Annotated in this window: 67 protein-coding genes, 1 pseudogene and 1 riboswitch (1 of these 69 running past the window's edge); of the genes and pseudogenes, 19 read left to right on the plus strand and 49 right to left on the minus strand. The window is 34.0% G+C overall.

The genetic code is table 11. The annotated features are described in order from the left end of the window. The 23 genes and pseudogenes from ILS93_RS12240 to ILS93_RS12350 all read right to left on the minus strand — a co-directional run. Positions 1 to 675: pseudogene (locus tag ILS93_RS12240) on the minus strand (hypothetical protein); the annotation flags it as partial. Between the two features lie 1,153 nt (positions 676 to 1,828). Then, entirely contained in the window at positions 1,829 to 2,776 is a 948-nt protein-coding gene (locus tag ILS93_RS12245; RefSeq protein WP_222660900.1) for a DNA-binding domain-containing protein, read from the minus strand. A 623-nt stretch (positions 2,777 to 3,399) separates the two neighbouring features. Next, entirely contained in the window at positions 3,400 to 4,308 is a 909-nt protein-coding gene (locus tag ILS93_RS12250) for a chemotaxis protein (protein WP_222660585.1), read from the minus strand. Positions 4,309 to 4,583: 275 nt separating this feature from the next. Beyond that, positions 4,584 to 5,069: a LysR family transcriptional regulator gene (locus ILS93_RS12255; RefSeq protein ID WP_222660587.1), complete on the minus strand. Its 486-nt coding sequence runs from the start codon at positions 5,067 to 5,069 to the stop codon at positions 4,584 to 4,586. 225 nt (positions 5,070 to 5,294) lie between these two features. Further along, positions 5,295 to 5,633, minus strand: a complete 339-nt coding sequence (locus ILS93_RS12260) for a DUF3964 family protein (RefSeq protein WP_222660589.1) — start codon at positions 5,631 to 5,633, stop codon at positions 5,295 to 5,297. A 49-nt stretch (positions 5,634 to 5,682) separates the two neighbouring features. Beyond that, positions 5,683 to 6,996 (minus strand): flagellar hook protein FlgE, encoded by a 1,314-nt coding sequence (gene flgE / locus ILS93_RS12265; RefSeq protein ID WP_222660591.1) that lies wholly within the window; start codon positions 6,994 to 6,996, stop codon positions 5,683 to 5,685. Between the two features lie 21 nt (positions 6,997 to 7,017). Continuing rightward, positions 7,018 to 7,590, minus strand: coding sequence for a flagellar hook assembly protein FlgD (locus tag ILS93_RS12270; protein ID WP_222660593.1), 573 nt, complete (start codon positions 7,588 to 7,590; stop codon positions 7,018 to 7,020). A 3-nt stretch (positions 7,591 to 7,593) separates the two neighbouring features. Further along, positions 7,594 to 8,709, minus strand: coding sequence for a flagellar hook-length control protein FliK (locus ILS93_RS12275; protein ID WP_222660902.1), 1,116 nt, complete (start codon positions 8,707 to 8,709; stop codon positions 7,594 to 7,596). A gap of 10 nt (positions 8,710 to 8,719) precedes the next feature. Continuing rightward, positions 8,720 to 9,130 (minus strand): hypothetical protein, encoded by a 411-nt coding sequence (locus ILS93_RS12280; protein WP_014893159.1) that lies wholly within the window; start codon positions 9,128 to 9,130, stop codon positions 8,720 to 8,722. A 116-nt stretch (positions 9,131 to 9,246) separates the two neighbouring features. Beyond that, positions 9,247 to 10,551: a flagellar protein export ATPase FliI gene (fliI, locus tag ILS93_RS12285; protein WP_222660596.1), complete on the minus strand. Its 1,305-nt coding sequence runs from the start codon at positions 10,549 to 10,551 to the stop codon at positions 9,247 to 9,249. Next, the gene (locus ILS93_RS12290) at positions 10,548 to 11,237 is read right to left on the minus strand and encodes a FliH/SctL family protein (RefSeq protein ID WP_222660598.1); all 690 of its coding nucleotides are present in this window, start codon (positions 11,235 to 11,237) and stop codon (positions 10,548 to 10,550) included. The genes fliI and ILS93_RS12290 overlap by 4 nt, the downstream gene beginning before the upstream one ends. After that, positions 11,224 to 12,228 carry a flagellar motor switch protein FliG gene (locus ILS93_RS12295; RefSeq protein WP_048561266.1) on the minus strand — a complete coding sequence of 335 codons (1,005 nt, stop codon included), beginning with the start codon at positions 12,226 to 12,228 and terminating at the stop codon, positions 11,224 to 11,226. Before ILS93_RS12295 ends, ILS93_RS12290 begins: the two co-directional genes overlap by 14 nt. A 13-nt stretch (positions 12,229 to 12,241) precedes the next feature. Next, positions 12,242 to 13,816 carry a flagellar M-ring protein FliF C-terminal domain-containing protein gene (locus ILS93_RS12300; RefSeq protein ID WP_222660600.1) on the minus strand — a complete coding sequence of 525 codons (1,575 nt, stop codon included), beginning with the start codon at positions 13,814 to 13,816 and terminating at the stop codon, positions 12,242 to 12,244. 22 nt (positions 13,817 to 13,838) lie between these two features. Beyond that, entirely contained in the window at positions 13,839 to 14,138 is a 300-nt protein-coding gene (fliE, locus tag ILS93_RS12305) for a flagellar hook-basal body complex protein FliE (RefSeq protein ID WP_000701682.1), read from the minus strand. 16 nt (positions 14,139 to 14,154) lie between these two features. Beyond that, positions 14,155 to 14,568 carry a flagellar basal body rod protein FlgC gene (gene flgC / locus ILS93_RS12310; RefSeq protein WP_000484673.1) on the minus strand — a complete coding sequence of 138 codons (414 nt, stop codon included), beginning with the start codon at positions 14,566 to 14,568 and terminating at the stop codon, positions 14,155 to 14,157. 20 nt (positions 14,569 to 14,588) lie between these two features. Then, complete coding sequence (gene flgB / locus ILS93_RS12315) at positions 14,589 to 14,996, minus strand: flagellar basal body rod protein FlgB (protein ID WP_001113102.1); 408 nt, start codon at positions 14,994 to 14,996, stop codon at positions 14,589 to 14,591. 369 nt (positions 14,997 to 15,365) lie between these two features. After that, on the minus strand, positions 15,366 to 15,638 hold the full coding sequence (locus ILS93_RS12320; protein ID WP_001058076.1) for a hypothetical protein: 273 nt from the start codon (positions 15,636 to 15,638) through the stop codon (positions 15,366 to 15,368). Next, entirely contained in the window at positions 15,628 to 15,996 is a 369-nt protein-coding gene (locus ILS93_RS12325) for a flagellar export chaperone FliS (RefSeq protein WP_098214986.1), read from the minus strand. Before ILS93_RS12325 ends, ILS93_RS12320 begins: the two co-directional genes overlap by 11 nt. A gap of 22 nt (positions 15,997 to 16,018) precedes the next feature. Then, positions 16,019 to 17,395 (minus strand): flagellar hook-associated protein 2, encoded by a 1,377-nt coding sequence (locus ILS93_RS12330; protein WP_222660602.1) that lies wholly within the window; start codon positions 17,393 to 17,395, stop codon positions 16,019 to 16,021. A gap of 19 nt (positions 17,396 to 17,414) precedes the next feature. Continuing rightward, positions 17,415 to 18,278 (minus strand): flagellar hook-associated protein 3, encoded by an 864-nt coding sequence (locus ILS93_RS12335; protein ID WP_222660604.1) that lies wholly within the window; start codon positions 18,276 to 18,278, stop codon positions 17,415 to 17,417. A 41-nt stretch (positions 18,279 to 18,319) separates the two neighbouring features. Then, on the minus strand, positions 18,320 to 19,618 hold the full coding sequence (flgK, locus tag ILS93_RS12340; protein ID WP_222660606.1) for a flagellar hook-associated protein FlgK: 1,299 nt from the start codon (positions 19,616 to 19,618) through the stop codon (positions 18,320 to 18,322). 17 nt (positions 19,619 to 19,635) lie between these two features. Beyond that, the gene (locus tag ILS93_RS12345; RefSeq protein ID WP_000275871.1) at positions 19,636 to 20,088 is read right to left on the minus strand and encodes a hypothetical protein; all 453 of its coding nucleotides are present in this window, start codon (positions 20,086 to 20,088) and stop codon (positions 19,636 to 19,638) included. A 16-nt stretch (positions 20,089 to 20,104) separates the two neighbouring features. Then, positions 20,105 to 20,569, minus strand: coding sequence for a YaaR family protein (locus tag ILS93_RS12350; RefSeq protein WP_000946323.1), 465 nt, complete (start codon positions 20,567 to 20,569; stop codon positions 20,105 to 20,107). A 143-nt stretch (positions 20,570 to 20,712) separates the two neighbouring features. Between ILS93_RS12350 and ILS93_RS12355 the strand changes: the two genes are divergently transcribed. Together ILS93_RS12355 and cheR are read left to right on the plus strand one after the other, a co-directional pair. Continuing rightward, positions 20,713 to 21,210: a flagellar motor switch protein FliG gene (locus ILS93_RS12355; protein WP_098102206.1), complete on the plus strand. Its 498-nt coding sequence runs from the start codon at positions 20,713 to 20,715 to the stop codon at positions 21,208 to 21,210. Between the two features lie 39 nt (positions 21,211 to 21,249). Beyond that, positions 21,250 to 22,032: a protein-glutamate O-methyltransferase CheR gene (cheR, locus tag ILS93_RS12360; protein WP_116349646.1), complete on the plus strand. Its 783-nt coding sequence runs from the start codon at positions 21,250 to 21,252 to the stop codon at positions 22,030 to 22,032. Positions 22,033 to 22,065: 33 nt separating this feature from the next. Here cheR and ILS93_RS12365 read toward each other — a convergent pair whose 3' ends face one another. The 7 genes from ILS93_RS12365 to ILS93_RS12395 form a co-directional block, all read right to left on the minus strand. Beyond that, positions 22,066 to 22,782 (minus strand): hypothetical protein, encoded by a 717-nt coding sequence (locus ILS93_RS12365; RefSeq protein WP_222660608.1) that lies wholly within the window; start codon positions 22,780 to 22,782, stop codon positions 22,066 to 22,068. A gap of 27 nt (positions 22,783 to 22,809) precedes the next feature. Beyond that, entirely contained in the window at positions 22,810 to 24,150 is a 1,341-nt protein-coding gene (locus tag ILS93_RS12370; RefSeq protein ID WP_154131544.1) for a transglycosylase, read from the minus strand. Positions 24,151 to 24,179: 29 nt separating this feature from the next. Beyond that, positions 24,180 to 25,787, minus strand: coding sequence for a flagellar motor switch protein (locus ILS93_RS12375; protein ID WP_315971445.1), 1,608 nt, complete (start codon positions 25,785 to 25,787; stop codon positions 24,180 to 24,182). A 209-nt stretch (positions 25,788 to 25,996) separates the two neighbouring features. Next, on the minus strand, positions 25,997 to 28,000 hold the full coding sequence (locus ILS93_RS12380; protein WP_098102201.1) for a chemotaxis protein CheA: 2,004 nt from the start codon (positions 27,998 to 28,000) through the stop codon (positions 25,997 to 25,999). A 129-nt stretch (positions 28,001 to 28,129) separates the two neighbouring features. Beyond that, entirely contained in the window at positions 28,130 to 28,498 is a 369-nt protein-coding gene (locus tag ILS93_RS12385; protein ID WP_000940570.1) for a response regulator, read from the minus strand. A 150-nt stretch (positions 28,499 to 28,648) separates the two neighbouring features. Then, entirely contained in the window at positions 28,649 to 29,326 is a 678-nt protein-coding gene (locus ILS93_RS12390) for an OmpA family protein (protein ID WP_000977943.1), read from the minus strand. Positions 29,327 to 29,348: 22 nt separating this feature from the next. Further along, positions 29,349 to 30,182 (minus strand): flagellar motor protein MotP, encoded by an 834-nt coding sequence (locus ILS93_RS12395; protein WP_098111834.1) that lies wholly within the window; start codon positions 30,180 to 30,182, stop codon positions 29,349 to 29,351. Positions 30,183 to 30,354: 172 nt separating this feature from the next. Between ILS93_RS12395 and ILS93_RS12400 the strand changes: the two genes are divergently transcribed. After that, a complete protein-coding gene (locus tag ILS93_RS12400) occupies positions 30,355 to 30,957 on the plus strand; it encodes an HD domain-containing protein (protein ID WP_088048433.1) in 603 nt (200 codons plus the stop codon). 25 nt (positions 30,958 to 30,982) lie between these two features. Here the strand turns inward: ILS93_RS12400 and hfq are convergent, their stop codons facing one another. Continuing rightward, positions 30,983 to 31,171: an RNA chaperone Hfq gene (hfq, locus tag ILS93_RS12405; protein WP_000400660.1), complete on the minus strand. Its 189-nt coding sequence runs from the start codon at positions 31,169 to 31,171 to the stop codon at positions 30,983 to 30,985. A 54-nt stretch (positions 31,172 to 31,225) separates the two neighbouring features. Beyond that, on the minus strand, positions 31,226 to 31,444 hold the full coding sequence (locus ILS93_RS12410; protein WP_002096752.1) for an aspartyl-phosphate phosphatase Spo0E family protein: 219 nt from the start codon (positions 31,442 to 31,444) through the stop codon (positions 31,226 to 31,228). A gap of 239 nt (positions 31,445 to 31,683) precedes the next feature. Between ILS93_RS12410 and ILS93_RS12415 the strand changes: the two genes are divergently transcribed. The 8 genes from ILS93_RS12415 (at position 31,684) to ILS93_RS12450 (ending at position 38,842) form a co-directional block, all read left to right on the plus strand. Beyond that, entirely contained in the window at positions 31,684 to 31,803 is a 120-nt protein-coding gene (locus tag ILS93_RS12415; RefSeq protein WP_000120179.1) for a YjcZ family sporulation protein, read from the plus strand. 165 nt (positions 31,804 to 31,968) lie between these two features. Beyond that, positions 31,969 to 32,436, plus strand: coding sequence for a VOC family protein (locus tag ILS93_RS12420; protein ID WP_222660610.1), 468 nt, complete (start codon positions 31,969 to 31,971; stop codon positions 32,434 to 32,436). A 5-nt stretch (positions 32,437 to 32,441) separates the two neighbouring features. After that, positions 32,442 to 33,656 (plus strand): MFS transporter, encoded by a 1,215-nt coding sequence (locus ILS93_RS12425; RefSeq protein WP_222660612.1) that lies wholly within the window; start codon positions 32,442 to 32,444, stop codon positions 33,654 to 33,656. A gap of 128 nt (positions 33,657 to 33,784) precedes the next feature. Further along, positions 33,785 to 34,234, plus strand: a complete 450-nt coding sequence (locus ILS93_RS12430; protein WP_064476555.1) for an ArsR/SmtB family transcription factor — start codon at positions 33,785 to 33,787, stop codon at positions 34,232 to 34,234. 19 nt (positions 34,235 to 34,253) lie between these two features. Continuing rightward, entirely contained in the window at positions 34,254 to 35,474 is a 1,221-nt protein-coding gene (locus ILS93_RS12435) for an MFS transporter (protein WP_222660614.1), read from the plus strand. A gap of 210 nt (positions 35,475 to 35,684) precedes the next feature. Next, entirely contained in the window at positions 35,685 to 36,278 is a 594-nt protein-coding gene (locus ILS93_RS12440; RefSeq protein WP_222660616.1) for an IS607 family transposase, read from the plus strand. A gap of 39 nt (positions 36,279 to 36,317) precedes the next feature. Continuing rightward, complete coding sequence (locus ILS93_RS12445) at positions 36,318 to 37,871, plus strand: IS200/IS605 family accessory protein TnpB-related protein (RefSeq protein WP_222660618.1); 1,554 nt, start codon at positions 36,318 to 36,320, stop codon at positions 37,869 to 37,871. A 245-nt stretch (positions 37,872 to 38,116) separates the two neighbouring features. Continuing rightward, positions 38,117 to 38,842, plus strand: coding sequence for a sulfite exporter TauE/SafE family protein (locus ILS93_RS12450; RefSeq protein ID WP_064476558.1), 726 nt, complete (start codon positions 38,117 to 38,119; stop codon positions 38,840 to 38,842). 96 nt (positions 38,843 to 38,938) lie between these two features. Here the strand turns inward: ILS93_RS12450 and nfsA are convergent, their stop codons facing one another. The 3 genes from nfsA to ILS93_RS12465 form a co-directional block, all read right to left on the minus strand. After that, complete coding sequence (gene nfsA, locus ILS93_RS12455) at positions 38,939 to 39,673, minus strand: oxygen-insensitive NADPH nitroreductase (protein WP_064476559.1); 735 nt, start codon at positions 39,671 to 39,673, stop codon at positions 38,939 to 38,941. A gap of 212 nt (positions 39,674 to 39,885) precedes the next feature. After that, entirely contained in the window at positions 39,886 to 40,203 is a 318-nt protein-coding gene (locus ILS93_RS12460) for a magnetosome magnetite crystal formation protein family (protein ID WP_222660620.1), read from the minus strand. Between the two features lie 148 nt (positions 40,204 to 40,351). Further along, positions 40,352 to 40,930, minus strand: a complete 579-nt coding sequence (locus ILS93_RS12465) for a YdcF family protein (protein ID WP_222660622.1) — start codon at positions 40,928 to 40,930, stop codon at positions 40,352 to 40,354. A gap of 160 nt (positions 40,931 to 41,090) precedes the next feature. On the opposite strand from ILS93_RS12465, the gene ILS93_RS12470 reads away from it, so the two are divergent. Continuing rightward, on the plus strand, positions 41,091 to 41,756 hold the full coding sequence (locus ILS93_RS12470) for a DUF421 domain-containing protein (RefSeq protein ID WP_222660623.1): 666 nt from the start codon (positions 41,091 to 41,093) through the stop codon (positions 41,754 to 41,756). Positions 41,757 to 41,792: 36 nt separating this feature from the next. Here the strand turns inward: ILS93_RS12470 and ILS93_RS12475 are convergent, their stop codons facing one another. Both ILS93_RS12475 and ILS93_RS12480 read right to left on the minus strand, forming a co-directional pair. Further along, the gene (locus ILS93_RS12475) at positions 41,793 to 43,148 is read right to left on the minus strand and encodes an MATE family efflux transporter (protein ID WP_098102217.1); all 1,356 of its coding nucleotides are present in this window, start codon (positions 43,146 to 43,148) and stop codon (positions 41,793 to 41,795) included. Positions 43,149 to 43,277: 129 nt separating this feature from the next. Next, positions 43,278 to 44,123 (minus strand): MerR family transcriptional regulator, encoded by an 846-nt coding sequence (locus ILS93_RS12480; protein ID WP_088048426.1) that lies wholly within the window; start codon positions 44,121 to 44,123, stop codon positions 43,278 to 43,280. A 268-nt stretch (positions 44,124 to 44,391) separates the two neighbouring features. On the opposite strand from ILS93_RS12480, the gene ILS93_RS12485 reads away from it, so the two are divergent. After that, a complete protein-coding gene (locus ILS93_RS12485; protein ID WP_088048425.1) occupies positions 44,392 to 45,555 on the plus strand; it encodes a cation:proton antiporter in 1,164 nt (387 codons plus the stop codon). A 63-nt stretch (positions 45,556 to 45,618) separates the two neighbouring features. On the opposite strand, the gene ILS93_RS12490 is transcribed toward ILS93_RS12485, so the two are convergent. From ILS93_RS12490 to ILS93_RS12525, 8 genes are all read right to left on the minus strand, one after another. Further along, on the minus strand, positions 45,619 to 45,897 hold the full coding sequence (locus tag ILS93_RS12490; RefSeq protein WP_222660625.1) for a DUF3986 family protein: 279 nt from the start codon (positions 45,895 to 45,897) through the stop codon (positions 45,619 to 45,621). Between the two features lie 80 nt (positions 45,898 to 45,977). Next, positions 45,978 to 47,327 (minus strand): aspartate aminotransferase family protein, encoded by a 1,350-nt coding sequence (locus tag ILS93_RS12495; RefSeq protein ID WP_222660627.1) that lies wholly within the window; start codon positions 47,325 to 47,327, stop codon positions 45,978 to 45,980. A 179-nt stretch (positions 47,328 to 47,506) separates the two neighbouring features. Next, a complete protein-coding gene (locus ILS93_RS12500; protein WP_222660629.1) occupies positions 47,507 to 49,057 on the minus strand; it encodes a solute symporter family protein in 1,551 nt (516 codons plus the stop codon). A gap of 2 nt (positions 49,058 to 49,059) precedes the next feature. After that, a complete protein-coding gene (locus ILS93_RS12505) occupies positions 49,060 to 49,401 on the minus strand; it encodes a DUF485 domain-containing protein (protein ID WP_000817375.1) in 342 nt (113 codons plus the stop codon). Positions 49,402 to 49,622: 221 nt separating this feature from the next. After that, positions 49,623 to 50,252: a sterol desaturase family protein gene (locus tag ILS93_RS12510; protein ID WP_064476566.1), complete on the minus strand. Its 630-nt coding sequence runs from the start codon at positions 50,250 to 50,252 to the stop codon at positions 49,623 to 49,625. An 82-nt stretch (positions 50,253 to 50,334) separates the two neighbouring features. Then, positions 50,335 to 50,628: a hypothetical protein gene (locus ILS93_RS12515; RefSeq protein ID WP_064476567.1), complete on the minus strand. Its 294-nt coding sequence runs from the start codon at positions 50,626 to 50,628 to the stop codon at positions 50,335 to 50,337. A 19-nt stretch (positions 50,629 to 50,647) separates the two neighbouring features. Beyond that, positions 50,648 to 51,280, minus strand: coding sequence for a LysE family transporter (locus tag ILS93_RS12520; protein ID WP_000466561.1), 633 nt, complete (start codon positions 51,278 to 51,280; stop codon positions 50,648 to 50,650). Between the two features lie 138 nt (positions 51,281 to 51,418). Continuing rightward, positions 51,419 to 52,147: a YqcI/YcgG family protein gene (locus ILS93_RS12525; RefSeq protein ID WP_064476568.1), complete on the minus strand. Its 729-nt coding sequence runs from the start codon at positions 52,145 to 52,147 to the stop codon at positions 51,419 to 51,421. Between the two features lie 266 nt (positions 52,148 to 52,413). Here ILS93_RS12525 and cspB point away from each other — a divergent pair, with 266 nt between their 5' ends. Then, positions 52,414 to 52,611: a cold shock-like protein CspB gene (gene cspB / locus ILS93_RS12530; RefSeq protein ID WP_001161731.1), complete on the plus strand. Its 198-nt coding sequence runs from the start codon at positions 52,414 to 52,416 to the stop codon at positions 52,609 to 52,611. Positions 52,612 to 52,730: 119 nt separating this feature from the next. After that, positions 52,731 to 52,979, plus strand: a complete 249-nt coding sequence (locus ILS93_RS12535; RefSeq protein ID WP_000534395.1) for a DUF2564 family protein — start codon at positions 52,731 to 52,733, stop codon at positions 52,977 to 52,979. A 33-nt stretch (positions 52,980 to 53,012) separates the two neighbouring features. Here the strand turns inward: ILS93_RS12535 and ILS93_RS12540 are convergent, their stop codons facing one another. The 3 genes from ILS93_RS12540 to ILS93_RS12550 all read right to left on the minus strand — a co-directional run bounded on the left by ILS93_RS12540 (position 53,013) and on the right by ILS93_RS12550 (position 54,498). Continuing rightward, complete coding sequence (locus ILS93_RS12540) at positions 53,013 to 53,189, minus strand: zinc-finger domain-containing protein (RefSeq protein WP_000358801.1); 177 nt, start codon at positions 53,187 to 53,189, stop codon at positions 53,013 to 53,015. Positions 53,190 to 53,201: 12 nt separating this feature from the next. Continuing rightward, the gene (locus ILS93_RS12545; RefSeq protein ID WP_222660631.1) at positions 53,202 to 53,861 is read right to left on the minus strand and encodes a ribonuclease H family protein; all 660 of its coding nucleotides are present in this window, start codon (positions 53,859 to 53,861) and stop codon (positions 53,202 to 53,204) included. A gap of 148 nt (positions 53,862 to 54,009) precedes the next feature. After that, positions 54,010 to 54,498 (minus strand): QueT transporter family protein, encoded by a 489-nt coding sequence (locus ILS93_RS12550; protein ID WP_222660632.1) that lies wholly within the window; start codon positions 54,496 to 54,498, stop codon positions 54,010 to 54,012. Positions 54,499 to 54,504: 6 nt separating this feature from the next. After that, a riboswitch (PreQ1 riboswitch) is annotated at positions 54,505 to 54,549 on the minus strand. A 132-nt stretch (positions 54,550 to 54,681) separates the two neighbouring features. On the opposite strand from ILS93_RS12550, the gene ILS93_RS12555 reads away from it, so the two are divergent. The 3 genes from ILS93_RS12555 (at position 54,682) to ILS93_RS12565 (ending at position 56,930) form a co-directional block, all read left to right on the plus strand. After that, positions 54,682 to 55,554 (plus strand): aldose 1-epimerase family protein, encoded by an 873-nt coding sequence (locus tag ILS93_RS12555; protein WP_088048421.1) that lies wholly within the window; start codon positions 54,682 to 54,684, stop codon positions 55,552 to 55,554. Between the two features lie 70 nt (positions 55,555 to 55,624). Beyond that, entirely contained in the window at positions 55,625 to 56,011 is a 387-nt protein-coding gene (locus ILS93_RS12560) for a reverse transcriptase-like protein (protein ID WP_064476572.1), read from the plus strand. Positions 56,012 to 56,024: 13 nt separating this feature from the next. Beyond that, positions 56,025 to 56,930 (plus strand): DMT family transporter, encoded by a 906-nt coding sequence (locus ILS93_RS12565; protein ID WP_064476573.1) that lies wholly within the window; start codon positions 56,025 to 56,027, stop codon positions 56,928 to 56,930. Between the two features lie 2 nt (positions 56,931 to 56,932). On the opposite strand, the gene ILS93_RS12570 is transcribed toward ILS93_RS12565, so the two are convergent. Beyond that, on the minus strand, positions 56,933 to 57,193 hold the full coding sequence (locus ILS93_RS12570) for a DUF6123 family protein (protein WP_031531799.1): 261 nt from the start codon (positions 57,191 to 57,193) through the stop codon (positions 56,933 to 56,935). Positions 57,194 to 57,375: 182 nt separating this feature from the next. On the opposite strand from ILS93_RS12570, the gene ILS93_RS12575 reads away from it, so the two are divergent. Next, on the plus strand, positions 57,376 to 57,671 hold the 5' portion of the coding sequence (locus ILS93_RS12575) for a cysteine hydrolase family protein (protein WP_088048420.1). 265 nt of this gene lie beyond the right edge of the window; only the first 296 of its 561 coding nucleotides appear in the window; it begins with the start codon at positions 57,376 to 57,378; the stop codon falls past the right edge of the window.

Below are 57,671 nucleotides of genomic sequence, written 5' to 3' on the forward strand. Positions count from 1 at the left end.
CTTCACTGCTGTTCGTGAGCTTTCTAACTCTTCTTCATTTTCAACACTTACATATACTGTTCCAGTAGTTTTTGCATTTTTTGCAATTTGTTTGATTTTCACTATACCGATTTCTAGCTCAGAATCGCCCTTTACAATTGCTTTGCCTAGCTCTTTCCCTCCACTAGCAGCATCATAAACTCTTACTGTAGCCCCTTTTTTTACACCTTCCACTTTTACTTCATCTTCTACACTTGCTTTATTATTCACTACTGTTATCATTTTTACAGCAGGTGCTTTTGTTACTGGCTCCGCAGTATATTTTATCGCTGTTCGGGAACTTTCTTCCTTTTCTTTTTTCGTCACAGTGACATACACTGTTCCACCTTTTGCTTCTAATAAATCCTTCTTAGAAATTGTCAAAGATTTACCCTGATCTTCTACTGTACCCTCTGCTAATATCTCTGTAGATTTGATTGTACTATAAACTCTTACTTTATCCCCTGTTTCCAATTCACTTACTTGAATCGAATCTGTATCACCAGTTTTTTTATTTTCTATTTTTACATATGTCGCTTTTAGATCACCAGATTTCTCTACTGCTGCAAAAGCTGTAGCAGTTGGGTGAATAGCAGACATCAATAATATTGAACTCATACCAAGACCTGTTAAAAATTTCGTATTTTTATTTTTCATTGTTATAGCCTCCCAAATCTTATTTTTTATTTATAAAAATAATTTTATATTTTTATTTTACAATACTATATATTAACGATTTATATTATCCTACTTTTTTTAAAAATATGCTAGATAGTTAATTAAATTTTTTTATAAAAAAATTTAATTAACTATCATTTAAAGTATTTCTGAGAATTGTTTCACTTAAAATTTGATTTTCAAACTAGTAGCTAATAAAAATACAAGCAACTTTCATATATTCTCATAATCCCCTTATATGAAACCCAATATCGAATGAATACTAACTTGAAAATTTTAACAAATAACTAAATGTTGTTTCTACTCGTCTATAGAATATCTTAATTACGAGTTGTGCTCATACAGGTATAAATATTTTTTAATTAGTTGCTCACCCTTCCAATGTTACCGCTTCAAAAAGAAACCGTGATTTGCATAGATAACGAGTTTCAAATATTAACAGAACAAATTATCTATATGGATTAAGCTATAGTACTCAATAATCGATTTTTATTTAGTGGGTAAAGTGTACAATACCAGTAAATATATTCCACCCTGCAATGGATAGAGAACATCTAACCTTGATGGATAGGGAAATAATTGCTCTTAATTATAATCTAGCTTTGCTCGTATAAATCTTTTACATGGATAGGTTTTAGAAAATCTTCTCCAGTAATGTTCTTTTTCGTTTCACGTGTGATTTTTCACTAAGTATCCAGGTGCGGATACTAGATTTTACCAATAATATTTTTTCTCTTTAATAAAGTTACTGTTGTGACACTTTCTAACCACATAGCAACTATATTAAAGAGAACTAATGTATCTAAGCTGGTAAACAGTTATCATTCTCTACTGATACACCACCAATTGTAATTAATATACCTTCTTTTACTTAACACTTTTTCACAACTGGTACTTCGCTGTAATCAAATGTAGCAAAGAAGAAATGAAATACCTAGATTGATATAAACTCTTCGTTTCCTAAAAATCATTCCTTTTCGAATATCTTCACCTCGGAAAGAAGCCTTATCTCTTTTTTAATTAAATGCTTCATTTTCACATATTCCACCTTTTCCCGGAACGATTCCATACAAAACAAAAGGGAAATACATATAAACTATGTACCTCCCTTTTATTTTGTACCCAAATTTTATTACTGTGTTACAGTCATAACCTGTCCACTACGATCAACCATAATTTTCATTTTACCGTCTTGTGCGTTATATAACCCTAATTTATGCAAATCCTGTTTACATTCTTTTACGAAGAATGGCAATGTGCGAATTTGATCAATATCAGAGCTCGTAATGAAATGAATTAAATGATGCGTCATTTCTTTTATATCATGAACAAGCTCTTCCTTTTCTCGCTTGAGCCTTTCATTTTCAGCTCGTAATACATGTAACTCACCTTCAAGACCACGAGCATTCCTTTCACCTTTTGAACGCTCTGCAGCCATGCTAGAAAGCTTATAGATCCCATCCATGAACTGATGTAGTTCATGCTCTTTTCTTTCACTACACTGGCTAATCGTTTCAAAATTATCAACAATACCAGATATAACTGTTACAAGGCTTTTTTCGTTCTCTGTATTTGGAACTTCATTTCTTACTTCTTGTTTGTTTTCTTTTTTCATTTCAACAATCGGTTCTTTTACAGGCGTATATTTTCGCTTTCGTCCTGGTTTTTGTTTTTCAATATTTTCAAACGGTATTTCACATTTTTTTAATTTGTAATACGTATTTTGTAATTGACTTGCTGTTTTTGGAAAAAGATTTAGTTCTTTTTTACTAACGTATTTTGAAATATTAATAATGTTTAAACCGTGACGTTGTGAAAATTGATACACTTCATACAGTAACTCTAGCTCAGACTTCAGCCATGTAATTGTTGATTTTTCATATACCCGCATCCCGCCATGTTTTTCTATTTCTATTTGAAATAATACCATTCTATTATATAAATCAACTAATTCTTCATACTCTACTCGGAATTGTTTCTCTATTTTTTTTAATTCCTCTTCTAGTTGCACATCGTTCATTTTATTATTTGACATGTTTTGTAAAAGATTTAATACATTGATTGCTGTGTGGTGATACATAATCTGTGCCACTCCCCCCTCATCCTTTCACAATTCTCATCCGACTCCCATGTCATTTCAGAAAATAGCAATTTTTGTATATCCATATTATAACATTTCAAAATTATCTGTCAAATACTAAACATACAAAAATGTATAGAAAGTATAGAAATAGAAAAATTACTTTTAATTAATATGTATAATTACATATTAATTATATTATATGGTATTTAGGATATGTTTTCACCGAAAAAGTTTGCGTTACTACGCAACCTTACTAGCATATTCCAAAAATACGCTCTCTTATATTTTTAAATAAACAAGCCCGCTATTTATTTATTAAACGAATTGAAAATCTCGAAGTAGAGACTATTCATACAGCCACAAACACTCCAAAACGTCCCATCTTTCCGCCTATACAGAGTATAGAATACTAAAAAGGAACTAGCCAGTACTACTTACACATGGCTAGTTCCCTCCTTCCCTACTAAAAGAATAGAGTTGTATATCGGTTCTTCAAACCCTCAATTAAAGGCTCTATTCTTCTACTGACCTAAAACTACTCCATATCTCTGGTCTTAATCGTATAGGGCTCTATTAGGCACTGACCTCGCTAGATTCTCTCTTCCAGCCAATAAAAGCTTTTAAAGCACTAACTTATCAACTAAACCAATTAACTCTTGAATATCTGGCTTACTTACTTGCGCATTTGCTCCTACAGCTTCGCCTTTATGGAATAATTCATTTGTAATTAATGAAGAGAAAATAATAACCGGTAAACGATTCATTACTTCACTATCCTTAACAACTTTTGTTAAATGATGTCCGTCCATTTTCGGCATTTCAATATCAGTAATTAGCAGGTGAATATGTTCAAACATTTTTTCACCTTGCTCTTTCGCTAACTTTTCAATTTGTGCTAATGCTTCTGCACCATTGCTGAAGAAATTCATTTTCGTATATCCAGCTGATGATAATGTTTCTTCTAATATTTGACGAAGCATCGCTGAATCTTCTGCAATATAAATAACTTTTTCAGCTCGATCTGTTTTCTGTTCTAACCCTGCAAGTGATTTATTATCATAACCAGTACCACTAATTTCGCATACAATTTTCTCATAATCTAATAGTAAAATGATTTGCCCATCTAGCTTTACAATACCAGATGTCGTTTCTTCTAATCCCATAGATAATGAAGCTGGTTCATCAATTTGTTCCCACGAAATACGTTGAATACGATGCACTTCATCAACGCGGAAAATAACCTTCATTTGATTTAATTCTGAGATAATAAATTTCGTTTGATCAAGTGGCTTTGTCGATTTTAAATTAAGAGCCGTTGCTAAGTTAATAACAGGTAAAATTTCACCACGTACTTGAACAACACCTTCAACTGCATGATGAGATTCTGGCACAGTTGTAACAGGGAATGGATTAATGATTTCACGTACTTTCATTACGTTGATACTAAATAGGTTGTCACCAACAGTATATGTGACAATCTCTAATTCATTTGTTCCACTTTCTAATAAAATACTTTGTGCTTGTGACATAAAGGTGTCGCTCCCCTTCCATTAATTCCGTATATCTAATTATTAAGCTTTATTAAACCGAAAAAGTCAACTACCTATATAAAAAATATAGATAGTTGAACGATTTATTTATCCCGCTATTTGCGGGTAGTAAAATCCCCACCTCAAAAATTGGCTAGAGAAAAGAAGTTAGGTAGGAGATCACATTCCCGTAAACGCCCGATTGGTTCACCTCATAATTAGTGGGGCATGAACATCCCCCACTAATTAAAGTTTCACTTTATTTAAAAAGACGCTTAATCTTGTATAAATGAAGCAATTGCCTCTAATAAAACTTCTTGCGCTCCCACAATTTCTGTCGGCAGTGCTTCCCATTTTTTCGAAAGTTCCGTTTCTACTCTTATTCTTAGCTCCGGATTCATTTCTTCTAACACATATTCTTTCGTCGCTATATCAACATCCAATAGCGCGAGTGCATATAATTCTGGATCATTTATTTTTTTAAATAATTGTTTCAATATAGCTGGTGCTATATGTTTTAATTTTTCAATATGAATTTCCTTATCCGAAAATAGTAACTCATATTGAATAAACGTAACATTATCTTTAATCACTTTAAAATAACAATTATTTTTTTTATCATTTACAAAATAACCGTTCAGATCTGCAATAATACTCTCTACTTTACGAATTAAATCTGGCAAACTACTCGCCGCCATTACAGTCCGCTGCTCAACCTCACTTGGCGAAATGAATGTAACGCGATACTTATTCTGCGCCATCCTCCTCACCTCTCCTTTTATAGAAATCTATCGTCACAAATAAACTTATTAGTCCATCTAACACGCTAAGACTACAGGTATTATTCATACTACACTTCGCTTAAATCTTAAACTAACCTAGTAACTCTCCATATCGCTGGTCTTAAACAACGGTCAAGCACCCACATAAGCACTAACCGCCAGATCCTCTCTCTCAAAACCTAAAAAAGGGCTTTTAAAAGCTTTTTAAGAACTTTTCAACAACTCGATGTTATTGAACCAAAATGCAATCTGCTGATCCGTTATTCCTGATAGTGTAATAAAAAACTCACGGCACTTCATCTCGTCCTTAAACAGTTGATACTTCCATTCTCCTTCGCTACCAACACTTACGAAATAAAACTCATGAATACGGCCAATAATTGATTGCTTTTCACCAAATGAATATGCAGGTACTTGCTTGATTTCAAATTGATCCGGTAAATATATATGCTCTTCTCTTTCCATTTTTAACACTTGCTCTGCAAGTTCACATTTATTTTCGAAAAAAGGCAATTGTAAAATTCGCTCTTGTCTTGTCGTCATACGAATAAAAAACCCTTTCTACTACATTACAATTTTACTTTATGATATATTATCGAATTAAGTTTACAACTTCATTTAATACTTCATCTGACACTTTAATTACTTTTGCATTTCCTTGGAATCCGCGTTGATAAAGCATTAAGTCAACGAATTCTACCGATAAATCTACGTTTGAACTTTCTTTTGCTGATCCTCGTACATTACCTGCACCATTCTCACCAGCAACACCTATCCCCGGAATACCCGCTGATGGTGTCGCAACGTAATTTCCATTCCCAGTTTTCATTAATCCACCTGAATTCGGGAATGTAGCTATAGCTAGTTGTCCTACAACTTTCATACTACCATCTGAATATTTCATCATAACGAAACCGCCGTCAGAAATAGAGTAGTCATTTGCAATTGCAGCTGGACGCCCCGTTACTTCTGTTGTAGAAATAGTTTTCCCCGTTGGATAATTTGTTAAACCGCTTAAATCTAGTGTCAGACCATCACCAAAAGGAATCGTAACGGTTCCACCATTAGTAATTTCACCAGTTACTGGATCCTTTTGTACAGGTTCATCTGTTTGCTTTAAATTTCCTAATGTATCAAATATAAGGGGTTTGTCGTCCGGCATGCCTTCAATAGGCTTAAATTCTTTTTCGTTTTTAGAATCATTTCTTACAGAAACTGAATATGTATATTCACCTGCCTTCGGTTTTTTAACTTCTTTACCATCTACAATCTCTGATTCAGTCTTTTGCTTAATATTTACACGTAACGTTAACGAGTTCCCTTCCGCATCAAAAACTGTGAATTCGTGGGATAATGCATTTTGGTTTCTAGGAAGGTTTCCGCCTATTGTCGCTTTATCTGTTTGAATCCCACCAACAGCTGATCCCATTGGAATATGAATTGGGCTTGGTCGTGAAGAAAAATCTACTTCTTGTGTTCCTGTTTTTACACCATAACCTAGTACATACTGTCCACCTGTATTTGTAACATAGCTATCTTTCGATACACTAAAAGACCCTTTTCTCGTATACTCTACATTTCCAGCATTACGATCACCAACTAAAAACAAACCGTTTCCTTCTATCGCTGTCTCCATCTTATCACTAGTTAAAGTAATAGAGCCATCACTAAAATCTGTAGATGTCCCACTGAACTTTACACCGTTACCAATACTCTTTGGATTCGTACCAGCATAAGCACCATCACCACGTGAACCAACCGTATTATTATATAGCAAATCATCAAAAATAGCTTTTTGCTTTTTATATCCAACTGTTTGTGCATTTGCAATATTATTTGAAGTAACACTTAATGCATTTTGTGCTGCATTCATCCCTGTAATACTTGTATATAACGCTTTAATCATAACCTTTGTACACTCCTTTTATTAATCTTGCTTAACCTCTTCATTTTTTTCTATATCATCTTTCTTCTCATCTTCCGGATTAGTTTCTGTTATCGGTTTATCAGAAACCCTTTCTATGAAACGAAGTGAGACAATTTGATTATCAACAATAAGTTGCACATCGTTATTTTCAGCAAGTCGAACTGTTTCCACTTGACCAGTCACTTGCTTTCCATTATTGCTTACACCTCTAACGTACTTTCCTAAAAACTTCATCCCTCCATCAAGAGCCGTCGAATACATCGTTGATTGCAGTTTATCTACTGCTTTCGTCATATTCTGTACTTGCTCCATAAGCGATAGCTGTGCTGTTTGGTTCATCATTTGGTTCATATCCATCGCATTAAACGGGTCTTGATGTTGAAAGCTTGCTAAAAAAAGTTTCAGGAAATCATCTTTATCCATAATACCGGGTGTTTTTTGAGTACTTGCTGATACTCCGTTTGCTTGTTGAGCTGTCGACTGTGCACCAGTAATAGATGCGTTTTTTGTTTGTGCTCCTGCTTGTAACGGAATATGATTTGTACTCGTTGTATTTAATCCAACTGTTGGCACACTTTATTCCTCCAATAATCCCGCAAATTCTTTTGCATGTTGTTTTTCATGTTTCGTACTTGCTAATTTTTGTTTTTGTCTTTGCTCTTGTTCTCGCTGTTCTTTTCGATTTTCATCTTTATCTGAATAGCTAATTTGAATATTGATTTCTTTTTCTTTTAACTTCAATCTCAATTCATCAAAAATGATTTCAACACGTTTTTTCGCATCATGTTTTTCCATTTCTACGTGAACATCAATTTGATCTCCCTGTTTTTTCATAAACACCGTTAATGTACCAAGTTTTTCTGGGTTTAACTGAAATAAAACACGCTCTTGTTTCACTACAAATTTTTGCAACGCTTCTACTTGTGCTTCCATTTTCTTTCCTAAGTCAGGTAACGTAACTTTCTCAGCGCCACTATTTGATTTTCCTATTTGATCCGTACCCGTTGCTTTATTTAGTAACTCCGCACCCGTTGAACTCGAATCGTTTAACACATCACCTTCAGGCAACTCTATCTTTACATCATCGCCCTCAGCTTTTGGAGGATCTACATCTAAGCCTTTGGAATCTTCTTGTTTCTTTGCAATATTACAAGTTTCTGTTTCTATAATTTTTAATGCTTGCATCGTTTGCTCCGGCATCTTCATTTTATCTAATACCATTTGCATTGTATCTTCTAAACATATAGCATTTTTGATATTCATATTTGAAAGAAGCTCTTGCAACTGTTGTAATTCATTGGCGGGTAATTCGTTAAGTTTTATATTCCCATATTCTTTATATAGCTCTTGTATTTTTTGTATGTATTGATATAACAATTCCGGTTGCACACGTAATTGCTCAATTGCAACCATTTGCTCAGATACAGCTAATAGTAACTGTTCTGTCTCTTTTTTTTCTTCTTTCTTTACAATTGGCTCTTCTTTCGTTACTGATTGTTTAGAAAGAATATATTCTTTTTTTTCTTCTTTTGGTGCTTCTTCTCGTTTCATTTTCTCCGTTTTCGGCTGCTTTTTATTTTCCATTCTCATCGTACGATCGAATGAAGAATCTTCACTTTTTGATTGTACTTCTAGCCCTTTTTCTTTTTGCGGAGGTAAACTTTGTTGCACCGGTAATACAGACTGTATCACTATATTCACCTCATCCATTCATACACATTTTCAAATCAAGAAGCATTTTTTCTTCCTGCTTTTCTCGTACTTTTGCAAGCTTTCTACAATCTTCTTGATACATCTCATCAATGACACGTTCTTTTTCTTTTACCTGTTCTAAAAGGCTTTCATTTTTTTGAATAAAATCTTCCGTTTTTTTAATTTTCCGATTCCACTCTTCTATTCTTTCAGGTGAAAACGTATGTGACGAAAGCATGCCAGCCATTATACGCTGCCCAGTTTGTACGACTTTACTACGCGATTTTACAACATATAAATCATATTCTTTTTTTTGTTCTATTTTTCTTTTTTCAGCTGTTAATTCATACACTTCTTTCAAAATCTGTTCTTTTTCTTGATTTATTTGCAATTTTATCGTGTCGTACTGCTGCTTATCCACCTGTTTTTATAGCCCCTTCCTATTATAACGTTCTCTTTTTCTATTATATAGTTTTTTTCCAAAAAAATCTGTGAAATATTAAAAAACAAAAAAATAAGACCTCTTTGGCAGAGGTCTTATACTGTATGGTGCATCGCTTCAACAATATCATCAAATTGGAAACTATCAGATCGACCTTGTTTTAAAAACGTATTTATACCTTCCACTTTGTTTTTACATTCAAAAACATAAGCATTTTCTGCATTTTCTTGAATCGTCCCTAATTTAAAATACAATTCATTTTCTTTATAAACAGATAAGATTTTTCTCATTTCATTTGCAAGTTGCCAATGAGTTGGCGAAACGATTTCTTCCATAATCCTACTCACTGAGTCTAGCACTGAAATAGCAGGGTAATGACTAAGTGTCGCAAGCTCACGTTTTAATACAATATGTCCATCTAAAATACCACGCGCTAAATCTGGTACAGGGCCGTTTAAATCGTCTCCATCAACGAGTACGGTATAAATACCTGTTATGGATCCCTTTTGTGTTTTCCCAGAGCGCTCTAATAGCTTCTTCATATAACTTTCCATTAAAAGTGTTTTACCACCAATCGGCAACTCTTTAACGGCAATATCAACACTTCTACGCGCGTCAGCAAAACGAGTAACAGAGTCCATCATAAGTAGTACGTTATTACCTTGATCACGGAAATATTCAGCAATAGATGTCGCGAGTTTCGCTGCACGAAGTTGCATTAGGTGACTTTCATCTGACGTCGCTACAACAACGACGCTTTTTCGCATTCCTTCTTCACCTAATTCTTTTCGAATAAAGTCTTTTACTTCTCGGCCACGTTCTCCTACTAAACTAATAACATTAATGTCAGCTTTTGCGTTTTTCGCAATCATTCCGAGTAAAGTAGATTTACCAACACCCGAACCTGCAAAAATACCAATCTTTTGACCGATGCCAATTGTTAGCATGGAATCAATAGATTTTATTCCCGTTTCAAATACATCGGTAATTTCTTCACGTTCAAATGCATGAATAGGCGGGGCATCTAGTTTTATTTTTTGTAGTGGAATATTCTCTGCATCCTCATTTAGCACTTCGCCATTTGCACTTAACACTTTTCCGAGTAAATGATTACCACGAGGTACGACAACATCTTCTGCAATTAATGTAACTGAATCTCCGTAACATACTTTTTCTGTTTGTTCAAATGGAAGTAACATGTTGTTCTCTTTTTCAATTGCAATTACTTCACATAAAACATTATGTTCTCCAACGAAACAAACATCACCGATTTTCGCCTTTGGCCCTTTCGCTACAAAAAACTGTTCTTGTACACTATGAACTTTACCGACTTTCGTATAAAACGGCGTTTCAATAAATGTATTCCATTTTTGGTTTTCATTCATTAATAGTCGATTCATACATTTTGCTCCTCAAATAACTTCTCTTCTTCCCATTTTTGGCGAAGTTTCGCAAATATAGGTGCAAATTTAAATTCAAAGAACTCTTTCTCTTCTTCCAGAACAAATTCACCGAACTGCAAGGAGAAATCATATTTCCATTCTACTAATTGTAGTAGCCAATATTCTTTCGTATTTTCCTTCTCTTCTTGAATACGTTCAAATGTTTCTGGATGTACTGTAATGACTAATTTTTCAAACGAAGTAGGCAACGTTTGAACGATGCCAGTTAAAATGGGTAACACATCAAGCAATCGTGAATCCACCGCTTGATTTACAATTTTTTCTGCTAGATGAAAAGATTGATTCCATAATAACTCTGTCCATTCATATGCTGTTTCTTGTTGTTCTCTTTGAAACTGCATACGTGCTGCTTCCATCTGTTCCATTTGTTCATGAATATGCATTTGAAATTCTTCTTTATCTTGCAATAGCTGTTGACGCTCTCTTTCTAGCGTTTGCTGTTCTTGCCTTAGTTGATTCATTTCCATATGTAACGATTCTTGTTGCGCGCGAAGTTCTGCATGATCAACTTGTAATTCTTCCTCTTCTATATGAACTGCGGCTGGCTTTGGAAATTGTAATTCATACGTTTCTTCAGAAAAAGAAACAGAATTCTTCGGAATTCTGTTTTTAAATAAGGACATCATCTTCACCTCTTTGAACGATAATTCTTCCTTCCTTCTCTAGCTTTTTCACTGTGCCTGTAATCGTTTGCTGTGCCTTTTCAGCATCCGTCATCTTAAGCGGTCCTAAGCCATCTAATTCTTCTAGAATCATCTCTTTACGGTTTGAAGACATACATGTAAATAATTTCTCTTTAATTTCTTCTTTTGCAATTTTAAGTGCTTTCGCAATAACACCGTTATCTGTAATTTCTTCTAATACACGACGAAGTGCAAGAGCTTCAAGTCCGAGTAAGTCTTCAAATACAAACATGTTTTCTTTAATTTTCTCAGATAACTCATAATCCATTTCATCCAGCTTTTGAAAGACTGTTTTTTCAACACCTCGTGAAACATTATTTAAAATGTTTACGATTGTTTTCAAGCCATCCGTTTTATTAATTGCATTAAATGCCATATTATTTAATTTTGATTTTAATAAATCACCAATTTGATTTATTAATTCACCATCAACTTGCTCTAGCTTCGCAATCCCCATTACCGTTTCTACTCGCTTATGATCTGGTAATCTCTCAATTAATTGAGAAGCAAGCTGCGGTTTAATATAAGAAGCGATAATCGCAATCGTTTGTGGCGACTCATCATTAAGTACAGTAAGAAGTGGTTCTAAATCTGCAAGTGAATTTAAGAATTCAAACGGATTATCTTTGTTATACCAAAGATCTTCCAATAATTTTTCTAGTTCGTCTTCTGGCATATTTTTAAATATGCGACGAATATATTCTTTATCTGGAGTCACTAGGTTTAATTCTTTTACATTTAATTCATATAAGAACTCCCCTAGTACATTTTCTAACGTTTCCGGTTTATATACACGAAACTTCGCGATTTCACGAAGTAATACTTCTTTTTCCTCAGCCGTCATATATTCAATGACTTTTGCTGCCACCCCTTCTTCTAATGTACGAATAAGGATGGCAGCTTTTTCTTTGGAGGAGATTTCATCTAACATCGTTGTTCCTCCCTTACTGTCCATTTAACCATTTTTTAATTACTTTTGCAGTTCCTTCTACATGTTCTTTCGTAGCATCATGCACTTGTTCATCTAACGTTGGTTCTTTCGGTTCTTCTGGTTCTGGTTTTGGCTCTGGTACTATTTTTTCTTCAGGAATTTCCATAATACTTTCACTACTTGCAGCAATTTCCTCTTCTGCTAAGTATTCTTCATATTCCTCTTCTTCTTTCTTTCTCTTACGTCTTGCTAATAAGAACCATACTAGACCACCAATCGCTAATAAACCAGCTGGAATTCCACCGAATAACCACCAGTTTATACCGCTTTCTTCTGGTTCTTTTTTCTTCTCTTCTTTCTGCTGATCAAACTGAACAGTTACAACGTTAACTTGACCGTTTGTAAAGTTTCCATTCGGATCAGCTTGAAGCCCAGCAGCTGTGCCGATTGCTTCTTTGAAAGTAGTCATATCTATTTTTCGTTTTACTAACGTATCGTTGTCTACCCATACTACAACATTTGTTTTCGTTAATTCTGGGTGTTTCTTAATTGTTTCAACTGTTTTATCTATTTCATAGTTTTCAATTTTGTTACCATTTTTATTATCATAGACGATTTTACCATTTTGATTATTGTTCGTACCGTAATTTGGCACTTCACCGTTCGCTGTAATACCAGCGCCTTGTTTCGTCTCTGCTCCTTCTTGTGCAGTAGAGCTTTCTTCTTGCTCTTGTTTGCTACGAAGTACACCTTTATCACCATATTTTTCTGACTGGCGTGTAACTTCATCATAGTTTACAGACACTTTCGTATTCACTTTATATTCATTCGGTTTAAACATCGTCATTAACGTTGCATCAATATCTTGCTTTAATTTACCTTCAATTTGTTGCTGCATCTCTACTTCTTTTTCATAAGAAGAGGAACTAGTAGGATGCGCTTCATCTGCTCCTTTTGAGATAATACCTTTTTTGCTATCAATCACACTTACTTCTTCTGCTTTTACACCTGGAACTGCTGCACTAATCATTTGCTGTATACCTGCAACCTGATCTGCAGTTAATAATTGGCCACGTTTCACACCTACAGTAATTGCCGCTGTTCCTTTTGCTTTTTCTTCATCAAAAATTGTCTCTTTTTCAGGTAATGTAATTTGAACATTTGCCGTTTCAACTGTCGCAAAGTTTCTTACGATATCTTGCTCCAATTGCTTTTTCGTACCGACAATTTGCTTCATTTTTTTATCTTGCTCACTTGAACCGAGCGAGCTTTCTAATAAAATTTCCTCACCGCTTTTAGAATTAAACGGTAAGCCCATCCCATTCATTTCTTTTCGAACCCATGGAGCATCATTCTTTTGCACACGAATCGAACCATCGGCCGCTAATTGATAATCGACACCTAACTTCGATAATTCTGCTGTAATCTCTTGCTTATCTGTATCATTTAAATTTTGATATACAACAACATATTTATCTGGCAAGGTGAAGTATAAAAGTGCTCCTGTTACAATCGCTAAAAGCGCAGCACCGATTACTAACTTATGCCACGTTTTTAATGATTGGATAACATTTTTTATCTTTTCCATTTAAACACACCCGTCCACTTTCCTAAATTTGCATATTAATTAGTGACTTATAATTTTCGATAAGATTATCACGTACGAGAGCAGCCGTTTTCATTTGGGACTCTGCCTTCTTCTGCTGAATTAAAACGTCATGCGTTTCCCCTACCCCTTTAGTTAGTAAATCGTATACTGCTGTTTGCGCATTGTTTTGCGTTTGATTCATATCTTCCAATAAATCAATAAACTTTTTCCCCTCAACTACAGATGTTTGAGACGTTTTCGGTGCACCAATTGACTGAATTGCTCCAAATGGTTGCGTATTTAACATTGGTTGGATTTTCATATTACTATATTCCCCCTTATCCTCTGCCAATTTCTAAATCTTTATCAAGCATTTTTTTATTCGCATTTAATACACTTGTGTTCGCTTCGTACATTTTTTGGGCAACCATTACATTCGTCATTTCAGCAGTCACATCAATATTTGGATAGCGTACATATCCTTCTTCATTTGCATGCGGATGTGTTGGATCATACACTAAGTTTTCAGTTTTATCTGCTTCAATACTTTTTATTTTTACTCCATTTGTAGGAGACCCATCTAACATATTTGCAAAACTATTGTTTGATTCTAGCACTACACTACGACGCTCATATAAATCCGCCCCCGGAGCAGCCGTTGTATTTGCATTTACAATATTGTTAGAAGTAACTTCCATCCACTTTCTCGCTGTCGTTAGCCCTGAGCCACTTGCATTAATTGCCTGAAACATCGTTGTCTCTCCTTCTACTATTAACGTCCGCGTGCCGCTTGGTTAATTGCATATTGTGTATTAATTGCGTTAATTGAAATACCGTATAACTGATTTGCTTTCATTAAATCTAGCATTTCTGTCGTTACATCCACACTATTTCCATCTTTATTCGTTTGCATTGATTTTGTTTGCATCTTTGCATATGTATTTTTCGTATTCACTGTCGGTAAGTGCATTTCATTCGTTTGATATAAATTTGGATTACTCTTTAAGTCCGCAGCATTGTTCTTATATAATGCACTACTTTTATTCATTTGCTCAGCAAATGTTACATCTTGTGCTTTATAGCCGGGTGTATTCGCATTTGCAATATTACTAGAAACAGTATTTCGTTTCGTCACTAAATAATTCATATAATGGCCTACATCACTCACTAAATCTGGCATATTCCACACCCTTTCTTTTTTAACTTCATGATCCACTGATGGAAGTTTCACTTCATTATTTATTTTCTTATATGCGTTTATTAAAATATTAACAATCATGTACCCTTACATATTTTATTCCATTTTTCCATTGTTGTCTTTAGAAAAATATAAAAATATAAAAAAGAATACAAAAAAACTGTATACACGCAATAATCTATGAAACATTTCAATATATAATCTACAAACTAAAGTTCATTTTCACATTATTTAGATTACTAATATTTTTTCATTACAGTCATAAAATGAAACCTCAACCAGCGGAAGTCTTTATTTAAACAAAGGAATGGATCCCCTCTTAAAAGGGGAATCCGTTTCTAAACTCTATCACTAAAATTTACCGTAAAATGAATTAGCTTTCATGCGTCCATCATTTGTCATAATCATTTCTTCCAAAATCTTTTGCTTATCTCGAATATGCTGCGCCGCCTTAATAATGAATGGACTTACTTCTGCTGCAACTTGCGCACGCGTTTCTTCATCTAGTGTCATCATCCAACGATTTAGCATTTCACTCTTCTCAGCAAACTCTTCATCTGAAACTTGCAATTCACCGATTTCATTAAAACAGCCGACAAACGTCCGATAAATATCATTGTTCATTTTCAAGTGCTCCGCGGTAACCATCTATTAAATCTTGTAACACTTTTACAATTGCATCCATGTCTTTTGCTTTACGTGTTACTTTCATCGTTTGAATTTGAATGCTAATCCAATCGTATAAACCGAATAAACTATCATACAAATCTTTCGTAATATCAGGATTTAATTGAAGCTTCAACTCTTCAAATATACGTTCTAACTTTTCAAGAAGTGCATCTCCTTCTTGTAGTTTAAAAGTATGTAAAAGTTCTTCTAATTTACGAAACTCTACGATACATCTTTCATAAATAAATATTGTATTTTTTATCGGATTACTCGTCATAATATCATTTTGCATATAACGTTGCCATGCTTGCATATAATCACTTCCTCAACTTTCATTAATCATCGCTTTTTGTTTTTGTCATTGCTTTGATTGTCTGCAGCTGACTATCAAGCAATGCTAGCTGGCTTTCCAACTTTGCATATTTATCAATAATTGATTCTTGTTTTTTCTTATTACTTGTATCAATATCTTGAATTTTTCTCTCTAAATCAATTACTTGTTTTTCAATACTTTTAGAGCGTTTTCCAATAATCCCTTCATCTCCAAATATTCCCTCGAGTTTTTTATCTGTATCATGACCAATGCCATTAAAGCCAAAGAAAAACTGTTTTGTAGCTTCTGGATTCTCTTTAAAAGTTGTTTTTAATTTTTCTTCATCAAGAATCATATTTCCTGTTTTATCAATTTGAATCCCGAAAGAAAATAAATACTTATCATCTTGGGAAAATCTAAAAATGCTCGTCATTGCATTACTGATAGCAAATGAAACATTATTTCCTTGCATTACTCCATTTTCACCAGCATATAAATCCAAATTTTTAACAGCTTTATTATACTCATCTTTCATTTTTTTGATTAAATCTATCGAATTTTTTATATCAGAATCTTCAATAGTTAATTTTATTGGCTCTGTAGTTACCTTTTCTAAGTCAATGGTTAGTCCTGGAATTGTATCAATCTTATTTGTTTTACTAGTTCCTTTAATTCCATTTATTGTATACTCCGCATTTACAGCTCCTGTCACTTGATGTGCAATGGCATTCGTCCCGTCCTCATTTTTCACAGAAGTAACCAGCCCTATATTTTGTAAAAAGCCATTGGCACCATCAGTTAATTTCAGTTCCCCAGCTTCACCGGCAGTAGTAGATGTGAAAAATAGTTGATCCCCCAATGTGTATACCGATACACCGTAATTTCCATTATTAATTTTATTGATAAGATCTTTATATGTCATATCTTCCGATATTTTAACTTCTTTTCCATTTATGTGAAATAAATCATTTACTCCAAGCTTTAAATCTAAACTGAATTTTTGCTCCGTTCCTTCAGGAGTTTTTGGCGGAGTAAGTGAACCTGTAGTTATTTGATGCCTTTCTGCTACTCGCTCTACTGTAATCATGTATGTTCCAGGAATTGCAGCAGCATCCGCCTGCGCTGTCATAAAACCATCTTTTGATAGAGCTGTTTTCTTTTCATCACCTTTAAATGCGTTTAAATCTTTGAATACTTGCACAAGATTTCCAAACTCTTTTTTCATGCTCGCATACACATTTTTTTCATTTGTTAACGTTTGTTTTTGTGTATTATATGGTGATTTTTTCATTTCCAATGCTTGTAACTCTAAATCTACTAACTTCTTTGTATCTATTATGTTATTTCCTAAATTCCATATTTGCTGTCTGCCACCATAATCAGATATTGTCCCTGCCATATTTTTCACTCCTTATCATTTACATGTAATCTAAAATACTCGTTTTACTCATCGTACTAACTGCTTTAAGCGTCGCTTCATACGTCGCATTAATATATGCTAAGTCAGAAATTGCTACTGCTAAATCGACATCTTCAATTTCTTTACGGTTTTCTTGAAGCGCTAAATTTTGCTCACTTAAAATTGTTTTAAACGTCTCCATTGTGTTCATTGTCGAACCAACTTCAGTAGTACGATTAATGATGCCATCTAAATTTTTCTTATTTTCTCCTAATAACGGTTGTAACGCTTTTTGGTCACCGTTTTGCATCGCTTCGCTCATCTGTTTTAACGTTTTTATAACCGGGGATAATAATGCATCTCCGTTCCGGAACGCTTTGAATTCATAACCGTCATTTAGTTGCCAGTTCACATCATTTTTTCCACCTTGATACGTACCATCTTCTGTAAACGGTGGATTCTCTGCACTATCACCACCGAAAATATAACGATCTTGCTCTTTTGTATTCGCTAAATATACAACTTGTTTTAAAATTTGATCAATTTCTGCACCGATGGCATTCAATTCTTTTTCACCATTTTGCTCACTTAATGCCTGTAACATCAATTGATCTGCCCTCGTTACAGATTTCAGAACACCTTGCAAAGTATTTTCAGTTTGTGTTAATACATTTTTCGAGTCAGCTAAATCTTTTTGCATTTGTTCAATATTTGCTAATGAATGTTGAATCGCAAATGACTTACTTGCCGCAAGTGGATCTTCACTCATAAGAAGGTTTTTCTTCCCTGAAGTTACTTGATTTCGATGGTATTGTTGTTGCACATTTAAATCCATTAACTGATTCTTTGCCCAGCTTGCATTTTGAAATGTAGATACTCTCATTTCTATCTCCTCCTTATATATTTTCAATTAATTACTATCACTTATCGAATAATCGAAAATAGGCTATCAAACACTTCATTCATCGTAGTGATAGCTTTAGAGTTTGCGACGAAATATTTCTGGAAGGCCATTAAATTAACCATTTCCTCTTCCATATTAACGCCTTCAACACCCATCTTTTCTTGCTGAATCCCCTCTAATAAATCCCCATGAATTTTTTGATAAGCATTCACTGCACTTTTATCAGATGCAACACCAACTACGAATTGGTCTAATGCTTGTTTATAAGAAAGACCTTCTTTATAATCTCCATCTGTAATCGCTGCTAGTTTATTTGCTGTTTCAGCTGATATTTTCATTTTCGAAACATCTTTTGCAAATTCAGGGTTTAATTTCATATCTTTCGCTTGATCTCCAACGAAGAACTCTTTCCTCATTACTGTGTTCACTTCATTCTTTACAGAACCCATTAATTCTTCAAGGTTTTTCTTATAACTAGCAATCTTCGCTTTCGTATCGATCGCTGATTGGATTGCTCCACTCGTTAAAGGAATTTCCGAACCGTAAATTTCAGCAGTCATTGGTTCTTTTTCTTTATTTAATTGAAGTGGATATGTATCTTGTCCATTTACTGTTAAAACACCATTCATCCTAACACTCGCGATATTAGGATTCATAGATTCATAAGACACTTCTATATTTGCATACTTAGACATTTCTGTAATGATACGATCACGTTCATCCAAAAGTTGATTTGGCACTTGTGTACCTGCTTGTCCAATTTTTTTATTCGCTTCCGCTAAGCTGCCAGCAAGACGATTAAATTCATTGACATGCGCTTCAATATCTTCTGTCGTTTGTGCTGCTGCTGTATCTAAGCCTTTCGCTAGACGATTTACTTGACTTGTAAACTTCCCAGTTTCAGAAATTAATGTATCGTAGTAATTTGGTTGTTCTGGATTTTTTGCAACTTCACGAAAAGAATTAAAGAAGCCATCCATTAAACTAGATAATGAATTCTTTCCTGTCGTTCCAACCATAGATTCTACACGTGATAAAGTCGAATTCATGTAGTTATAGTAAGAGAGTTGAGATAATTGATCGTTAAACTGTTTCGTCTTCACTTCATCTGTAATACGGTCAACGCCTAACGTTTGTACACCGTAACCTATTTTTTGTTCTGGTGAATAGCCCTGACTTGCTCCAGCCGATCCGTAATTCGCCATTTGACGCACATAACCAGGCGTATGAATGTTAGATAAATTTTGTTTCGTCGTTTGTAATCCCATTTGTGCCGCTAACAAACCCGATAACGGCGTATTATAATCAGATAGTCTCATAATGTTTCACTTCCCCTTTACAATAGTTCGTTCATAAAGATTTGTGAATTATTGTTTCGCTCTAAATTATATTCAGAAACGGAATCCACAATACTTTCTGTAGTTTTTAATAGTACGTTTAAGTAATATTGATTTTTCAAAAGAATCATTTTTACATTCTCTTCTAATTCAGTTATATTTTTTTGTAATTTTTCCATTTTTTCAATTTCTTCATGAGAAAAATACGAAAATAACGCACTTACGCGAAATGATTCCACGCCCTGTTCTTTACAAAACTGAACAACTATTTCTTCAAATGAACTTGATAACTTTTTTAAACCATCAATGTACTGCAATTGCTCTACTTGTAACTTTTGAACTGCATTTACATTTTTATGTTTTAAATTCTCATATATTTGTTCTCCAAGCGCTTGAATGTTTTCATATGCTTTTTGAATAATAACGAGCTTTTCATATAATTGTATGTACATATAGCTTCCTTCCCTTTTACAAGACTAAATTTACAATTAAACCGTGGATTTCTCCAATTTGATTTAACATTTCTAAATGTCCCGTTTTCGTATTAATTAAATTCATAACATCTTCTAACTCATTTAATCCCATTTCCGCCTGTTTCACAATCGTCATTTTCTGTGAATATCCGTAACGCGGATGACGAGACATGACATCTTTATATTGCAATACATTATCTACGTAAAAATTCAAAAATGATTTTACTGTATTTTTGTATTCCATTACATTATCAAGCGTTAATTCCATTTCAATTTTCTCTTTAATTTCTCCAATGTTATCGACAAATGCTTCCATTTGTTCTAGCAATTTATCTTTTTTCGGATCTGCATGCAAATTATCCGAAAATGCAAGTCCTGTCCTGACATTTGCTTCTTTCGGCATTTGAGTAGCAGGCGGTATATGCGATAAAATTGGATTATGCGAGATCGAACGCAGCATATATATCACCTATTTATTTTTTTATTTCTTCCTAAACTTAATCGTAAAATCCAGTTATTTATAATTATACTCTGAACACTAATATTTTGCAGTTATTTTTTATAAAAGATATGTTACAATTTAGCATGAGGTGGCACAAATCTATGAATATTTTTCTTTGTGGTTCAAATCAATTAACAGCATTAGATCAAGAAGAAATAAAAAAATTTTTAACTGACTATGCTCACAAACATAAAATTTACATATTATGTTATAAATCTATCGAAAATGAGATTCTTCGTTTTTTCATCGAAAACGAAAGACTCGCTCAAAATTTATGCCTTTACACGCTACAGCCGTTACAAGCATTAACAGATGAATTTCAAGAGGTCCTTGATTACTTAAAAAGACACGGAGCCGAGTATGTTACTTTTGATCATCCTTCCGACTCCATTTACCGATCGGATTATATGTTTTTTGTAAAACAAATAATCGAAGATACCGATTTAGTTCTCTGTTTTTATAATGGGGACAAGCATACATCTGTCATTCCCGTTGACGTTGCAAAAGAAGCAGGAATTGATGCTGTTATTTATGATTTACCAGGTTTACATGAAAAACAGATGAAAAAAAACTTTGAACAAAAAATCCGTATGATGTAAAGGGGGAGGCACAATATCGTTATTGTGCCTATTATAAATATGATAATTGAACAAGATTATGATCATTTTATCGCGAGTTTTAAACAACAATTCAATATGGATATCGCTTCATATAAACAAGATAGAATGCGTCGTAGAATCGATGCTTTTATTTCGAGAAAGGGCTTTGAGAACTACACTAGTTTTTTAAGCAATTTACGTACCGATCAAAATTTATTTTTAAGTTTTATTGACTATATTACAATTAACGTTTCAGAGTTTTTTAGAAATAAAGAACGTTGGCAAACATTAGAGACGAAAGCACTACCAAAATTACTTGAACAAAATAACGGAAAATTAAAAGTATGGAGTGCCGCTTGCGCTGCCGGTGAAGAACCATATACACTCTCTTTAATTTTATCGAAACATTTAGCTCCATTTCGTTTTGAAATACAAGCAACAGATCTTGATTTTCACATTTTAGAAACTGCAAAACGCGGTCAATATACAGAACGTTCTTTAAAAGAATTACCTATTGATTTGAAAGAGCGTCATTTTACAAAAGAGAATGATATATATTCATTACATCAAAACATTAAGCAAAACGTGACGTTCAAACAGCACGACCTGTTAATGCAGTCATTCGATACAAATTACGACTTAATCATTTGTCGCAACGTAATGATATACTTTACTGAAGAAGCAAGGGTAAAACTTTATGAAAAGTTTAGTCGTGCTCTACGAAAAGGTGGCGTATTATTTGTTGGTAGTACTGAACAAATTTTAACACCTGAACGATACAATCTTCAGCGCTTTGATACATTCTTTTACGAAAAAATATAAAAGAGGTCGTCACAATGTAAAGTGACGACCTTTTTATATAACTCGAATTAAAATAATAGAAACAATCCATACAAAGAGAAAAAGAAATGTCATAGACCATTTATGTTCTTGCATCGTTTGTTTCAGGGCCTGTGATAATTGTGTCATATTCATTTCTGCAAGCGCTCTCCATACACTTACATCCCGCTCTTTAGCAGTGCGATCTGTAACGCTAATTAAAATAGTTTCGTTAGACAATTTCGTTATGTAAGCAGTAATAACCGTTACCATTAAATTTATATTTCCTTCTGAAGAATCACTTTCCACTCTAGAAATGAGTGCACTTACATCTAATAACGGAATATGTACCTTTCTACCAAATGATAGTTGTACTTCTGCGAAATCATACGTTCCATCTAACAAAGGAAGTTCTTTTATATGCGCCTGTTTAACAAGCCCTTGTAAACTTCTCATTACTTGTTCAAATACTTTTTCTGTTTGCTTTCCTTCACCAGTTAACATATGTAACTTTTTAAAGAGTTGTAATACTGTATCCATCTCTTTAGAAAGCATTTCCTTCATAACCTTTCCATCACCTAAACTCGCAAGTAAAATCCCTATTTCATTATTTCTCGAAATAATCTTAGACTGTCCAGTAAACACTAGATTACTATGCTTTCGTTCTTTCTGGATTTCATGTTCCGAAATAGCTGCAGGCTGTTTTAATGGTTGTAGCGTCTTATTTTCAATTGTCGTACGTTTAATCTCCATCTAAGCGCCTCCACTACTATGAAATTATTAGCCCCATTCTTTATTACTTTTTAAAACTAAAAACAATACGAATAAACCTGACATGATAGCAAATACATTAGAAGCTTGTATTCCCTGTTCACTTTTTGCTTCTTTCTTATCTTCTGGCTCTTCTTTTTTCTCTTTCTTTTTCGAAATGACTTGATTGTTATTATCTTTATCTTTTTGAGCCTTCGCTTTATTTACTTCCTTGTTGTCTGTGAGAGGCTCTTTTATAACATAAGTAATTTTTTCTTTCTCTTTCAATGGTTCTTTTATAAGATCGTTTACTTTCTCTTCTTTTTTCGGAATTTGAACAACTGGCAGTTTTTCTTCTGGAAGCGGGATTTCTACTTTCGAGTCTTCCTGCTTCTCAGGTTCTTCCTTAACTTCTAATTTATCTTCATTCTCTCGTTCTTCTATCTTTTTATTCTCTTCTGGTTTTTGCTCCAAAATAGAAACGATATACTCACTTTCCTCAACCAGTTTATTGCCGGCCGCATCCACTATCTCTACAAGTATTTCGTATGTCCCGATTGGCAACGCATCCGTTATTTCAAATACTTTTTGCCAATCCATGTCGCGCTTATTGTAATCTAATAAAAATGTAATCTCTTTATTTTCTTTCCCTTTTAATATAACACGAACCTCTTTCACAACTGATTCTACGTCTGTCGCCTTCACTCGCACACGTATAGAATCGCCTTGTTTCCGTTCAATTAGCTTCTCTTTCGCCTCGTCAACAGTAACTTTATGCAACTTCGGCAGTTCTTTATCTATTGTTGGCGTGTCATTATTTATACGAATAAATGGGACTTTCACTTCATTTTCTATAAGCTCTTCTTTCTCAGTTTCTTTAGAACTTTGAATGAGCTGAAGATTCCAATCACCTTGCAAATCAAAAGTTTCGACCTTGTAGTTAGCAATCCATCGCTTCGTTTCCTCTTCATACTTAAACGATAGCATTCTTTCTTGTTCATACTGATCGCCGTTTTTTGGCAAGCGCAAAATACCTTTTATACTTTGAACATTTTGCTCTTTCGGCTCTACAATAACCCGCACTTCTTCGCCAACTTTTAATTCCGACTTATTTACTGTAATAACCCCTTGATCCGTCTCTATCTTTTTTTCGACCTCTTGTTCATTTGCTACTTCTTGTTGTTCCTCTTTACCTTGATTCAATTCCACTTGCTCTGGCTGCTCTTGAACTTCTTTGTTTTCTTCTTGTACATTCATTTCATTTAGTTTTTGATCTGGCTCAATTTGTTCTTCCGCCTGACTTTGCAGAGGGAAGAACAAATACATATGTATGAATAACCAGCTCATTAGAAAAAACTTTACGTTTTTCATCTACTAGCTCAAACTCCTATTTCAACGACTTATAGCGATTTCGTCACTTTTACTCCAAAAAATCCATCTACATTTACAAGTTCACCATACGCCACCAATACATCATTTACATAAATACGAATTGGCTCGTCAATATCCTCATCCAGTACAACCGCTTCATTCTCTTGTAAACTTAAAATATCTTGAATTGTTTTCACTGTGCTTCCAAATACAAATTTCACATTCATTTCTACATTTTGTAAGATGGATGTATCCATGTATACTGGTTCCATTTGTTTTACTTCTTTAAATTCAATAGGTTGCACAACAGGTTCTACAATTTTTTCTTCTTCAATTTCTTCCGTAACAATCTCTTCTTCCTCTTCCATCATTGGATATAGAAGTCTTCTTACCATTTCTTTCGCTTCTGAAATCGGTAAAATTTGATACATTTTCGATTGAAGCAGGTCACCAATTTCAAGGTTGAACGTAATTTGGACGAGTTCGTCCACTTTCATTGACTCTCCCAAATATTCCATTTCTTCTTTTAACGTTACGAATTTAACATTTGGTGGTGTCATGTCCATTTTTTCTTGAAACATTTCTGACATCGCCGTCGCAGCATGCCCCATCATTTGGTTCATAATTTCTTTAATACCACTCAGTTCTAATTCACTAAGCTCCTTCTCTGGATCAACTTCCCCTGTTCCCATCATCATTAAATCTACCATTGTTAAAGCGACATCTTTCGTAAATACGAATACATTCTCATTCTTTAGCCCTTCAACAAAATCAACATTTAAAATAACAAACGGGACTGGTACTCCGTCATAATGACGAACATTGATTGATTCTACATTGGGCGTACTAATTGTAACTGGCTGATTTAATAGTGTTGACAATACTGTTGAAGCTGAACCAATTGAAATATTTGCAATTTCACCAAGGACATCTTTCTCTTCTTGTGTTAAATGCTCTTTTTCAACTTGTTCTTCTACAATCTCCGTTTCCACTACTTCTGCTGGCTCATCTTTTTCTTCTACTCCACCAGATAATTGCATTAATTTATTTACCATTCGTTTCGCATGTTCAACTGAAACAATTTGCACAAGTTTAGAGTTTACAAGATTATCTATCTTTAAATCAAACGATACTTTAACAATCGTTTGATTCCCATCAATCTCAGAAATTTTCTCCATTTCTTCTGATAACTTTACAACTTTAATTGTCGGCGGAGACATATCTACTGTATCTTGAAAGAATTCTGACATAGATGTAGCTGCGAACCCCATCATTTGATTCATCGCTTCTTGTACAGCACTTAGCTCTAATTCACCAAGTTCTTTTCCGTCTTCCACTTCACCTGTTCCCATCATCATTAAATCAGCAATGGATAATGCAACATCTTGCTTAAGGACAAGAAGGTTTTCCATATCTAATCCTTTTGTAAAATGAATGTTTAATACAACGTGTGGAACTTCGACGTCGCTTGAATCATATAAATCTACCAATTCTATGCGAGGAGCAGTAATACTTACTTGCCTATTTAAGATTGTTGATAATACAGTCGAAGCTGAACCAAATGATATATTTGCAATTTCGCCAAGAATATCACATTCTTGAGGCGTTAAATGCTCATTTTCTTTTTCTAGCACAATTGTGCTCTTATCCCCTTTTGTGTGTTACTCAGGCATTTTCTCTGCCTCCTCATTTCTGTTTTTCTATCAAATGATATAAACTCTCATTTTATTTTAACAAACTTATTATATAAAACGTTAATATGTATTTATTCCCATTTTTAGATTAGTAACGATTAACCAAAAAGCTCCCCAATTGTATACAAGTGGGGAGCTTTCCTTCATTCCTATTATAAACCTTCTGGGTTTAAAATGAGGACCACTCGTCCATCACCGAGAATTGTCGCACCAGAGAAATAATTCGAACTCTCTGCAAAGAAGTCACCTAATGACTTTAAGACGATTTCTCTTTGACCGATAATTGTGTTTACAATAAGTCCATAGCTGCGATGTGTATTACGAACAATTAACACAGGAACCATTTGACCATCATATGACGCAAACGCCTCATCTACTGTTTTCTCACCAAATACAGTACTTAAATGCTTCACTTCAATAATTTGATTACGGTAATTTAACACATCTTTTCCTTGTAAGGATTGAATGTCTTCTTTTTTAATCCGAATTGCTTCAACAATATTGCCAAGAGGGAAAGCATAACGTTTATCATTCGTTTGAACAAGCATAGATTGAATAATGGACAACGTTAATGGCAGTTCAATTCTAAATGTACTACCTTTCCCTTCTTCAGAATCAATAATTAAGTGTCCACCTAAACTATGGATCGTATGTTTCACTACATCTAATCCAACACCACGCCCAGAAAGGTCTGATACAACTTCAGCTGTACTAAATCCGGGTTGGAAAATCAAATCAAATACTTCACGGTCCGTTAATTTATTTGCCTCAGATTCTGTTACAACACCATTTTTAATCGCTTTTTCTAATACTTTCCCTTTATGAATTCCATTTCCATCATCCGTAATTTGAATAACGACATGATTTCCACTATGGAACGCTTCTAATTTAATCGTACCTGTCTCATTTTTTCCTGCATCACGACGTTGTTCAACAGTTTCAACCCCATGATCAATTGCATTACGAATTAAATGGACGAGTGGATCACCGATTTCATCAATAACAATTTTATCAACTTCGGTGTCTTCACCTGTAATTTGTAAATCGATTTTCTTCCCTAAATCTTTCGCTAACATACGTACCATACGCGGGAAACGATTGAAAACAGTTTCTATCGGTACCATACGCATGTTTAGTAGTACATTTTGAATATCTTTTGAAATATCGCCTAATCGATTTAAATGCTCAATTAATTCCTTGTTTTGAATTGCTTGTGCCAATTCATCTATACGACCACGCTCAATTACACTTTCTTCAAACATGTTCATTAATCTTTCAATTTTTTCTAATTGAACACGTATGGAACGATTTTCCACTTTACCATTTTTCGTTTTTGCAGCGCTTTTAGCAGGTGTAGCATTAGCAGCTTGCTTCGATACTTCTTTAGTTGATTCCACATGCGTAGCCGCTTGTAAATCTTCCTGCATAGCTTCTTGTGTACCCAATTCTTTCGAGACTACTTCTTTTAATGTATGTCCTTGCTTTACTTCTACTTTCTCAATTTCAGAAACATGAAGCACTACTTGTTTTAATTCTTCTTCACTTTGATCAGTATCCATAAATACTGTGAACTCAAACCCGAAAGCATCTGCTTCAATTTCTTCAATACTTGGAACTGTTTTTTGTACATTACCTACATTTTGCAGTGCTTCAATACACATAATTGCACGTACTGCTTTTAAAATAGCATGTTGCTCAACAGTTATATGCACTTCATGCGAAACTGCATCATCATTATTTATAGGTTCTTGCTCAATATATTCCGCAGGAGTTTCTACATTGCCATTCAATAATGCTTCTAATTTCTGCTTAGTTGTAATTACATCAATATTGCCCATTCCGCCTTGTTGCACATCTGCAACCATCTTCTCTAAATTATCAATGCACTCAAAAATCACATCAATAATCTCTGCATTTACAACTATATTCCCATGACGAATTTCATCTAAAACGTTTTCCATTTTATGCGTTAAATCCGCCATTTCCGTAAATTCCATACTCGCTGACATACCTTTAAATGTATGGGCTGAGCGGAATATTTCTCCCACAACATCCATATCAGTGGGATTTTGTTCTAAAGTTAGCACATTTTCATTTAGCGATTGTAAATGTTCTTCTGATTCCTCAAAAAATATATTTAATAGATCTGTTTGCATTTTCATCCCCTACCTGTCTAACAAACATTTCATTTATGTATAACAATTTAGTGTTTTAAAGCAAGAAAAAAGGGGGCCACACGCATATCCGCTATCAATGTTTAGATTCCTTGTGGCACCCCTTCTATATTAGCTGTTTGCTACTTTTGTTAAAGCTTCAATTACTCGATCTGCTTGGAACGGCTTTACAATAAAGTCTTTTGCTCCACCCTTAATTGCATCTAATACCATACCTTGTTGTCCCATTGCAGAACAAATAACAACTTTTGCACTTGAATCAATTTTAATAATTTCTTTTAACGCTTCAAGTCCGTCCATTTCTGGCATAGTAATATCTAATGTTACAATATCCGGTTGAAGTTCTTTAAACTTCTGAATTGCTTCTACTCCATTCTCTGCTTCACCAATAATTTCAAATTCAGAATTACTTTTTAATAAGTTTTTAATCATCGTTCGCATGAACATCGCATCGTCTACAACTAAAATTTTATGTGCCATTCTTTTTAATTCTCTCCTTCTATGTATAAATATATCTTAATATTTCACCTTATCATTCTCACTCATTATACAAAATAAAATGATAAAATTTAATATTTTTTTAAAAGAATTTTCGTATTTTCATTATTTTATTATTAAAATGATAATATACTATTCTTTTATGTAAATGACAACGCGACGGTTTTTCTCCCAATTTTGCGGTGAATCATTTGGTACAACTGGCTTTGTGTCTGCATATCCTACCGCAGCTAGCCTTTTATCATCCACATTATACACTTCGATTAAGTGGTGAATCATATTTGCTGCTCTTGCTGAAGACAGCTCCCAGTTAGAAGGGAATTTGTCGTTATGAATCGGTCTACTATCTGTATGCCCTTCAACAACAATCGGATTTGGTACTGATTGGAAAAAACCAACTAATTGACTTATTATCTCTTTCGCTTCCGGTTTAACGTTCGCGTCACCCGTATCAAATATTAAATTATCTACTATAACGACGCTTACTCCCGTATCCTCTCGATATACATTCACTTGACTAATACCGTTATTATCTACATATGCTTTTAACTTTTTATATAATTCGTCCATTCTCTTTTTCGAGACCATTTTTTCATCATTTTTTTCATGCGAAATATCTGGTATTGTATTTTCCATTACTTTCGCATCTACTTGCTCCACGTCACTAAACTTTTCAAGCATCTTTGACAATTTTACTGCATCCTGCTTTGATGTAGCAACTAGTAATACAAAGAAAGTTAATAATAACATCGTTAAATCTGTAAAAGTCGTCATCCAACGAGGCGATCCCTTTTGCGGTCGTTTCATCATAACCATACCACTCCTTGAAATATTAGGCTGCTCGTTTTACTTTTTTTATCTTTGTTTCGTATACATATGTATCGAGTTTCAACTTTAATTTAGAAGGAATTTGACCGCGATATAATTCTGAAATCGCTTCAATAACAAACTTCTTCTCTGTATATAAATCTTCAATACCACGATACACTTTTTCAGCAAGAGGGATTGCAATCATATTTGCAAGTACTGACCCATACAATGTCGTTAACATCGCAACTGCCATCCCTGTACCAATTTGCGATGTGTCTTGCAAGTTTTGAAGCATAATGATAAGACCGATTAAGGTCCCTATCATGCCCCAAGCTGGAGCGAAATCGCCAATTTTATCTAATAATGCTGCCCCTTTTCTTAACTCATACACTTCCGTTTCAACATCTCTCATTAACACTTCTTTTAATTCATCTTCATCGTAACCACTTAACATTAATCGAATTCCTTTTTGAATAAAAGGATTGTCTACTTGCTCTCCATCAACTTCTAAAGAAAGCAGGCCATGTTTTTTAGACTTTTTCGAAAAATCAACAAATAAATCCGTTAACTGTTCTAAATTTTCTTCTTTTCTATGTAAAACAGTAAAAATGCTTTTCGTATATTTTTTTATTTCTCCAAATCGATATGCCACAACAATTGTCGCTGTAGTTCCCCCTATGACAATTAAAATAGATGAAACATCTAAAAAGTTTTTAAAAGCTTTTATTCCGCCGCCGCCAATCATAATTGCCGCTATCACTATGGCAAAACCTACTATAATGCCGACTGGGCTAGAAATGTCAAACTTCCTTTTTCTTCTTTGTGGTCTAGCAAATCCTTGATTTTCGTCTCCCATATTCCTGCCCTTTCCTTTTCATTTTTATAAAACATTTTTTTATTTTAATAATGCGTTTTCACATATAATAAGTATTATACGCTTATCATCTATTTATCGCAATATACTCATAGAATTGACACATTTTATTTCCATATTAGAATTACAGTATGGAAATATGAGGAGGATTACAATGGAACATAACATTTTACAAGTCATTGCACTAGCAGAAAAATTAAAATATGAAATGCGACATAGCTGGCTTTCTAACGGACGTCAAGAAAGTGTTGCTGAACATACGTGGCGCATGTCTCTAATGGCCATTTTAGTTGAGCCTTATTTAGATCAAAAAGTAAATATTGAAAAATTACTTAAAATGGTTATTATTCACGACCTAGTCGAAGCTGAAGCTGGTGATATTCCTGCTTTTGATACAATGAATAGTCATGAATTACAATTACAAAAACAAACAAATGAGCAAGAAGCCATTTTAAATATTAAACGAACATTAAAAGGTTCTCTCGGTGAGGAATTATATGATTTATGGATGGAGTTTGAAGCGAAAGAAACGTACGAAGCAAAAGTAGCTAACGCACTTGATAAGCTTGAGGTGAAAATTCAGCATAACGAAGCTGATATTGATACGTGGCTACCAATTGAGCATAAAATGACATTCCAAGTAGCAAAGCATACAAACTTTGATTCTTTCCTATCTAAATTACAAAAAATGATTGAACAGGATGGAGAAAAGAAATTACTCGCTGCCGGCATTGACGTGGAAGCTTGCAAACGATAATGAAAAGACACTCAATATGAGTGTCTTATTTCATTATTGTTGATATAGCCTGCTTGTATATAAGCTGTTGTTTTCCATCAACTAACATTAAAACGGTAAATTTGTCTATCGCAACAACTTCTCCTACTATTCTAACGCCACTCTTTAAAAAAATTGTAACAATACCTTTTTCTTCTTTTATTTGTTTATATAGCTCTTCTTGTAAATGTTCCAAATACTTTTCTCTCCTTTTTTACAAAATATCTTAATATAAAAAACTATAAATTATTTATTTGTGTACTTTATCTTTTACATTCATAAACTTATTAATAAGTATATCTAAATCTCGGCTAAATAACAAAACTTTATCATGATCCAATCCGTGTCTAGCAACAAGTTGGATTAGCTCTTTCTTTTTGTTTTCTATTTTATTGTGTAATTTTCCCATCTCCATCTCTTTACTAAAACTCCCTTTTCCCATAATATTACTTGTAAAATTATAGTACAAATCCTCTCATAAAAAAATATAAAAATGGTTTTTTTTACAATTTTTATATTTTTTTATGAACAAATCGCAAAATATATAACGATTTCTTCACATATCCCTAGCACAATATACAATCAAAATAACCATACAGGCGTTTGTCTAATTACAAAAGAGACTGGCTCCTTTTCCATACAAAAAACATACTGTATATAGTAGTCCATGAATTATATAGATTAACTTACTCAAAAGGAGGAAAACATATGAGCTATGGTGGAAGTTGCGCTGGTTTCGGCGGTGGATTTGCTTTGCTTATCGTACTATTCATCCTTCTAATCATCATCGGATGTAGCTGCTGGGGTGGCGGCGGATACGGATACTAATATATCCTATCCTTAACAAATGAACGAAAAACTATACGAAAACAGCTCATATTTGAGCTGTTTTTTCATACTTTCGTATGAAGTGATATCCCTCCTTTTTGTGATTTCAACTAATAAAAAAACGTTTACTATGAAATAAGAAATATTTTACTAAGGAGGATTACAATGATTAAAGGTCTTTACGAAGCACATTTACCTGTCAGTAACTTAGAGATATCAATATCTTTTTATGAATCACTTAGACTGAAATTATATAAAAGAGGAGATGATATTGCTTTCTTTTGGATTAAAGAAAACGAAAGTTGGCTCGGTCTTTGGGAAGGCACAGAATACAAAGTTAATTATCATCCCTCTTTACGACACATCGCCTTTCAAGTAAGCTTACATGATTTAGAAGATGCGATTCATTGGCTAAATCAAAAAGGCATTTCAGCACGAAAAGATTTTGGAATGGAACCAATTGAACCGATTGTTTTTCCAGAATTAGCGCATACCGCCGTATACTTTAACGATCCTGACGGAAATAGTTTAGAATTGATTGCACAATTACCTATTGGACTTCCTACAGCAGAGAAAGTGTACTTAAGCGAGTGGAAAAAACAAGTTCAAGCATCATCATTACATAAAGATTAAATTTTATGTCAGTTTCTTATTCCACACTTCTAAAAACAAATAAAAACTTCAATAAACTATTTTACGGGCAAACGTTAAGTGTACTTGGAGATTGGTTTCATACTGTAGCTTTATTAACATTCGTCTATAGCCTAACGGAATCTCCGTTTATGATTGCACTAACTTTTATAAGTAAAGGTTTACCCCAGCTTCTTCTTAGTCCTTTCATAGGCGGAGTTGTAGATCGTTTTTCTAAAAAGAAGATTCTGATTTTTACCGATATTTTACGAGGCATAATCGTCCTCACTTATTTATTTGCACTATATAAAATCGAGATTATTTTCATTTCTAACATATGTTTATCCGTACTTTCTTGTTTATTTGAGCCGGCTAAACAAGCAACCTTAAAAAATATCGTACACCAAAATCATTTCGTAACTGCTAACTCTCTTTCTAGTACAATTAATGGTTTTATGTCTATTATGGGGGCTTCTTTGGGCGGGATAATTGCACAATCTTTACATATTGAATTCGCTTTTTTAGTAAATAGCCTGTCATACTTTATTTCAGCCTATTTTATTTATAATATGAGTGTCCCTTCTCATGATACTTGTAACAAGAAAAAAGCATTTTTTACTGATATAAAAGATGGTTACACATACATATTACAAACAAAAATCATTTTAACGTTAATTCTTGTCGGCATTTCATGGGGCATGATTGGAGGCGCTTATCAGCTACTTCTAACGATCTATGCCGAAAAAATTTTCCACACCAACATTGGAAATTTATATACGGTTCAAGGGGCTGGGCTTATGATGGGAAGCCTTCTCGTTAATCTTTATATGTCTCATAATAAAGAAAAAATGAAAAAAGCATTCGGGTGGGCCTATCTCCTACAAGGAATTTTCTTTCTCGGATTTATTTTATCCAATCAACTTATTATCGGTATCATTACTATATTCTGTATGCGCATAGCAGGAGGAATCATCGTTCCACTTGATACGACATTACTTCAAACTTATACGAAGGAAAATATGATTGGTAAAGTTTTTTCATTCCATTATTCCATTTACGGATCTCTTATTCAGTTATCTATGTTTTTTACGGGATGGCTTTTAGAAGTTCTTTCTCCTCAAGTTATTGGTACCTTGTTAGCTATATGCTGTATTTTTGTGAGTTTTATATGGCTGTTCTTGTTTTATCGAGGGAAACTTAATGAAGAATCTACTATCACTTAATAGCATGTTTATGTACATGCTATTTTTATTTATGTCGAAATATAAAGGAAAAAGGCGATTTATTTCCCTTACGTTCTAATTTTTTAGAATGTACAATAAATTTAGATCATAAGAAAGGAGATATCATAATGTTTGACGATAGACTTACTATTTCAGCTGAGCAGCAGAAGCTCATTTCTAATGCAACTCGCATTCAAATTCTTCACCTTTTAAAAGACGAGGCACTCACTGCAAAACAAGTAGCTACTAAACTAAATAAATCTGCTGGTAGCGTTCATTATCACGTTCAAATTTTATATGATGGAGGGTTACTTGAATTAGTAGACACGAAAGAAAAACGAGGAATTATTGAAAAATATTACAAGGCAAAATCTGCTCATTTCTATATTGAAGAAAGCGGCACAGAAGGAACGAATACAGGCAGTCATATTGTATCTCATTTATTTTTAACTCCAGAGGAATTACAACAGCTTACTTGGGAAGTTACACAAGTGTTATTACGCTGGGAAAACAAAACCGCTCGTCAATCAAGCTCCGAAGAGGAATACGCTATTTCCTGCAGGATTAAAAAACAATGAAAGAAAGGTCCAACTGCTTATGAAAAATAAATTATTATTATTGTCGGGAACAGGAATTTCTCGTTTAGGTGATTTTATGTATCTCATCGCCCTAAACGTAATGGTGTTAAATAGCACAAACTCCCCTGCTGCTGTAGCAGGATTATGGATTGTAGGTCCAATTGCAACCGTTGTTACAAAAATATGGTCTGGTAGTATAGTAGATCGATTAAACAAACGGTCCATTATGCTCATCACAGATATAATTCGGGCAGCTCTTATTGGCTGTATTCCACTATTTGATTCTATTTGGGCCATTTATATTTTTATCTTTTTGACTCGTATTGCCACATCATTTTTCGATCCAGCTTCATTTTCTTATAAAACAATGCTCATACGAGCTGAAGAACGCGCTCAATTCAACGCTTGGAATAACTTTTGTACAAGCGGGGCTTTTATTATCGGTCCAGCCCTTGCTGGAATACTTCTCACCACGTACTCAGCATCCTTTGTTATTTACTGCAACTCACTTTCCTTTCTACTTTCTACTATTCTCATTTATTTCTTACCAAACATTACGTTACAAACAAAGCAAAACGAAGAAGTTGCAAATACTTTCGTACAAACATTACGAAGTGATTGGAAACAAGTTTTTTCATTCGCTCGAACTGAAAGTTACATTATTCTCATATTCGTTTTATTTCAAGCTACTACGCTTGTCTCTATGGCACTCGATTCACAAGAGGTTGTTTTCACAAAACAAGTACTGTTTTTATCCAACATGGAATATAGCATGCTTGTTAGTATAACTGGTGCTGCTTACGTTTTCGGTTCATTACTTGTTTCTCTCTTTGCTAAACGATTACCAATTCAACAGTGTATCGGATTAGGTATGATTTTCACAGCAATAGGCTATGTAATTTTCGCCTTTTCAAATTCATTTATAGTCGCAGCGAGTGGTTTCATTTTACTTGGCATTTCTTCATCATTTGCTGGTACTGGCTTTATAACATTTTATCAAAATAACATCCCTGTACATATGATAGGACGTATCGATAGCGTGTTTGATTCCATAAAAAATTTCATCCAAATCTTTTTCATTTTAGCAATTGGGGCATCCACACAATTCCTTTCCGTTCAAATCACTGTAATAAGCAGCTCATTACTCATTCTTTTCCTTTCCTGTTTATTAGCAATCCGGGTAATGACGCCTTCACGAGAAAAATATTTTAAAGCTACAGGGTCATCATTGGAATATTAAATACAACATAAAAAGCGGCTATTTAGCCGCTTTTTTCCCGTATTAAAGGGCAGTAAGTCCCCCACTGATTAAAGTTTCACTTTATGTTAAAAGATGTATTGGATCTGATTATGTAGGAGGAAATAACAGCAAATCAAAGCCTATAAAAATATATAATTACAAGTTGCGTATTTTATAGAATTCAACATATCATATTTTTAGATGATGAAAATGAAGAATTATATTTCAATTGGGAAAGCTGCAAACATTTTAGGGAAAACACAACAAACTTTACGGAATTGGGATAAAGAAGGTGTTTTTATTGCGGATAGAACACCAAAAGGTCATCGAATATATGATCTTGAAAAAGTTGTGGCATTCCAAAAGAAAAGTGAAACACATTCAAAAACAGAAACAAATGATGTATTTATATATGGAAGAGTATCTACAAAAAAACAACTTGAAAGCGGTAATTTAGATAGACAATTACAACGATTAACTACATTCGCAGTTGAAAAAGGATACAAAATCACAGGTATTTATAAAGATATCGCAAGTGGATTAAACGAAAACAGAAAAGGATTTCAAACAATGTTGAGAGATTGTAAAGAAAAGTCACCTTCTGTTATTTTGATTGAATACAAAGATAGATTAGCTAGGTTCGGTTTTTCTTATATTGAATCTCATTTAAAAGATTTAGGAGTAAACATATATTGCATAGAACACATTGAAAAAAACGAAGAAGCCGAATTAGTGGAAGATCTTATAGCAATCACAACCTCTTTTTCTGCAAAAATTATGGGAAAAGAGGAGATAGAAAATTAGAAAATACAATAAAATCCGTATTAGAAAAGGGTGATAAGGATGAAAACAACTCGGACTTGTAAAATTAATTCTATCACAAAAGAACACACGGAAGATTTAATTACTTTGATTCGTACGTTCGAAAGTGCAAAACGATATAGTTTTAATCGTTTGATTGAGGGCGAAAACGAGAAAGAATTGATAAAAAAACTACAACCTAAATATTTGTTAAATAAACGTTTTTGTGAAGATGCGGTTTTACAAGCGCAAACTATCCTTTCCTCTCAAAAAGAACTTCTTCCTGTTTACCTAGAAAACAATCAAAAAAAGTTAGAAAAGACGTTACAAAAAATAGATGAGTATGAAAGCGGCAGGAAAAAACCAAAAAAAGTTTCATTAGAAATTTGTCTAATTGGATTAAGAAAAAGACAACAAAAATTAGAACAAAAAATTGAAATGTATGAAACACATATTAAAAATGAAACATTACCTCCTATTATTTTTGGTGGGCGAAAAAATTTCTATGAACGAATGAAAAATAAGATATCTAATCAAGCATGGAAAGATTTGCGTACACGACAATTATATTCTCGCGGAGATAAAAGTAAAAAAGGGAATTTGAACATGCGCATTACAGTTGATGACTGTGGGCAAGGATGGTTAGAAATTGCAAATCCATTAGGACTAACAAATGGAAAAACAAAAAGCCCACGAATCAAAGTTCCGATTATCATTCCATATCATTTTTATCATCAAATCACAAATGTCGTTATGGGAGAGCAAATCGGTTTAAATCCAAAAGGAAAACCGATTATAGAGCATCAAAAATATAGTGTAGAAATCATTCGTAAACAAAATGATTTTTATGTAAATATTACGTTTGATGAAACGGAAATAGTTCGTTTATTAGATTTTAAAGAAACACCACAATCAGATGTAATTGCAGGGATCGATGTAAATCCAGACTGCATTGCAGTTAGTTTATGTACAAAACAAGGTAATTTTAAAAGTTCTAAAATCTTTTACCTACACAATCTTGATACGTTTTCAACAAACAAACGCGCAACAATTATCGGGAAACTCGTACAACAAATTAAAACATGGTTATTGGAAAACAATGTAGGTGGTATTGTTTTAGAGGATTTGAAATTTCAACACTCTCATGATACTAATAAATACAGTAATCGTAAACTCCATCAATTTATGTATAAAAAGATGTTGAACAGTTTAATTCGTATGGCTCTTCGCAACGGGTTTTCTGTCAAAACAGTGAATCCTGCTTATACAAGTGTGATTGGAAAATTAAAATATAGTAAAAAATACGGTATTAGTGTACATGAAACCGCTGCATTCACAATCGCAAGACGTGGATTAGGTTTCCAAGAAAGATTACCAAAAGAATTTGTTCTATTATTAAAAAACCAAATTACAACAAAACTACGTATTTTTGTTGCTTCGATGGAAGAAAGCGAGAAGGATACGAATACGAAAAAAGTATATAAAAAATGGTTACAAACAATTAAAACGTGGAAAGAACATCACAATTGGAAATTGTGGGGCATTCTTCACAAAACTGTTTATATGAGCAACCAACAATTAGTATTTAAAATTTAAATTAGAAGGGGGGTACTGGTTTATTTCTTATAACCTCTTGCATACTACTGACTTGGATGAATGGTAGTATGCAAAAACAGACCGTTCTTAAAAAGAACCTGCCGTCATTCTTTCACAATAGGTGAATGAGAAGGTCGTAACCCTTACGGACAGGAAAAAGGCGAGATCCCTTTTCGGTAGTTGGCATTTGACTTGGTTCGCCAACGATTTATAGATTTTTATAAGAATTTTGAACCAGGGCTATTTTGGAGATTATATTCATTTTCATATGTATTATATTAGTAGCTTCTATTTTACAAACAAGTACAGGTTTTGGCTTTTCTATTATGGCAACACCTTTCTTACTCATGTTATTTCTACCACAAGAAGCTATACAAATAAATATCATTTTATCCTTAATTATTTCCATATCACTCATCTGGAAAATAAGAATGGACATTGATTTTATTCTACTGAAAAGATTAATTTTCGGAAGTATAGTTGGTGTTCCTTTTGGTATTTTAATTTTCACTTCCATTAACATCAACACATTTAAATTAGCAATTAGCATCCTGCTCTTACTATTAACGTTGATGCTAATATGCAACTTTAAAATTAAATCAACAAAATCTAGAGATTTCTTAGTCGGTGGATTATCCGGTCTTTTAACGACAAGTATAGGTATGCCCGGACCTCCCCTGTTACTGTACTTTACAGGAACTGATACGAAAAAAGAAAAGTTGAGAGCAACTACATTAGCTTTTTATCTATTTATATATTTCATTAGTCTACTAACTCAAATACTCTTTACTGGCACAAACAAAGCAATTTGGCAATCAAGTTTGTATGCTATTCCAATTGTATTTCTAGGTTTATTTTTAGGACAAATTATTTTCAAATGGCTTAATCAACGGATTTTCAAAATATTTACGTATATCCTTTTGAGTTGCACTGGTATGTATCTTCTTATTGAAAGTTTGCATTTGTTATAAGTTAGTTTTTCAAGATAATAGATGCTTTAGATTGTACAAAAACACATAGATTTAAACGATAAAAAGGCAGACCTGCATGCAGGTCTGCCTTTTTACTCATTTCTTATTAAATCCTTTTTCACTTAAAAATTCTTTCATATGCATTCTTTTTTCTTTAGCCATAAACGAACTCATTGATTCCGTCCATGTTACGTTTTTCTTGTTTGATGATCTTTCTTTGTAATACGAGTTCATCGTTTCATCGTATTCGTTTAATAATTCATCATATTTCTTTTCATCATAGCCATTTTCATGAAGGATTGCCGCTACTGGTAAACGTGGTTTCACTTCATGATCTTCATCTGGTACACCAACTGTCATTCCGAATACAGGATATACTTTATCCGGTAAATGAAGCAATTCACTCACTTCTCTCGGGTTATTACGAATACCACCAATATAACAAATACCGTATCCTAACGATTCTGCTGCTAACGCTAAGTTTTGTGCGAACAGTGAAGCATCTACCGTCGCAACGATAAAGTCTTCTACTCCTTCATGCTTAATCTCTGTACCATGCTGTTCACATGCCATTTCAAGTCGTTTTAAATCTGCACAACAAACAAAGAATGCTGCACAGTCTTTCACGTGACGATTTCCGGATAACTCTGCTAGTTTAGCCTTTAAGTCTTGATCTGTTACATATATAACAGAATACGCCTGTACAAAATGTGAAGAAGCGGCATGCTGCGCAGCTTGTACCATTCTTTCTACTACATCTTTCGGAATTGATTCTTCTTTATAATTACGAACTGAAACGTGTTGCTCCATTTTATGTATGATCTCATTCATGAAAAACACTCCTTTTTTCTCTTCATATTGAAAAATTAACATATCTTTTTCAATATTCACAACTTATAAGCACAAAAAGAGCAATTCTTTTTGAATTGCTCTTTTTTAAAACGTCTATTAGTACGGTAAATGAAATTATATAGATGATTTTCCGAATATATCGACTTACCAACAAATACCGACAGGTTTACATCAAATTATTTCTTATCTTATTACGCTGTTTTCAAAACTTTAATACCTTTTACGATATTCCAAATGAAGTAATAAATCCCTACAAGAATGAACACCGCATATGTGATCATCATGCCAATTCCAGCGCCCTCAGATTGATTGAAGCTTAAACCGTATAGGCCTGATACTGCCAATCCACCAAATAAGATTGCATATGGGAATATATGTGACCAAAATGCTTTTTTCGCGTGGTATTTCACTTCGTCCTCCGCAATGAAGTACACGATAATTGGTAGTAAAAATGGTGCAAAAAAGATACTAAAGTAACATAGTGAAGATAATATATTATTTCCTTTCATCCGACTCACCTCTAAATAGTTTTTGTTATCTTCATTATGTCAGGAATCCATTCTAGAAACTATCGCTTTACCTTTCATGAACATGACATATTTGTAAGATTTCCCTCTAAAATAATCCCGCCTGAAATTTCAGGCGGGATTATTTTCTCTATATTCGATTCATAAACCAATATTGCGTAATGGCTAAATACTCTCGTAAATTCGATGAAATGACAATTCGCTTTGGTGTTTCGGCCGGAAGACCTTCTAATTGTAAACCTTGTTTTGCTGCTATTTTTTTCGCTCTAAACATATGGAAGTCGTTTGTTACGATCATTCCCTTTTTCATATTGTCCGGAATTAAAGGTTTTGAGAATTTAATATTCTCATCTGTACTCGTTGACTTATCTTCCATAATGATGCGGTCTTCTGCAATTTTCAGTTTCATTAATCCATTTTTCATTGCTAACGCTTCTGAAATATCTTCTCCTTTTCCTTTCCCTCCAGACACAATCGCAATTGTTTTCTCATGTGATTTTAAATACTCAGCTGCTTTATCAATACGATATTGCAATGAGTAAGATGGTTTCTTCCCGTTTACTTTCGATCCTAATACAATTATATAATCAGCATCGTAGGTCGCTTTCATATGCCCATGCTTATATATGTTATATTGTAAAAATCCTGCATAAACGGCGCAAACCATTATAATGCCTATCATATACTTAATTATTTTCTTCTTTTTCATATCCATATACTCCTATGTTCTTTGCTTCTTTCATGATAATATCCATTTATTTGTTTGTATACAGACAAATTCCAATTCAGCCTAATTTATCCTCTAGAAAGTAATATTTATATTTCTTTCGGGAACAGTAAGTACAACTTTGCACGAAGGAGTGTCTCTATTGCTTCTCTTTTTATGTAACGTATCGTTCTTTTTCATCTTATTTTTACTATCACTTAAATTGCTCGGTAAATCTGCTTTAGCACAACTAACGCCTCATGATTTTGGGGCTATTATCTTTTTATCTTATTTAGCTTTTCAGGCCATACCAGTCTCTGGTGCTTTGCAAGCTTTTCTCGGTATGGTCGTTATTACATGTTTACATTTGCTTCTTACAAAATTAAGCTTACTAAACAAACTAAATCGTTTTATTCTTGGACACCCCATTATTTTAATTAAACATGGTGACATTATTTTTGAGAACTTACAAAAAAGTAGATATCCAATTGCTGAACTACTGTCTAACCTTCGCGTTGCAGGATACCCAAGTGTTCACGAAATTGAATATGCTATTTTAGAAGCGAACGGAGCCATTAGCATTTTACCAAAGCGTGAACTTGTACCATTAACTCCAAAAGATTTGAACATAGATGTTACGTATGCTGGATTACCAATTGCTCTTATTGTTGATTCGCAAATTCAATACGATAACTTAAAGTTAATTCATAAGGACGAAAAATGGTTATATAAAGAATTAAAAGAAAAAGGCATCACTAATATTAAAAGCGTTGCTTTCGCGTCTGTTCAAGAAACAGATGGATCTTTTGCAATTAGTTTAAAAGAGTAAAAAAATCCCCTTACTTGCTCAAGGGGATTTTCTTCATTATATCGCTTCTTTCTTTCCTGTCATATTTAACGGAACAGGATGTTTCATACGATTCATCGTAAATACGATAATCGCTGTCAATACTTCAGCTACTGGCATAACGAGCCAAATTCCATTTATCCCAAATAATTTTGGCATAATCCATAATAATGGAATAATAAATAGTAACCCTCGGCTCATTATAATAAGCACTGATTTTGTCGTTTGTCGCACTGATTGGAAGTACTCTCCATACACAATGTTATAGCCTAAAAATACATATTGGATAAAGAACAAGCTAATACCCGTTAATGTTAACTCCAATAACTCTGGAGATTGGACATCAAATAGACCAATAATATATTTCCCGAAGAATAATCCGATAACTATTGCAATACCACCGAGTACTACCGCAATTTTTACAGCGAACTTTAATCCTTCACGCAATCTTTCTGATAAATTTGCCCCGTAATGGAAACTAGCGATCGGTTGTAACGCTGCTCCAACACCGAAGAATAGTAGTAATGTCATCGCATGAATACTGTTCACCATCGCATAAGAAGCGACTCCTACTTCTCCTGCATATTGAACGAATGCAATGTTAAAACCGATTGTTACAATTGCAACTGTGCTTTCTGCTGTAAAGCTCGGGAAACCAATTACCATAATTTGTTTAACTGTATCCCATTCAAAATGGAATTTCGTCCATTTTAAAATACTACTTTTTCTAAAGAAGTGAGTTAATAATACAAGGAAACCAATCGCTGCTGAAAGAATAGTTGCTGAGGCAGCACCTGTTACGCCCCATCCAAAGATGAAAATAAAGATATAGTCAAACACTATATTTAATACCGCCGTTACAACTAGACCTGCCATTGCTAAATTAGGATTTCCGTCATTTCGTATAAATGTACTTAAAATATTTTCTAAAACGTATATCATTCCAAATGTTAATAATACGTGTAAATAGTCTAAAGCATACGGTAAAATCACTTCGTTTGCACCAAATAAGTATGCTAAATCTTCTATTCTCCATAAGCAAATCGCTGCTAAAACACCTACGATAATTACTGCTACCGTCATGGATTGAGTAAAAATAGACCTTGCTCTTTCTAATTTATTTTCACCTAGTGCAATGGAATATAACGTTGCTCCGCCCATTCCAATCCATAATGAAATAGAGAAGAAAATTGAAAACGCTGGAATAGCCACGTTTACTCCTGCTAATCCGTTCGCTCCAACTCCCCGACTAATCATAACCGCATCAATCACAATATTAACTGACATTAATACCATTCCAAGAACAGCTGGTATTAAATAAGAAATAAATAAACTTTTTATTGGTTTTTCTCTTAATTTTTCTGTTGTTTCCATCATATAAATGCTCCTTTTTCAATGCTCTGTTCATAGTTTAAACCTTCAAGTTACTTGAAGGTCAATAGAGAATTTAAAAATAGGTAACTGAATTATCGTGTTTGATGCCAGTTTGTAATGATACGAGTCCTACATCTTATTGCTTTGTTTTTTCATTATAGGAATTTGAATTTCTGTTACTTGCTCCTCTGGATTTTCTGTTACAGACCAATCAATCAACCCAATCTCAATCGAATCTCCATTCACTTCGTAACCTTCTTTATCAATGTATGAAAGTAACTCCCTATACGTTGCATCTGTTTCTTCATATGGTCCATGGTGATAAGAACAAGCAAATAAACTTTCTTTAATTTCATCTGAAGTATGCACTTCATACGGCATATAATCCAAAAGAATAAACACACTGCTATATGCTTGAAATTCATTTTGCATGAATGCTTTTTTGGAAATTGTCACACCTATATCTCCTGAAAATAGACTATCATCCATTTGCTTCATATTTTTTTGAAGCGAATGAATATAGTAATCAAACATATCATCTGTCGTATTCGGCGCCACTGCAATCGCTGTTATTTTTCTTTTCGGTATCTTTTTAATAACAATTCGATCGGTTTCTGCTTTTGTCGCCTTCTTTATTAAATGAATTCTATGTTCCATTTTCGCCAAAGCATACTCAATGTCTCTTTGTTTTTTCAACATCATTTCTTGTTGTTTTTCCAGTAAATTGAGTGCATATGCTGGATTTCTTTCATCAATATATTTCTTAATTTCCTTTAATGGAATATTTAATTGGCGTAAAAATTTAATCGTATCTAATAGTGAAAATTGATCGATTGTATAATAGCGATAATTTGTTTGCGGGTCCACAATAGACGGATGAAAAATCCCCTTTTCATCATAATAGCGTAAAGTAGATTCCGCTATATTATGCATTTTTGCCATTTCTCCAATTGTAAAACGTTTATTTAATAACATATATCCTTCTCCAATTCATAAAAAATGTAGCCTTATTTCTTCTTATTATATAGTGATTCCCTCCATACCTAAATCGAATCCTATCATGAAAATCTGCTATTTTTTCATTGATTTTTCATACATTTTATTATATATTAATTACAGGTTCAAATTACGAGTTCAAAAGAACTTGTAATCAGACCCTTTGTTTAATGTGTTTTACATATTTTCATTAGGCAAATTCCGAGAAATCGTATGATAAAAATAAAAATGATGAGGAGAGGATCCGATGGATTTCGAATTTTTCTTTCAAATTGCACTTATTTTATTAAGTACAAAGCTTGCTGGTGATCTTAGTGTTAGACTAGGTCAACCTTCTGTACTAGGTAAATTAATTGTCGGTATCGTTATCGGTCCAGCTATATTAGGTTGGATTGAAAATTCAGAGCTTCTAACACAATTAAGTAATGTCGGTGTTATTCTTTTAATGTTTATGGCAGGACTTGAAACAGACTTAGAGGAATTAAACGCAAATCGTAATTCTTCTTTAGCAGTTGCACTTGGAGGTATCCTTCTTCCATTCGTAGGTGGTTACGTTTCTGGTCTTGTTATGGGAATGGAACAAGGAAATGCTGTATTTTTAGGATTACTTCTATGTGCGACAAGTGTTAGTATTTCCGTACAAACACTTCGTGATTTAGGAAAGATGAAAACACGTGAAAGTACAACTATGCTTGGCGCAGCTGTATTTGATGACATTCTTGTTGTTATTTTATTAGCATTTGCAATGAGCTTCTTAGGTACAGACGATGTTAACTTAACAATGGTTATCTTGAAGAAAGTTGTATTCTTCGCTTCTATTATTTTAATCGGATGGAAAGGTGTTCCTGCAATCATGCGCTGGTTATCACCACTGCGCGTATCTGAGTCTATCGTAAGCGCGGCTCTTATCATCTGTTTCTCATTCGCATATTTCGGTGAATTATTAGGAATTGCTGGTATTATCGGTGCTTTCGCAGCTGGTATCGCTATTTCTCAAACGAACTACAAACATGAAGTAGAAAAGAAAGTAGAACCAATCGCTTACGCTATGTTCGTTCCAGTGTTCTTCGTTAGTATCGGTATGAATATTACATTTGACGGTATTGGCAATCAAATTTGGTTCATCCTAGCATTAACAGTAATCGCTGTATTAACGAAACTAATTGGTTGTGGATTCGGTGCACGAATGACTGGATTTGACGCTAAGTCTTCTGCCATTATCGGGGCTGGAATGGTTTCTCGTGGTGAAGTTGCACTTATCATCGCAGGAACAGGACTGTCTTCAGGTCTTTTAGCACAAGATTACTTTACAGCTATCGTTATCGTCGTTATTTTAACTACAATGATTACACCACCAATGTTAAAATACACTTTTGGTGCTAAAGATAAAGCAATGAAAGCAAGTAAATAAGCTTTCTACAATAAAAAGAGATTACTATCTTATAAGATAGTAATCTCTTTTTTCATTTTATCTTTAAACAATCTCGTTCTTTTTTAACCATTTTTCAAAAATAATTCGTGCTTCTTCATCATCCATATCATTACTAAATGAATACACCATAATGCCGTAATCATCTATATATTCACCTAGTTTCATTTCCTCCACTTTTTTATAAAAATCGTCTGCCTCGAAGTGCGGAATATAAGCATCCCAAACTGGTTCATTTATTCTTTTGTACGCCGTCACTTCTAAATCATATCCATCTTCATAATATCCGATGTGATAATGTTGACTAGGATCATATTTCTTCATAAAAATTCCCCTCCCTTTGAAAATGTATCATATTTCACATAATAAACAAAAGCGAGCCGTATTACGACTCGCTTCGTTCATTAAATGCGTTCCATCGCTGTCTTCAACGTTCCAACAACAAAGGCGATTTCTTCACTTGAAATAACAAGTGGTGGTGCTAACGTTAAGACGTTATTATATCCTGCTGTTGTCATGCCGTTTCGTCCTATAATTAACCCTTTTTCTTTACAAGCATTTACAACACTTGCAATTTTGTCGTTATCAATTGGCTCTTTCGTCTCTTTATCATTTACTAGTTCAATTCCAACTAGTAGACCTTTCCCTCTAATATTCCCAACAAGTGGATGCTCTCCAATTTCTTCTTTTAATTGCTCTAATAAAAGCGAGCCCATTTGTGCAGACCGCTCAATTAAATTTTCATTTTCCATAATCTCCAAGTTTTTAAGCGCTAATGCACAAGCCGCAGGATTTCCACCAAATGTATTAATATGACGGAAGAATTCATATTCTCCCTTCCCTTTAAATGCTTCATATATTTCTCTTTTCACAGCTGTCGCTGATAACGGTAAATATGCACTCGTAATCCCTTTTGCCATCGTAATAATATCCGGCTGAACGTCATAATTCATAAATCCAAATGCTTTTCCTGTACGTCCGAAACCGCAAATTACTTCATCGTTAATGAGAAGTGCACCGTGTTTTTGACACGTTTCATGAATAGCTTTCATATAGTCTTGTGGCGGCATTAAAATGCCTCCGCCCGTAATAATTGGTTCCATAATAAAAGCTGCAATCGTTTCACTTAATTCCCATGTCATAACGCGATCTACTTCTTTTACACATTCTACATCATAAATGTTCTCTCTTTCTATTTCAGGCATACGATAACAATCTGGCGGTGTTACATGTAAAAATCCTGAAGTAAATGGCTCATATTGATATCTACGCTGTGCTTGTCCCGTCGCTGCCATCGTTGCCATTGTATTTCCATGATACCCACGGTAACGTGACATAAATTTATAACGATGCGGTTCACCTTTTTGAGCATAGTATTGCCTTGCTATTTTAAAAGCCGTTTCGTTCGCTTCCGAGCCACTATTAGAGAAGAAAATAACATACTCCCCTCCAAGCCACTCATTTAATTTTTCTGCAAGCTTTATAGCCGGTTCATGCGATTGTGACATTGGAAAGTATGATAATGTTTGTAATTGCTTATAAGCCGCCTCTGCAAGCTCTTTTCTTCCGTATCCACTATTCACACACCAAAGACCACTCATACCATCTAAATATCTTTTCCCTTCTATATCTTCAACCCAGCACCCTTCTGCTTTTGCCCCTACCATTGTACTATTTGGACTAAAGGGACGCATTCCGTGCCAAACATATTGCTCATCTTTTGCTAATAATTCATCAGTCTGTTTCGTTTTCATCATTTCTTCCACCTTCCATAACAACTTATTTTTCACAAAAGCTGCGCTGGTGCCATGATGATTTAAATTTCTCCCTGCTTATTTTCATTCCACAAAATTAAGACAAAATCCTACTTACAATACAGTAATATTTACAAGAAAAAGGAGCTTTTCTTATATATCGAAAAGCCCCTCTTTTTTTAATGCGACGATGCATCACTAACACCATGACCTGTATTAGATTTTACAAGAATCTCATCAAATTTCGCAGCATCTTCTTTCTTACTAGATAAAACTGTTCCTAAATATGCTGCAAGGAATCCAAGCGGAATTGAAATAATTCCAGGTGTCGTATATGGGAAAATCGCTTCCCCCACAAATATAGCTTTTCCAGCTACAGGGTTCCAAACATTTGGACTTAATGCTACGAGAACAATTGCTGATACAAGACCAACGACCATACCCGAAATAGCACCTGTTGTATTGAAGCGCTTCCAATATATTGTGAATAATATAACTGGTAGATTTGCACTCGCTGCAACTGCAAATGCTAATGAAACTAAAAATGCTACGTTCAATGTTTGAGCAAATAACGCTAGTATAATGGATAATACCGCTACCCCAATAGACGCATAGCGAGCCATTGAAACTTGCTCTTTTTCCGTTGATTTCCCCTTGCGAATAATTTCATTATAAAAATCATGTGCAAATGCTGCTGCTGCTGTTAATACAAGGCCTGCCACTACAGCTAAAATAGTTGCAAAGGCAATTGCTGAAACGAAAGCAAATAAGAAATCTCCACCTAACGCTTTAGCTAATAAAGGTGCTGCCATATTACCAGCAGGGTTTGCTTTCATAATTGCCTCATTCCCTACAAATGCTGCTGCCCCAAATCCTAAGAAGATTGTCATAATATAAAATGCGCCAATTAACCACGTAGCGTACACAACAGATTGCCGTGCCGTTTTTGCATCACGTACTGTAAAAAAGCGAACAAGAATATGGGGTAATCCGGCAGTACCAAGAACTAGTCCTAAATTTAAAGACAGTGTATCAAGACCATCCTTATACTTTACTCCTGGATTTAAAAACGAATCTTTTAACGGAGTAGCAGTTTTCATTTGCGCGAACATTTCAGTCACACTAAAATTAAATTTTGAGAAAACGATAACAGAAATAATAAATGTACCAGCCATAAGTAGTACAGCCTTAACGATTTGTACCCAACTCGTCGCAGTCATTCCGCCAAAAATAACGTACACTGTCATTAATGTACCAACGATTAAAACTGATGTCGTATATTCGATCCCTAATAATAATTTAATAAGTGCACCAGCCCCAACTAATTGTGCAATCATATAAAAAATCGAAATCGTCATTGTATTAAGCGCTGCAACGCCGCGAACTTTTTTCGCATCAAAACGTGCCGCAATCATATCCGCTAACGTGTACTTCCCTAAATTTCTAAGCGGTTCTGCAACAAGGTATAGAACAACTAAATAAGCAACTAAAAAGCCGATACTATAAAAGAACCCATCAAACCCAGTTAATGCGATCGCTCCGGCTATACCAAGAAATGACGCAGCAGACATGTAATCTCCCGCAATGGCCAGACCATTTTGCCAACCAGTTAATCCCCCTCCAGCTGTATAAAACTCACTCGCATTTTTCGTTTTCTTCGACGCAAAATAAGTTATGACGAGTGTACCAAGAACGATGATTAAAAATAGTGCAAAAGCGGTTATATTCAAAGTCAGCCCCTCCCTTTTTGCATATCTTGTAGAATTTTTTGCGAGATTTCATCAAAGGATTCTGCTTTTTTGCTATAAATCATACATAATGACCACGTCATGATAAATTGCGCAAATGCAAACACCCATGCCCACGTAACATCCCCAAATGCTGGTGTATTGAGTACCTTTGAATACGATGTTAAAATAGGTAATGCAATAAAAAAGCTTAAAAAGAAAATACTCATCGGAACGATAAACTTCTTTTTCGTATTTAATAGCAATTGAAATTCTTCTGACTGAACAACCTCTGTATAATTCACTTCATTTTGTAACTTACGTGCTGACGTATCATCTCTTTTCATTCCCATTCCCCCTTGCATACCTAAAGGCTGAATTTTATAAATATTCAGAAACTTATTTCCATTTTAGACAATCCATACATTCCTGCAAAGATTTTTCGATAGACATTTTTCGGCAATTTCCCCTAAATTTTTAATATACTTTTTCAACATAAAAATTACGTACTTCAATCTCATACCAGTCAAGATTTGATGCCCATTAAAACAGAATAAAAAAGTAGTGCTTATCGCACTACTTCTGTCTTTTTCTCTTTTTCTAAATTACGAGCTGTTTCGCTTAATTCAACGTCCTTTCCATCTTTAAGCGTTCCAAATATGAAATCGAATACGGGATTTGAAACACCAAACCAAAACTTTTCATTTTTATAATGGTGTAATATGTGCTGTTTTTTGAGCCATCGCCCAAACTTAGTGAACGGACGAATTGGCTTATGTGCAATATAATGTTTCCATTCATAAACGAGAAGCATAATAATCATTCCAATTCCGAATGAAAGTGTAATAGTAACACTTTTTGTTATAGCGTATGATATAAGTAAATATATAGTAAAACTAGGTATACTAAACCATACAGGCAAAAATAATAGTTTTAAATCATCTGGATATACGTGATGATCATAATGTAATCTTCTTAACATTTTTAATAAAAATACGTTTTTAGGTGGCTTTAAGTGAAATAAAAATCGATGTGTCATATATTCGTTAAGCGTATAAAAAACAATCCCAAACAAACACGCGAACATACCGATCCATGTGAAAAATTGCATTTTTAAAATAATGATAAAAACAAATAAAATACTATACATAATAACGATATCATGTTGTAAAAAGAACTCTTTCCCCACTCTCTTCATCTTCCTTCCCCCTTTTCCAAAAAAACAGCCGCAACATATCGTTACGACTATTTCTTTTATTTTTTATTTTATTCTATTCACTTTACAAATTTGCCTGCTGCTCTATTGTCGAGAAAAAATTGTTCGATCCAAATATATTTTGCTTTGGAATAATATGTTCCACCGCAAACACTGTTACTTCTCCTCTTTGTACCTCTCCAATAATGAGCCCAAATATTTCATGATTTACCGCAAACGTCGGTTGCTTTGTTTGTAGTAATCTTGCTGCAGTATGAAATACCGCTTCATATAGTGGATTCCTATCAGTAATTTCTTTTCGGATTTTTGGTGCTAACGTAATAATAATTTCTTTTCCGTCAATAGTGGTTCGATACATAAAAATCTCCCCTTCAATCTTATGTGAACAACTGTAAAGCTTTGTATGCAAAATGGATAGAATATCCTACTAAAATAATACCTGCTCCGGCTGTTATATAGCCAAGTGCTTTTTGCTTTAATAAAGTTCTGCCAAAATGGACAGAAAAAGCAATATTTAAATTCCATAAAATAATGCCAACGATAATACAAAGACTGTACAAAAATGCTTCTTGTTTCGTTACCTTCGTAAGCAATGAGCTAAGTGTACTTCCGTATATACCAAACCAAAAAACAAGATTTAATGGATTGGATATCGCAATTAAAAAACCTGCCATAAACGATTGTTTCAGGCCACCTACCTCTTCCTTTTTATATTCCATATTCGTGTGGGAAATTCCTTGTTTTACACTTTGAAATCCTAAATAAAATAATAAGAAAAACCCTGTGCAATACATAAAAGCTTGTACATATGTATACATAAACACAGAAGATAAACCGAAGTAGATGAGAAGCATAAACAAAATATCTGCAGTCATCCCACCAATTCCAACAACCCACGCATGCCAAAAACCTCGTTCAATTCCTCGTTTTAACATTTCAATATTAATCGGACCTACTGGCGCAGCTAATGAAATACCTAATACAATTTGTTGTATAATCGCTCCAAACATCGCTCTATCCTTTCTACTTCCTTTACTATTAAGTAATGTTGTAATGATTAAAAATAGACTAGCTTTCATCAAAATATTTACTACTAAAATACCCTTTTTTATCCAAAATATACAAAAGAGCCATCTGGATGATGGCTCTTACTTTTCTAACTTATGAAGAAAAGGACATTTTCCTTTTACCACCTCTACATCGTCTCCTATGAAGTATTGTTTCCATTCGCGATGATCTGGATCACCATAATGACTAATATTAGGATGTTTCGGCAGCTGATCCCACTTTTCAACTCGATCTCGGACCGTTTGTCTTGAATATGCTCCTTTAGGGCGATCCCCTTCTAATCCATCAAAGATGGTGCGTGGTTGAAACCCAATAACGAGAGAATTTCCTAAATGCCTAGTTTTTCTTTGTTTATAAGCTGGCGCATTTCCAAATGCGAATATCGGTTCACCACCAAATGAAAATTCCCATAAGTAATGGTCTGGGTCTTCCGGAATTTGCTTCGGCCATGTTTGATCATCGTTTTCATGTAAATATTGTAGTACTTTCCAAAAGTAATCACGATAATATTCCAGTGATTGTTCCTCACATTCCGGTTCCACAAAAAGAAAGAACCCTCTTCTTACAATTGGGCGCTCTTTCATTAACTCTAAAAAAGATAACATTGTATGTGGCAAATGACTCCAATCATTATGAGAGAGAAATGAATAACGAAGTTCATTCTTTTTTAAAGCTGTTAAGCCGAAATAACACGGGAAAGTTGGTTCTAGCACGACACTCGAAAAATTTTGAAATTCTTTTGTAACCCAATTTGGTATGTCAGTTCTCGTTCTCATTCCTTCATTATCTAATAAATAAGACTCATTCATTCTTTCTTTCACCTCATTATGTATAGCATTCAATTAAGAATATTACATACTCGGCCTGTCCTATACCTATTTAAAAATTCGGCTGGAAAATTATTTAAAAATACAAAAAAATAAAATCGCTTACTTGACTAATTTCTACCAATTCGTGTATATTTAAATTAATCATTTAGCAGAATATTCAAGATTATAGCATTTTTAGTTTATATTATCTTTCAAATGAATTTCACTAAATGAAAAAAGCAAATGTTTTTAGGAGGAATTGTAACATGCAAGGAAAAGTAAAATGGTTTAACAACGAAAAAGGTTTTGGATTTATCGAAATGGAAGGCGCTGACGATGTATTCGTACATTTCTCTGCTATTCAAGGTGACGGCTACAAAGCTTTAGAAGAAGGTCAAGAAGTATCTTTCGATATCACTGAAGGAAACCGCGGACCTCAAGCTGCTAACGTAGTAAAACTTTAATCCAACATATAACAGGAGGTTACCTTACTTGGTAACCTCCTTTGTTATTCCTTTGTATATTTCCGTTTTACAGAGCAAAAACTATGTGAAATGCGCAATATACAAAGGAGGAAGTAATAATGGGATCAGAAGTAAATGATTTTGAAGAAGTGAAATTCCGTGTAGAAACAGCACAAAAAATGGTAGGATCAGCGACAATTTCAATGGATCCAGATACATTAGAGCATGCAACTACTGCTGTAGAAGCCGCTCGCTCTCAGCTTGAAATTATGAAATCTGTTGCGACAGATTTAGATGAGCCATTTTTAATGAATGAGGAAAAGAAATTAAGTAAATGCGAGCATCAATTAAATGAAGCAAGACACTAAAAAACATCCAGAGAATTTTCTCTGGATGTTTTTTCATGATAACTGTTCTCCATACTTTTTCAATGTTTCTCCAACTGTACATTGTCGTATACAAAAGGAATGAGCATAATACTTACTATTTGTCTTTCGATTATGTTCTCGCAAAAAACATCCTTCACAATACGTTTCTAATAAGTCATTTACCTCTGTAATGAGTTGCTTTTTATCCACCTTTGCACCTCTCTATTCGGTTATTTCTTTATGACTATCAATGACTGTTCCTTCTAATGCTTGCGTAGCTAATTGATGCGCTTCTTTATTTTGTTTTCTAGATATCGGCTCACATACAAGTTTTAATTTCATTTGCTTCGCTTTTTGTTCAATTTGATCTAAGTAATGATTTAAATGCTCATCATAACACGGCCATTCTCCAGCCAATTGCTGCAGTACAACTTGAGAATCGCCGCGAAGTGTAACTGCTTCATACTTAATTCCTAATTCCTCGAGTATATTCATGCCATATAGTAATGATGCATATTCCGCTTCATTATTATCATATATACCTTCTATATATGCATTACGGCGAATTCGGTATTTTATATTTCCTTTTTTATAGTATACACATATACCTACTCCAGCTTCTTTCGTCTGTACATCATAACCGCCATCAAAATAAACGAGTATTTCTTGGGGCTCTTCCTCCACTTGTTTACTCAGCTTTTTCATTTCCTTTAATGACCATTCTGCATCCATTTCATCATAAAATGATAGTTCTTTCACTCTTCCTGTTTTCTCGAAATCCTCTGCAAATTGCAATGCATCTTCTATGTTCATATAATCTGTCGTTAATTCCGTCTGTAATCCGCTCTTTGTTTTATACAACCAATGGATTTTATATTTCATACTAGATTCCCCTTATATAAGATTTCTTATATGTAGTCAGCTAATGAAAGCCTCACTTTATTTTATTATATTGTATCAAGAGTCACAGCATTATATTCAATTTGCTTACATACAAAAAGAGCTATCCCTATAGGAATAGCTCTTTCATCTATTGCATAAATCTTTCAAATTGTACTCGTTTATTAATCCAGTACATTACAGGCATACCAATCGCCATGACAACAAATTCACCGATTGCACATGTTAACCAAGTCAACATAAATGGTAAATCAAATGCAAGATGAAGTTCAGTTGCAATCATAAACATTGTAATTGTAAAAATAACTGTATTAAAAATCATACGAGCCCAAACACCTTTAATAAATCGCATAGAAATAATCGTTGCAACTAATGCAAGAATAGATTGCCCTACTCCAAATACTAAATCGTAAGCGATCATAGGTGAGAAAAAGAGATTTGTTAAAAATACACCTACTACAATTCCGTAAATTGCTTTCTTATTAAATACAACAAGATGATTAAACATCTCTGAAATACGAAACTGTACATTCGTAAAGCCAAATGGCTGAATCAGCATAGAAACAGCAATATATAATGCCGCTAAAATACCATTACCGACTAATGTTCTAATATTCATGACAAAATCTCCTTAGTTTTTTTACGTGGGATGGTTTCGAACCACGTTATTCGTTTTTTAAGCAACAAGATTATATTCTACGCAATACACACTCTTTCGTCAATAGATCCCTATCATTAACTACCTTTTTTCTTTTGGACAACGTATAATAAAACATATGAAAGTTTTAGGAGGTTTCACTTCATGACAGCAACAATTCAAAATGAAAAAGTGATCGTTTCCATTTCTGACAATGGTGCAGAATTACAAAGCGTTCGCTTAAAAGAAGATAACACTGAATACTTATGGCAAGGCGATTCTACTTATTGGGGGCGCCGCGCACCAATTTTATTCCCAATTGTCGGCCGATTAGTAGATAATACATACTACGTAGATGGTAAACCATATTCTTTAACACAGCACGGCTTTGCTCGTGATCTTACATTCTCTGTAAAAGAACAAAGTGAAACAAAAATCACTTACATTGTTACTAGTAATGAAGAGACATTAAAAAAATACCCATACGAATTCGAATTACTCGTTTCTTATGAACTAGATGAACAAATCGTTCATGTAACATATGAAGTAAATAATCCTGCTTCAAAAGAGATGTTCTTCTCAATCGGAGCACACCCTGGTTTCAACTTCCCCTTATTAGAGGGCGAATCATTTACAGATTATCATTTATCATTTAATGATTCTGAACGCTTAGAAACAAGCGTATTAGAAGGACCTTACCTTTCAAGTAAAAAACAATTAATTGCTGAAAATACGAATGAATTACCACTTACATACGATTTATTTAAAAATGATGCGCTTATTTTTGAAAATATGAATACGGATGAAATCTCTATTCGTTCTCATAAACATAATAAATTTGTAAAAGTAGAATTTGATGGATTCCCATTTGTTGGCGTGTGGACACCAGGCGAGAACGCACCTTTCTTATGTATTGAACCTTGGTACGGTATTGCTGATGAAGTAAATCCAGCAAAAGATTTCAAGGAAAAAAAAGGAATTCAATCTTTACAAGCGAATGAAACATTTACATGTCGTTATAGTATTACAATCGGCTAAGTTACTCTATCCCCTACTTCAAGGAAACATATAAGTAGGGGATCATCTTATAATATGGAGGTTTCTCATTTTGATTGAAGTATATATTGATGGTGCATCAAAAGGAAATCCTGGTCCTTCTGGTGCAGGCGTGTTTATTAAAGGGGTGCAACCAGCTGTACAATTATCACTGCCCCTTGGGAGAATGTCCAATCATGAAGCAGAATACCACGCTTTACTTGCGGCATTAAAATATTGCACGGAGCATAATTATAACATTGTCTCTTTTCGTACAGATTCGCAACTTGTCGAGCGAGCTGTTGAAAAAGAATACGCAAAAAATAAAATGTTTGCACCACTATTAGAGGAAGCATTACAGTACATAAAAAGTTTCGATCTCTTTTTTATTAAGTGGATTCCAAGTAGTCAAAATAAAGTTGCTGATGAATTAGCTAGAAAAGCTATCTTACAAAATTAACGGGGGGATGAGTGTGAAAAAAGATTGGATTGCTCCTCTTGCGTTATTATTCGTCTCTTTTATTTGGGGAGCTACATTTGTTGTCGTTCAAAATGCTATGTCTTTCGTTGGTCCATTTACTTTTAATGGTATTCGCTTTTTATTCGCTGGAATTATTTTATTATTCGTTCAAATGATTTTCTCAAAAAAATCTTCAAAACAAGATATAAAACAGAGTAGCCTCGCTGGATTAATCGTTGGATTCTTTTTATGTATTGGCTATGTATTACAAACATTCGGCTTACTTTATACAACTTCTTCAAAAGCAGGCTTCTTAACAGGGCTTAGTATCGTTATGGTACCAATTCTATCTTTTATCTTTTTAAAACAAAAAGCTACTATTTTTATCGTATTTGGTATTGCTGTAGCAACAGCAGGTTTATACTTATTAACAGCTGGTGATTCTTTTCAATTAAACATCGGCGATATACTCGTTCTCGGTTGTGCAGTTGCTTTCGCTGCTCATATTCTCGTTAACGGCTTCTTCTCTAAGAAAATATCACCTTTATTATTAAGCACGTCGCAAGTATTAGCTGTCGGTATGTTTTCTTCTATTTGCGCCTTTTTGTTTGAAGATTGGGAAAAATTATTTTCAGTAGCACTATGGACGAATTCTTCTTTTTTATTCGCTCTATTTCTAACTTCCCTATTCGCGACATCCATTGCTTTTTTCATTCAAACATCTGCACAAAAACATACGTCTCCAACGAGAGTAGCAATTATTTTCGCAATGGAGCCCGTTTTTGCTGCATTAACAGGCGTTCTCGTTGCAAACGAACAACTTTCTATTTCTGCTATTATCGGATGTCTATGTATTTTCCTAGGCATGGTTTTTGTTGAATTACCTTCCAAAACAAAAAAAGAAGCGCAGGCTGCGTGAAGTTACGCTTGTAACTTTCGCATAAAAGCCTTAGCGCTTTTTTTATCTGTAATTTCTTCTTCTTTCAATCGTTCTAATAACGCAACAAAATAACTTCCATCAAACTGTAATTGATGTTTAATTGTCGCTTCTATTGCCGCGTTCACAATACCATCAGATGCACCAGTATATCCTTGTCCGAACATAATAAACCCTTGTGCTTCCTCTGATAATTTAAATCCTTTCATATGTAAGAATGAAAGATAATCTTCTACTGTTTGCATGTTATTCCCACCTACTCAAAAATTCTCCATCTCCTATCATACATGTTTTTACACGCTATGAGAATGAAATTTCTTTGACAACTTTGTAAATCTATCGTCTACTGCATAGACAATAGAGGATTTCCTTGTAATATGAATGAATATGTATAGTGGAACTTATTTCATATTAAAGGGGAGACACGATGAAACAAGCACTATTAATTATCGATGCGCAGCAAGAATTAATGGATGGAAATGAACAAGAAAAAGAAGTTTTTCGTAAAACCGAGTTATTATCTACACTAAATACAGCCGTACAGAAAGCGATAGATGCAAATGCCCTTATTGTTTTCGTAAGAGATATCGATGTTGCTTCTGGTAGTGGAGAAGGATTTGAAGTACATAATGAAATTAAAGTACCTCAGTCTGCAATCCTTATTAATAAAGCAGCAACAAACTCATTCTATGGCACTTCTCTACTTGAACTTTTAAAAGAAGA

The organism is Bacillus sp. 16GRE42 (assembly GCF_019837435.1).
Lineage (GTDB): Bacteria > Bacillota > Bacilli > Bacillales > Bacillaceae_G > Bacillus_A > Bacillus_A wiedmannii.

Coding starts and splice junctions, on each gene's coding strand:
- ILS93_RS12545 (WP_222660631.1), bottom strand. CDS start 53,861: ATGAAATATAAAATCCATTGGTTGTATAAAACAAAGAGCGGATTACAG.
- ILS93_RS12260 (WP_222660589.1), bottom strand. CDS start 5,633: ATGACGACAAGACAAGAGCGAATTTTACAATTGCCTTTTTTCGAAAAT.
- ILS93_RS12380 (WP_098102201.1), bottom strand. CDS start 28,000: ATGCAAACAGATCTATTAAATATATTTTTTGAGGAATCAGAAGAACAT.
- ILS93_RS12385 (WP_000940570.1), bottom strand. CDS start 28,498: ATGGCACATAAAATTTTAGTTGTAGACGATGCGATGTTCATGCGAACG.
- flgE (WP_222660591.1), bottom strand. CDS start 6,996: ATGATTAAAGCGTTATATACAAGTATTACAGGGATGAATGCAGCACAA.
- ILS93_RS12485 (WP_088048425.1), top strand. CDS start 44,392: ATGGATTTCGAATTTTTCTTTCAAATTGCACTTATTTTATTAAGTACA.
- ILS93_RS12365 (WP_222660608.1), bottom strand. CDS start 22,782: ATGGAGATTAAACGTACGACAATTGAAAATAAGACGCTACAACCATTA.
- ILS93_RS12395 (WP_098111834.1), bottom strand. CDS start 30,182: ATGGGAGACGAAAATCAAGGATTTGCTAGACCACAAAGAAGAAAAAGG.
- ILS93_RS12435 (WP_222660614.1), top strand. CDS start 34,254: ATGAAAAATAAATTATTATTATTGTCGGGAACAGGAATTTCTCGTTTA.
- ILS93_RS12555 (WP_088048421.1), top strand. CDS start 54,682: ATGACAGCAACAATTCAAAATGAAAAAGTGATCGTTTCCATTTCTGAC.
- ILS93_RS12465 (WP_222660622.1), bottom strand. CDS start 40,930: ATGAAAAAGAAGAAAATAATTAAGTATATGATAGGCATTATAATGGTT.
- ILS93_RS12475 (WP_098102217.1), bottom strand. CDS start 43,148: ATGGAAACAACAGAAAAATTAAGAGAAAAACCAATAAAAAGTTTATTT.
- ILS93_RS12355 (WP_098102206.1), top strand. CDS start 20,713: ATGAATATTTTTCTTTGTGGTTCAAATCAATTAACAGCATTAGATCAA.
- ILS93_RS12550 (WP_222660632.1), bottom strand. CDS start 54,498: ATGAATATTAGAACATTAGTCGGTAATGGTATTTTAGCGGCATTATAT.
- ILS93_RS12535 (WP_000534395.1), top strand. CDS start 52,731: ATGGGATCAGAAGTAAATGATTTTGAAGAAGTGAAATTCCGTGTAGAA.
- flgC (WP_000484673.1), bottom strand. CDS start 14,568: ATGTTTCAGGCAATTAATGCAAGTGGCTCAGGGCTAACGACAGCGAGA.
- fliE (WP_000701682.1), bottom strand. CDS start 14,138: ATGAAAATCCAACCAATGTTAAATACGCAACCATTTGGAGCAATTCAG.
- ILS93_RS12320 (WP_001058076.1), bottom strand. CDS start 15,638: ATGAACAATGATATTTATCGGACGTTTGTCGGCTGTTTTAATGAAATC.
- cspB (WP_001161731.1), top strand. CDS start 52,414: ATGCAAGGAAAAGTAAAATGGTTTAACAACGAAAAAGGTTTTGGATTT.
- cheR (WP_116349646.1), top strand. CDS start 21,250: ATGATAATTGAACAAGATTATGATCATTTTATCGCGAGTTTTAAACAA.
- ILS93_RS12415 (WP_000120179.1), top strand. CDS start 31,684: ATGAGCTATGGTGGAAGTTGCGCTGGTTTCGGCGGTGGATTTGCTTTG.
- ILS93_RS12510 (WP_064476566.1), bottom strand. CDS start 50,252: ATGAAGAGAGTGGGGAAAGAGTTCTTTTTACAACATGATATCGTTATT.
- fliI (WP_222660596.1), bottom strand. CDS start 10,551: ATGAATCGACTATTAATGAATGAAAACCAAAAATGGAATACATTTATT.
- ILS93_RS12325 (WP_098214986.1), bottom strand. CDS start 15,996: ATGCAAGCATGGCAACGTTATATGCAAAATGATATTATGACGAGTAAT.
- ILS93_RS12495 (WP_222660627.1), bottom strand. CDS start 47,327: ATGAAAACGAAACAGACTGATGAATTATTAGCAAAAGATGAGCAATAT.
- ILS93_RS12290 (WP_222660598.1), bottom strand. CDS start 11,237: ATGTCCTTATTTAAAAACAGAATTCCGAAGAATTCTGTTTCTTTTTCT.
- ILS93_RS12255 (WP_222660587.1), bottom strand. CDS start 5,069: ATGGCGCAGAATAAGTATCGCGTTACATTCATTTCGCCAAGTGAGGTT.
- ILS93_RS12350 (WP_000946323.1), bottom strand. CDS start 20,569: ATGCTGCGTTCGATCTCGCATAATCCAATTTTATCGCATATACCGCCT.
- ILS93_RS12445 (WP_222660618.1), top strand. CDS start 36,318: ATGAAAACAACTCGGACTTGTAAAATTAATTCTATCACAAAAGAACAC.
- ILS93_RS12520 (WP_000466561.1), bottom strand. CDS start 51,280: ATGTTTGGAGCGATTATACAACAAATTGTATTAGGTATTTCATTAGCT.
- ILS93_RS12330 (WP_222660602.1), bottom strand. CDS start 17,395: ATGGCAGGGACAATATCTGATTATGGTGGCAGACAGCAAATATGGAAT.
- ILS93_RS12250 (WP_222660585.1), bottom strand. CDS start 4,308: ATGTCACAAGCACAAAGTATTTTATTAGAAAGTGGAACAAATGAATTA.
- ILS93_RS12490 (WP_222660625.1), bottom strand. CDS start 45,897: ATGAAGAAATATGATCCTAGTCAACATTATCACATCGGATATTATGAA.
- ILS93_RS12370 (WP_154131544.1), bottom strand. CDS start 24,150: ATGAAAAACGTAAAGTTTTTTCTAATGAGCTGGTTATTCATACATATG.
- flgK (WP_222660606.1), bottom strand. CDS start 19,618: ATGAGACTATCTGATTATAATACGCCGTTATCGGGTTTGTTAGCGGCA.
- ILS93_RS12505 (WP_000817375.1), bottom strand. CDS start 49,401: ATGAAAAGAGATGATACGTCAGCACGTAAGTTACAAAATGAAGTGAAT.
- ILS93_RS12460 (WP_222660620.1), bottom strand. CDS start 40,203: ATGAAAGGAAATAATATATTATCTTCACTATGTTACTTTAGTATCTTT.
- nfsA (WP_064476559.1), bottom strand. CDS start 39,673: ATGAATGAGATCATACATAAAATGGAGCAACACGTTTCAGTTCGTAAT.
- ILS93_RS12420 (WP_222660610.1), top strand. CDS start 31,969: ATGATTAAAGGTCTTTACGAAGCACATTTACCTGTCAGTAACTTAGAG.
- ILS93_RS12430 (WP_064476555.1), top strand. CDS start 33,785: ATGTTTGACGATAGACTTACTATTTCAGCTGAGCAGCAGAAGCTCATT.
- flgB (WP_001113102.1), bottom strand. CDS start 14,996: ATGCCAGATTTAGTGAGTGATGTAGGCCATTATATGAATTATTTAGTG.
- ILS93_RS12390 (WP_000977943.1), bottom strand. CDS start 29,326: ATGATGAAACGACCGCAAAAGGGATCGCCTCGTTGGATGACGACTTTT.
- ILS93_RS12295 (WP_048561266.1), bottom strand. CDS start 12,228: ATGTTAGATGAAATCTCCTCCAAAGAAAAAGCTGCCATCCTTATTCGT.
- ILS93_RS12300 (WP_222660600.1), bottom strand. CDS start 13,816: ATGGAAAAGATAAAAAATGTTATCCAATCATTAAAAACGTGGCATAAG.
- ILS93_RS12515 (WP_064476567.1), bottom strand. CDS start 50,628: ATGTATCGAACCACTATTGACGGAAAAGAAATTATTATTACGTTAGCA.
- ILS93_RS12525 (WP_064476568.1), bottom strand. CDS start 52,147: ATGAATGAGTCTTATTTATTAGATAATGAAGGAATGAGAACGAGAACT.
- ILS93_RS12400 (WP_088048433.1), top strand. CDS start 30,355: ATGGAACATAACATTTTACAAGTCATTGCACTAGCAGAAAAATTAAAA.
- ILS93_RS12440 (WP_222660616.1), top strand. CDS start 35,685: ATGAAGAATTATATTTCAATTGGGAAAGCTGCAAACATTTTAGGGAAA.
- ILS93_RS12425 (WP_222660612.1), top strand. CDS start 32,442: ATGTCAGTTTCTTATTCCACACTTCTAAAAACAAATAAAAACTTCAAT.
- ILS93_RS12335 (WP_222660604.1), bottom strand. CDS start 18,278: ATGAGAGTATCTACATTTCAAAATGCAAGCTGGGCAAAGAATCAGTTA.
- ILS93_RS12480 (WP_088048426.1), bottom strand. CDS start 44,123: ATGTTATTAAATAAACGTTTTACAATTGGAGAAATGGCAAAAATGCAT.
- ILS93_RS12570 (WP_031531799.1), bottom strand. CDS start 57,193: ATGCAAACAGTAGAAGATTATCTTTCATTCTTACATATGAAAGGATTT.
- ILS93_RS12245 (WP_222660900.1), bottom strand. CDS start 2,776: ATGTATCACCACACAGCAATCAATGTATTAAATCTTTTACAAAACATG.
- ILS93_RS12345 (WP_000275871.1), bottom strand. CDS start 20,088: ATGTACATACAATTATATGAAAAGCTCGTTATTATTCAAAAAGCATAT.